General features: G+C 52.7%; 54 protein-coding genes, 3 tRNA genes and 1 other annotated feature (2 of these 58 cut by a window edge). Of the genes, 5 read left to right on the plus strand and 52 right to left on the minus strand.

Annotated features, from left to right (window positions below; all coding sequences use genetic code 11):
- Window positions 1-427, plus strand: partial view of a protease complex subunit PrcB family protein gene (locus AC0LWM_RS08475; RefSeq protein WP_474674473.1) — the 3' end only. It extends 515 nt beyond the left edge of the window; 427 of the gene's 942 nt are visible here — the last part of the coding sequence; the start codon falls outside the window, past its left edge; the stop codon is at window positions 425-427.
- Between the two features lie 134 nt (window positions 428-561).
- Complete coding sequence (locus AC0LWM_RS08480; RefSeq protein ID WP_474674474.1) at window positions 562-1,323, plus strand: YheC/YheD family protein; 762 nt, start codon at window positions 562-564, stop codon at window positions 1,321-1,323.
- Window positions 1,324-1,367: 44 nt separating this feature from the next.
- On the opposite strand, the gene AC0LWM_RS08485 is transcribed toward AC0LWM_RS08480, so the two are convergent.
- The 6 genes from AC0LWM_RS08485 to AC0LWM_RS08510 form a co-directional block, all read right to left on the minus strand.
- A complete protein-coding gene (locus AC0LWM_RS08485) occupies window positions 1,368-2,168 on the minus strand; it encodes an anti-sigma factor (RefSeq protein WP_474674475.1) in 801 nt (266 codons plus the stop codon).
- 4 nt (window positions 2,169-2,172) lie between these two features.
- On the minus strand, window positions 2,173-2,736 hold the full coding sequence (locus AC0LWM_RS08490; RefSeq protein ID WP_474674476.1) for an RNA polymerase sigma factor: 564 nt from the start codon (window positions 2,734-2,736) through the stop codon (window positions 2,173-2,175).
- A gap of 75 nt (window positions 2,737-2,811) precedes the next feature.
- Window positions 2,812-3,900: a stalk domain-containing protein gene (locus AC0LWM_RS08495; RefSeq protein ID WP_474674477.1), complete on the minus strand. Its 1,089-nt coding sequence runs from the start codon at window positions 3,898-3,900 to the stop codon at window positions 2,812-2,814.
- Between the two features lie 92 nt (window positions 3,901-3,992).
- A complete protein-coding gene (locus AC0LWM_RS08500) occupies window positions 3,993-6,131 on the minus strand; it encodes a HelD family protein (RefSeq protein WP_474674478.1) in 2,139 nt (712 codons plus the stop codon).
- Between the two features lie 38 nt (window positions 6,132-6,169).
- Complete coding sequence (locus AC0LWM_RS08505) at window positions 6,170-6,682, minus strand: DUF6886 family protein (protein ID WP_474674479.1); 513 nt, start codon at window positions 6,680-6,682, stop codon at window positions 6,170-6,172.
- A 59-nt stretch (window positions 6,683-6,741) separates the two neighbouring features.
- Window positions 6,742-7,560 carry an SPL family radical SAM protein gene (locus AC0LWM_RS08510; RefSeq protein ID WP_474674480.1) on the minus strand — a complete coding sequence of 273 codons (819 nt, stop codon included), beginning with the start codon at window positions 7,558-7,560 and terminating at the stop codon, window positions 6,742-6,744.
- Between the two features lie 41 nt (window positions 7,561-7,601).
- Between AC0LWM_RS08510 and AC0LWM_RS08515 the strand changes: the two genes are divergently transcribed.
- Window positions 7,602-8,105 (plus strand): hypothetical protein, encoded by a 504-nt coding sequence (locus AC0LWM_RS08515; RefSeq protein ID WP_474674481.1) that lies wholly within the window; start codon window positions 7,602-7,604, stop codon window positions 8,103-8,105.
- A 10-nt stretch (window positions 8,106-8,115) separates the two neighbouring features.
- On the opposite strand, the gene AC0LWM_RS08520 is transcribed toward AC0LWM_RS08515, so the two are convergent.
- The 14 genes from AC0LWM_RS08520 to AC0LWM_RS08585 all read right to left on the minus strand — a co-directional run bounded on the left by AC0LWM_RS08520 (window position 8,116) and on the right by AC0LWM_RS08585 (window position 20,571).
- Window positions 8,116-8,790, minus strand: a complete 675-nt coding sequence (locus AC0LWM_RS08520; protein ID WP_474674482.1) for a uracil-DNA glycosylase — start codon at window positions 8,788-8,790, stop codon at window positions 8,116-8,118.
- 105 nt (window positions 8,791-8,895) lie between these two features.
- Window positions 8,896-8,972 (minus strand) — tRNA-Ile (locus tag AC0LWM_RS08525).
- A gap of 12 nt (window positions 8,973-8,984) precedes the next feature.
- Window positions 8,985-9,061, minus strand: a tRNA-Met gene (locus AC0LWM_RS08530).
- A 55-nt stretch (window positions 9,062-9,116) separates the two neighbouring features.
- Window positions 9,117-9,193: transfer RNA gene (locus tag AC0LWM_RS08535), tRNA-Met, on the minus strand.
- 110 nt (window positions 9,194-9,303) lie between these two features.
- On the minus strand, window positions 9,304-9,468 hold the full coding sequence (locus AC0LWM_RS08540; RefSeq protein WP_474674483.1) for a hypothetical protein: 165 nt from the start codon (window positions 9,466-9,468) through the stop codon (window positions 9,304-9,306).
- Between the two features lie 142 nt (window positions 9,469-9,610).
- The gene (locus AC0LWM_RS08545; protein WP_474674484.1) at window positions 9,611-10,171 is read right to left on the minus strand and encodes a phosphatidylglycerophosphatase A family protein; all 561 of its coding nucleotides are present in this window, start codon (window positions 10,169-10,171) and stop codon (window positions 9,611-9,613) included.
- A 112-nt stretch (window positions 10,172-10,283) separates the two neighbouring features.
- Window positions 10,284-11,771: an ABC transporter substrate-binding protein gene (locus AC0LWM_RS08550; RefSeq protein WP_474674485.1), complete on the minus strand. Its 1,488-nt coding sequence runs from the start codon at window positions 11,769-11,771 to the stop codon at window positions 10,284-10,286.
- A 5-nt stretch (window positions 11,772-11,776) separates the two neighbouring features.
- The gene (locus AC0LWM_RS08555; protein WP_474674486.1) at window positions 11,777-12,661 is read right to left on the minus strand and encodes an ABC transporter ATP-binding protein; all 885 of its coding nucleotides are present in this window, start codon (window positions 12,659-12,661) and stop codon (window positions 11,777-11,779) included.
- A gap of 3 nt (window positions 12,662-12,664) precedes the next feature.
- Window positions 12,665-15,634, minus strand: a complete 2,970-nt coding sequence (locus tag AC0LWM_RS08560; protein WP_474674487.1) for an ABC transporter permease — start codon at window positions 15,632-15,634, stop codon at window positions 12,665-12,667.
- Window positions 15,634-16,770, minus strand: a complete 1,137-nt coding sequence (locus AC0LWM_RS08565; protein WP_474674488.1) for an efflux RND transporter periplasmic adaptor subunit — start codon at window positions 16,768-16,770, stop codon at window positions 15,634-15,636. The genes AC0LWM_RS08560 and AC0LWM_RS08565 overlap by 1 nt, the downstream gene beginning before the upstream one ends.
- On the minus strand, window positions 16,730-17,530 hold the full coding sequence (locus AC0LWM_RS08570; protein WP_474674489.1) for an ABC transporter ATP-binding protein: 801 nt from the start codon (window positions 17,528-17,530) through the stop codon (window positions 16,730-16,732). Before AC0LWM_RS08570 ends, AC0LWM_RS08565 begins: the two co-directional genes overlap by 41 nt.
- Before the next feature lie 157 nt (window positions 17,531-17,687).
- On the minus strand, window positions 17,688-18,803 hold the full coding sequence (locus AC0LWM_RS08575; protein WP_474674490.1) for an ABC transporter permease: 1,116 nt from the start codon (window positions 18,801-18,803) through the stop codon (window positions 17,688-17,690).
- Window positions 18,803-19,759, minus strand: a complete 957-nt coding sequence (locus AC0LWM_RS08580; protein WP_474674491.1) for an ABC transporter ATP-binding protein — start codon at window positions 19,757-19,759, stop codon at window positions 18,803-18,805. The genes AC0LWM_RS08575 and AC0LWM_RS08580 overlap by 1 nt, the downstream gene beginning before the upstream one ends.
- A gap of 170 nt (window positions 19,760-19,929) precedes the next feature.
- Window positions 19,930-20,571: a nitroreductase family protein gene (locus AC0LWM_RS08585; RefSeq protein ID WP_474674492.1), complete on the minus strand. Its 642-nt coding sequence runs from the start codon at window positions 20,569-20,571 to the stop codon at window positions 19,930-19,932.
- Window positions 20,572-20,742: 171 nt separating this feature from the next.
- Between AC0LWM_RS08585 and AC0LWM_RS08590 the strand changes: the two genes are divergently transcribed.
- The gene (locus AC0LWM_RS08590) at window positions 20,743-21,153 is read left to right on the plus strand and encodes an Rrf2 family transcriptional regulator (RefSeq protein WP_474674493.1); all 411 of its coding nucleotides are present in this window, start codon (window positions 20,743-20,745) and stop codon (window positions 21,151-21,153) included.
- A 75-nt stretch (window positions 21,154-21,228) separates the two neighbouring features.
- On the opposite strand, the gene pyrE is transcribed toward AC0LWM_RS08590, so the two are convergent.
- The 10 genes from pyrE to lspA all read right to left on the minus strand — a co-directional run bounded on the left by pyrE (window position 21,229) and on the right by lspA (window position 33,738).
- Window positions 21,229-21,879 (minus strand): orotate phosphoribosyltransferase, encoded by a 651-nt coding sequence (gene pyrE / locus AC0LWM_RS08595; RefSeq protein WP_474674494.1) that lies wholly within the window; start codon window positions 21,877-21,879, stop codon window positions 21,229-21,231.
- Entirely contained in the window at window positions 21,880-22,608 is a 729-nt protein-coding gene (gene pyrF, locus AC0LWM_RS08600; protein WP_474674495.1) for an orotidine-5'-phosphate decarboxylase, read from the minus strand.
- Between the two features lie 439 nt (window positions 22,609-23,047).
- Window positions 23,048-26,263, minus strand: a complete 3,216-nt coding sequence (gene carB / locus AC0LWM_RS08605) for a carbamoyl-phosphate synthase large subunit (protein WP_474674496.1) — start codon at window positions 26,261-26,263, stop codon at window positions 23,048-23,050.
- On the minus strand, window positions 26,256-27,419 hold the full coding sequence (locus AC0LWM_RS08610; RefSeq protein ID WP_474674497.1) for a carbamoyl phosphate synthase small subunit: 1,164 nt from the start codon (window positions 27,417-27,419) through the stop codon (window positions 26,256-26,258). Before AC0LWM_RS08610 ends, carB begins: the two co-directional genes overlap by 8 nt.
- A 94-nt stretch (window positions 27,420-27,513) precedes the next feature.
- Complete coding sequence (locus tag AC0LWM_RS08615) at window positions 27,514-28,800, minus strand: dihydroorotase (protein WP_474674498.1); 1,287 nt, start codon at window positions 28,798-28,800, stop codon at window positions 27,514-27,516.
- A 25-nt stretch (window positions 28,801-28,825) separates the two neighbouring features.
- Window positions 28,826-29,731 carry an aspartate carbamoyltransferase catalytic subunit gene (locus AC0LWM_RS08620; RefSeq protein ID WP_474674499.1) on the minus strand — a complete coding sequence of 302 codons (906 nt, stop codon included), beginning with the start codon at window positions 29,729-29,731 and terminating at the stop codon, window positions 28,826-28,828.
- Window positions 29,728-30,321, minus strand: a complete 594-nt coding sequence (pyrR, locus tag AC0LWM_RS08625; protein WP_474674500.1) for a bifunctional pyr operon transcriptional regulator/uracil phosphoribosyltransferase PyrR — start codon at window positions 30,319-30,321, stop codon at window positions 29,728-29,730. Before pyrR ends, AC0LWM_RS08620 begins: the two co-directional genes overlap by 4 nt.
- Window positions 30,322-30,718: 397 nt before the next feature.
- Window positions 30,719-31,969 (minus strand): LL-diaminopimelate aminotransferase, encoded by a 1,251-nt coding sequence (locus AC0LWM_RS08630; protein WP_474674501.1) that lies wholly within the window; start codon window positions 31,967-31,969, stop codon window positions 30,719-30,721.
- A gap of 334 nt (window positions 31,970-32,303) precedes the next feature.
- Complete coding sequence (locus AC0LWM_RS08635) at window positions 32,304-33,254, minus strand: RluA family pseudouridine synthase (protein WP_474674502.1); 951 nt, start codon at window positions 33,252-33,254, stop codon at window positions 32,304-32,306.
- Window positions 33,223-33,738: a signal peptidase II gene (gene lspA, locus AC0LWM_RS08640; protein ID WP_474674503.1), complete on the minus strand. Its 516-nt coding sequence runs from the start codon at window positions 33,736-33,738 to the stop codon at window positions 33,223-33,225. The genes AC0LWM_RS08635 and lspA overlap by 32 nt, the downstream gene beginning before the upstream one ends.
- 220 nt (window positions 33,739-33,958) lie before the next feature.
- On the opposite strand from lspA, the gene AC0LWM_RS08645 reads away from it, so the two are divergent.
- Window positions 33,959-34,687 carry a TraR/DksA C4-type zinc finger protein gene (locus tag AC0LWM_RS08645; RefSeq protein WP_474674504.1) on the plus strand — a complete coding sequence of 243 codons (729 nt, stop codon included), beginning with the start codon at window positions 33,959-33,961 and terminating at the stop codon, window positions 34,685-34,687.
- A 21-nt stretch (window positions 34,688-34,708) separates the two neighbouring features.
- Here AC0LWM_RS08645 and AC0LWM_RS08650 read toward each other — a convergent pair whose 3' ends face one another.
- From AC0LWM_RS08650 to AC0LWM_RS08755, 22 genes are all read right to left on the minus strand, one after another.
- Window positions 34,709-35,035, minus strand: coding sequence for a DUF5665 domain-containing protein (locus tag AC0LWM_RS08650; RefSeq protein WP_474674505.1), 327 nt, complete (start codon window positions 35,033-35,035; stop codon window positions 34,709-34,711).
- 233 nt (window positions 35,036-35,268) lie between these two features.
- Window positions 35,269-38,358 (minus strand): isoleucine--tRNA ligase, encoded by a 3,090-nt coding sequence (ileS, locus tag AC0LWM_RS08655; protein WP_474674506.1) that lies wholly within the window; start codon window positions 38,356-38,358, stop codon window positions 35,269-35,271.
- Between the two features lie 48 nt (window positions 38,359-38,406).
- Window positions 38,407-38,662: a binding site (T-box leader), on the minus strand.
- A gap of 52 nt (window positions 38,663-38,714) precedes the next feature.
- Window positions 38,715-39,188 carry a DivIVA domain-containing protein gene (locus tag AC0LWM_RS08660; RefSeq protein ID WP_474674507.1) on the minus strand — a complete coding sequence of 158 codons (474 nt, stop codon included), beginning with the start codon at window positions 39,186-39,188 and terminating at the stop codon, window positions 38,715-38,717.
- Window positions 39,189-39,346: 158 nt separating this feature from the next.
- The gene (locus AC0LWM_RS08665; protein WP_474674508.1) at window positions 39,347-40,129 is read right to left on the minus strand and encodes a YlmH family RNA-binding protein; all 783 of its coding nucleotides are present in this window, start codon (window positions 40,127-40,129) and stop codon (window positions 39,347-39,349) included.
- Window positions 40,129-40,407: a YggT family protein gene (locus AC0LWM_RS08670; RefSeq protein WP_474674509.1), complete on the minus strand. Its 279-nt coding sequence runs from the start codon at window positions 40,405-40,407 to the stop codon at window positions 40,129-40,131. Before AC0LWM_RS08670 ends, AC0LWM_RS08665 begins: the two co-directional genes overlap by 1 nt.
- 7 nt (window positions 40,408-40,414) lie before the next feature.
- Window positions 40,415-40,864 (minus strand): cell division protein SepF, encoded by a 450-nt coding sequence (locus AC0LWM_RS08675; RefSeq protein WP_474674510.1) that lies wholly within the window; start codon window positions 40,862-40,864, stop codon window positions 40,415-40,417.
- Entirely contained in the window at window positions 40,864-41,556 is a 693-nt protein-coding gene (locus AC0LWM_RS08680) for a YggS family pyridoxal phosphate-dependent enzyme (protein ID WP_474674511.1), read from the minus strand. The genes AC0LWM_RS08675 and AC0LWM_RS08680 overlap by 1 nt, the downstream gene beginning before the upstream one ends.
- Before the next feature lie 7 nt (window positions 41,557-41,563).
- Window positions 41,564-42,415: a peptidoglycan editing factor PgeF gene (gene pgeF, locus AC0LWM_RS08685; protein ID WP_474674512.1), complete on the minus strand. Its 852-nt coding sequence runs from the start codon at window positions 42,413-42,415 to the stop codon at window positions 41,564-41,566.
- Between the two features lie 72 nt (window positions 42,416-42,487).
- A complete protein-coding gene (locus tag AC0LWM_RS08690; protein ID WP_474674513.1) occupies window positions 42,488-42,796 on the minus strand; it encodes a YlmC/YmxH family sporulation protein in 309 nt (102 codons plus the stop codon).
- A 181-nt stretch (window positions 42,797-42,977) separates the two neighbouring features.
- Complete coding sequence (gene sigG / locus AC0LWM_RS08695) at window positions 42,978-43,760, minus strand: RNA polymerase sporulation sigma factor SigG (protein WP_474674514.1); 783 nt, start codon at window positions 43,758-43,760, stop codon at window positions 42,978-42,980.
- 80 nt (window positions 43,761-43,840) lie between these two features.
- Window positions 43,841-44,563 carry an RNA polymerase sporulation sigma factor SigE gene (gene sigE, locus AC0LWM_RS08700; RefSeq protein ID WP_474674515.1) on the minus strand — a complete coding sequence of 241 codons (723 nt, stop codon included), beginning with the start codon at window positions 44,561-44,563 and terminating at the stop codon, window positions 43,841-43,843.
- A gap of 37 nt (window positions 44,564-44,600) precedes the next feature.
- Window positions 44,601-45,515, minus strand: coding sequence for a sigma-E processing peptidase SpoIIGA (gene spoIIGA, locus AC0LWM_RS08705; RefSeq protein WP_474674516.1), 915 nt, complete (start codon window positions 45,513-45,515; stop codon window positions 44,601-44,603).
- A gap of 178 nt (window positions 45,516-45,693) precedes the next feature.
- Entirely contained in the window at window positions 45,694-46,797 is a 1,104-nt protein-coding gene (gene ftsZ / locus AC0LWM_RS08710; protein WP_474674517.1) for a cell division protein FtsZ, read from the minus strand.
- 183 nt (window positions 46,798-46,980) lie between these two features.
- On the minus strand, window positions 46,981-48,234 hold the full coding sequence (gene ftsA, locus AC0LWM_RS08715) for a cell division protein FtsA (RefSeq protein WP_474674518.1): 1,254 nt from the start codon (window positions 48,232-48,234) through the stop codon (window positions 46,981-46,983).
- Between the two features lie 212 nt (window positions 48,235-48,446).
- Window positions 48,447-49,253 (minus strand): cell division protein FtsQ/DivIB, encoded by an 807-nt coding sequence (locus AC0LWM_RS08720; protein WP_474674519.1) that lies wholly within the window; start codon window positions 49,251-49,253, stop codon window positions 48,447-48,449.
- A gap of 110 nt (window positions 49,254-49,363) precedes the next feature.
- Window positions 49,364-50,641 (minus strand): UDP-N-acetylglucosamine 1-carboxyvinyltransferase, encoded by a 1,278-nt coding sequence (gene murA, locus AC0LWM_RS08725; protein ID WP_474674520.1) that lies wholly within the window; start codon window positions 50,639-50,641, stop codon window positions 49,364-49,366.
- Window positions 50,642-50,656: 15 nt separating this feature from the next.
- Window positions 50,657-51,562: a UDP-N-acetylmuramate dehydrogenase gene (murB, locus tag AC0LWM_RS08730; RefSeq protein ID WP_474674521.1), complete on the minus strand. Its 906-nt coding sequence runs from the start codon at window positions 51,560-51,562 to the stop codon at window positions 50,657-50,659.
- A 233-nt stretch (window positions 51,563-51,795) separates the two neighbouring features.
- On the minus strand, window positions 51,796-52,920 hold the full coding sequence (gene murG, locus AC0LWM_RS08735; RefSeq protein WP_474674522.1) for an undecaprenyldiphospho-muramoylpentapeptide beta-N-acetylglucosaminyltransferase: 1,125 nt from the start codon (window positions 52,918-52,920) through the stop codon (window positions 51,796-51,798).
- A 5-nt stretch (window positions 52,921-52,925) separates the two neighbouring features.
- The gene (gene spoVE, locus AC0LWM_RS08740) at window positions 52,926-54,023 is read right to left on the minus strand and encodes a stage V sporulation protein E (RefSeq protein ID WP_474674523.1); all 1,098 of its coding nucleotides are present in this window, start codon (window positions 54,021-54,023) and stop codon (window positions 52,926-52,928) included.
- A gap of 50 nt (window positions 54,024-54,073) precedes the next feature.
- On the minus strand, window positions 54,074-55,492 hold the full coding sequence (murD, locus tag AC0LWM_RS08745) for a UDP-N-acetylmuramoyl-L-alanine--D-glutamate ligase (protein ID WP_474674524.1): 1,419 nt from the start codon (window positions 55,490-55,492) through the stop codon (window positions 54,074-54,076).
- Window positions 55,493-55,495: 3 nt separating this feature from the next.
- Entirely contained in the window at window positions 55,496-56,458 is a 963-nt protein-coding gene (mraY, locus tag AC0LWM_RS08750) for a phospho-N-acetylmuramoyl-pentapeptide-transferase (RefSeq protein WP_474674525.1), read from the minus strand.
- A 24-nt stretch (window positions 56,459-56,482) separates the two neighbouring features.
- Window positions 56,483-57,671, minus strand: the 3' portion of a protein-coding gene (locus AC0LWM_RS08755) for a UDP-N-acetylmuramoyl-tripeptide--D-alanyl-D-alanine ligase (protein WP_474674526.1). Its footprint extends 206 nt past the window's final position; only the last 1,189 of its 1,395 coding nucleotides appear in the window; its start codon lies beyond the right edge, outside the window; it ends in the stop codon at window positions 56,483-56,485.

Below are 57,671 nucleotides of genomic sequence, written 5' to 3' on the forward strand. Positions count from 1 at the left end.
GCTGCTTATCATTCAAGTCGCGAGCCTGGACAAAAACGAAAAGTTTTATCCGAAAAAAGCGATCACCCGGTACGAAGCTGCGGTCATGCTGGCGAATACGGTCGACTATTTGGACAACCAGAAGGTAAGCGAGCCGACCAGCGATATCGTGACGCTAAATGTCAATAAAGTCGACAGCGAAGTTAATAAAATCACGATTTCCCGCGGCAAAAAACCAACCGGCGGATATTCGATCGCGATCGATCGGATCGATTTCAGCGGCGACCAAGCGATCATCTACTATTCGACGCAAAATCCGGCTCCGGGCACGATCGTAACGCAAGCGATTACGGAACCGAAAGCCGTCACGTTCATTTCGACCAAATATAAGCCGGTATTGCAAAAAATCGAAAACGTGCCGCTTCAGCCAACAGGTACGACGAACTAATCGATTTAATCGAAACCTCGCATCGCCAGTGAATCTTCCGCTGGTTTTGCGAGGTTTTTGCCGTTATACCCTCACCCGTCCATCCCATCCACAATAAGCTGTAGAAAAGGACGAGAGGACGATGATGTCACCCGATGGCCAGTTCCAAATGGAGCTTACACACGTTCTACAGCAAGGATGCCCGTTTCCGCCCTTATTTGCCGGACACCGCATTGTTCAGTCGAAAATCGTTGGCCCGGTTCGCAAACCGGTACAAGGTCGTTTATGTCAAGCCTGACTTGCGTCATGGCGGCACAGGCATCATTCAAGCGCGCAAAACCGATGCCGGCTATTCGTTCATCCGGATCAAAGGCAAACCGACGCACGCCTCAACCGCCGATGAGCTGTATACCCGTATCCGTCGTCTGACGACAGACCCGAAATACATTGTGCAGCAAGGCGTTCCGTTAGCTACGATTCATGGCCGGACGTTCGACATTCGCTCTATGATGATGCGCAAACCGGGCGGGGTTTGGCAATTTTACGGATTGCTCGCCAAAGTGTCGGGCAAAGGGAGCGTCATTAACAATGTGCTGCGTTCCGGGGGCTATATCATACCGTTCGAGCAAGCCCTTCGCCAGTCCTTCGGCTACAATTCCGGCCAGATTGACGATATGAAGAAGCGTCTTATTCGATTAAGCCATCAAATCAGCAATCGGTTTAACCTTTACAAAGCGACGACGACGGAAATCGGCATCGATTTCGGGCTCGACCGGCACGGGAAGCCATGGATTATCGAAGTCAATTTCGATTTGCCGTGGCTTTCATTGAACATGTTCAAGCATTTGCCGGATCGATCGAATTATTTCCGCATGCGGAAGATGAAACTGCTCATACAAGCTATGCGCAAAAAATAATCAACCGATCCTCGAGGTGTCGAACGGGTTGCTATACCCGTTTCTTAAGATGGCGTCCCGAGTATTTTGCGGCCTCGAGGCTGAGTCCCTTTCGAATCGGGCTCCAAAGTTATGCCGATGGCATCAAATTGTCTTTTGGCATCCGGCAGCTCATATGTCAAGACGCCTAAGCCGCTCGCATCGACCTGGAACGTTCCCGCATTGTCGCGTTGTCCGTCCCGGATTAACCACACTTGATATGCTTGCTGATCTTGAGTCTCAGGGAGGCCGTACAAATAAACGACAAGTTTATAGCGGTCCCCCTGTTTCATGATGCACGCTTTGCCGCTCGTCTCCGCAGCGGCGGATTCCGTCGAAGCTAACGTATATACGTTCATTACTTGAGCCGGTTGATCAAGAGGCGCTTCCGCGAGCTTGACTCGCTCCTGAACCAAGCTATAATTCCACAACGTTGCCGAAACAATAACAATGAGCGCCGCCGCCGACCAAACGAACGGTAAAACGCCCCTTCTCCTGCGTCCGCGTTCGCGGAACCTTTCCTTGACCGCTTGAGAAGGCGGCACTTGCCCGGCTTGCTTGAATTGCGTCGATTGCGAAGACTGCGGCTTTTGCGGCTCTTGCTCGAAAATAGCCCCCATCACCTGCGCTTTCAAATCATGGGGCACCTCCGCCTCCTCCACGTTCGTCGACAGTAAATTCCACACCTGCTTCATCTCCACCAGCTCCTCCCGGCAGTTGGGGCAGCTCTGCAAATGAACTTCGTACAGCAGGCGTTCTTCGAGCGTACATTCCCCTGCCACATATGGAATCAGCATGCCGCAATGTTCGTTTTGATTTTGTTGCACCCGGTCAGCCCTCCTTTCCCACGAGCAAATGTTTGCGCAGTATCGTTAGCGCTTGATGCAGGCGGCTTTTGACCGTTCCGACCGGCACGCCTTGCAGGACGGCCAGCTCCGACAAAGTATGGCCCTTCCAATAGACATGATCGATCAACTCGATCTGATGATCCGATAAATACCGATACGCTTGTTGGATATATTGCTTCATCATGCTTCGATCGACGATATGTTCCGGCGCATATTCCGGTCGGTCGGCCAACTTTCCCCACTGTTCCGGCTCCAGGCGAACGGCGGCTTGCTGCCGCTTCTCTCGCCGTACATAATCGATCGTGATGTTTCTTGTTATTGTCAGCAGCCAATTGACGAATTGGCCTTTGGCCGGATCGTACTTTTCCGTCGTCCATAACCGGGTAAACACGAGCTGAACGATTTCCCGCGAAGCCTGCTCCTGCTTGGTCGCCTTCATCGCAAACGAATAAACGAGCCGGACATACCGGTCGTACAGCTGCTCCAAAGCAGGACGTTGCTTGTCGATGACGTCATGCATCAGCTCCGCATCCGTTTTGTTCTCCATGCGCTCGCATCCCTCCTTCGCCGCAAAGCCCGATGCCGGACTCTTGGATCCGTTACGCATCGGGCAGCAGCAGTATTATTTTACGACAATGACCGCTTTCATGAATGAAGCATGCGGCTTGCAATAGATCGGGAACTCCCCGGCTTTGTCGAACGTTACCTTGAACGTATCCCCTTTGTTCATATCGCCGCTGTCGAACGATTTGTCCTCCGCGGTTACCGTATGTACGGCATCGTCCTTATTCGTGAAAATAACGGTTGCACCCGCCTCGATCTCCAGTTTTTTCGAGCTGAACGCGAAATTCTCAAGATCGACCGTGTATGTCTTCGACTCCGGTTTCCCTTTCGGATCCTCGGCAGGTTTGTTCGGCGTTGAACCTGTGGAATCGGCTTTGCCCGAGGTGTCCGTCGTGCCAAACATGATCGTTTGCTTTACGGCCGGTTGAATCGGTTTATGGTCGTTGCCGACAAGCTGCACCGTCAGCATGTGATGGCCCGGCTTAACCTTATCGAATTCGATCGGTTTGCCGTCGATCTGCTTGTAAGCGATTTTCGGATCGCTTGGGTCCGTATCGAGCCAAACGTGAATGTGGCCTTGTCCCGTAGCCGGCGACTGATTCGTGCGAAAATCTTTCAACTCATGCTGAAATACGGCGATTGAAATTGTGAGATGATTCGTATTCAGCACATCGCCTTCCTTCACCCCGAACACTTTGAACCCGGGCGCAGCCGGAGCAGCCAATGTGACCGTTTTTGCTTTACCGTCGAAAGCGACGTTCAGCCCGAACGTTTCCGACACGAAACGAAGCGGCACATACGTACTGCCTTTGACCAGCAGAGCCGGGACGTCGATCTGGACGTCAACGCCATTAACCGATGCGGTTTGCGAACCGATACGCAATCCGACTTCGGTGGAACCTTTTTTCACCGTTACGCGATTTAGCTTGGCATCCCAATTGACGGAAGCGCCCAAGGTTTGGGCCAACGCCCGATACGGCACCAGAATCGAACCGTTGTGCTCATAAATTTGCCCGAGCTTAAGCGATTTCCCATTCATCATCAATTGAAGCGGGGATTGCTTGGTTTCAGCCGCCGCAGCGCCTTGCGCCCCGACCATTAGCAGGAATGCAAGCGTCAAAACCGCCATCATCCATTTTGTTTTCATTCGTATCGTCCTCCCCTAAAATGTTGTTTCATCTTAAGGTAACGAATGACGGATGACAGCGGTTCGACGGATACGATAAATTTTTTTATCCTTTATGCGTCGCTTCCAGAACCGACCGGCTCTTGGCGGATGGAGCGGATAAGCGGGGATGCCTCTGCCGTATGATGCAGCACGAGCTTGTGCAGTGCGCGCGTGCAGCCGACATAGAGGAGCTTCACTTCCATTTCCGATTCGCCGTAGCGCTTCGTGTCGACATCGATGAGCAGCACCGCATCGAACTCGAAGCCTTTGCTGAGATATACGGGCAGGACGGAGACTCCGCCGCGGTATTCGTTCCGCTCAACCGTCAATAACGTCGCCGAATGCCCCTGATTTTCCAAATACTCGTACACCGACAAGCAGTCCGCTTCCGTACGACCGATAACGGCGATCGTATTCATGCCGGCCTCCTTAAGCGCCCGAACCGTGCTCTCAATCGTCCCGAGCCGATCCGGCGTCTCGACACGGACGACATCTACCGGCTCTCCGCTCCGGAATACCGGCTCCGCCAGCGTGACCGGCTCGCCGACGCTGGAAATGACGGCGTTCGCGAATCGGATGATTTCCATCGTCGACCGGTAGCTTCGGTTCAACTTAAAAAACGCCGTTTGCTCCTGATCGAACATGTCCAGGAACTGCGCCCAATCGTGAATGCCGTAATGCACGTGGATGCCTTGCGACAAATCGCCGAGAATCGTGAACGAATCGCTTTTGGTGAACTGCCGCAGCACGGCCAGCTGGAACGGCGAATAGTCCTGCGCTTCATCGATGACCGTATGGTCAAAAAACTGGGCGCTGTCTTTGCCATGGATTCGATAATGGATCAGCACAAGCGGCGCCAGATCCTCCGGATACAAAGAATAAGCGACGCCGGCCGGCAGCTCCTCCAACCAGGATGTATGAAGATACGCCGGAAAGCTTTTTCGGTTCAGAAGCTGCTTGTATAGATCGACGGCGCTGAAGTCCGGCCAACCTTTCAGGTAGGCCCGCAAGCGTTGTCCGGACTTCGTTTTGAACGCTTTGCGCCGCTTCGGATCGCCGACCCGCTCCAGCTCCATCCGAATCCACCGCTCAATACGGGCGACGACCCGCTGCCGGCGTTTCGCAACCGGGTAATGCTTGTACTCATTATCATACCATTCGCGGATTGTCTTAAGCGGAAGTTTGGCCGTTTCCCACGGTTCGAAGTCTTCCGAAGGGACGCATGACGTTTCATATCCTGCCAGGCAGCGGTCAACCCATCCCATAAACCGAAGCGAGCCTTTGTACAGCATTGGCAGCTCATCGGTAACGTGTTCACCGGTTGGGGTGCCTGAGGATTTCCGCTCGAACCACTGGAACTGCCGGGCTACGGAATCAGCCGAAAGCTTGACGCCGAGCAGCGAGGAAGCCCATTCGGCAAACGTCGTTTGCTGGATTTCCCCTACGCCGAGTTCGGGAAGCACATCGGATATGTAATCGATGAACATCCGGTTCGGTGCGAAAATAATCATTTTATCGGCACGGATCGTTTCCCGGTATTGATATATCAAATAAGCGAGACGATGGAGCGCCACCGTCGTTTTCCCGCTTCCCGCAACCCCTTGGATGACAAGCGCCATCCCTTTGGGCGACCGGATGATCCGGTCCTGCTCCTCCTGGATCGTCGACACGATGTCGCGAAGCCGGTTATCCTTGTTCTCGCCCAGCCGGTACAGCAAGTAATCGTCCGCTACGCCGAGATTGTCGCCGCCTTTGACGTAGCTGTCGACAACGCGCTGCAGCTCTTGCTTCCGAATGGCGAAATTGCGCTTCAGCAGCACTTCGCCGCTCACTTCCCCGTCCGGCGCCGTATACGTTCCAGGCCCGTCACCGCCCGTAAACGAATAGAACATACTCGCGACGGGAGCCCGCCAATCCACGACGACCAGCTGGCTGTTCTCCTCGTTGTCAACGCCTCGTTTGCCTATGTAATAAGGGATCGTGGCTTCGGTTCCCTCCTCATGAAAATCCAATCGGGCGAAATAAGGCTCCGAGGCCGCGCTCATCAAATTACGGCGCCGCATTTCATTCTGGTAATCGAGCGCCTGTAAGGCCGGATCATCTCCGTAATAACGCTCCGTACTCATGGCGGATAACCGTTTCTCGATCAAAGCGATCGTTTCCTGCAGCTTCCGCCGCTCCTCGGCGAAATGCTCATGCTGTTCACTCATCGTATTGCTCCCCCTTCCGAGAACTCGTTTTGTAATCGTTATGGAATCGCATTTCTGAATCGAATGATTGAAAAATCGACGGTCGAAGCGATGATCGCGTCCCGTAGCGGGTATAGCGACGGTGTGAAACGCAATTCGATGCCGCCTTGAATGAGATTGCCGATCAGGTCGCCGGCAGGCTCAACCATAACGGGCGTCACGGTTTCGTGCGAAACGTAGTAACCCGCCGTATCGTCGGGACCTATCATGCGGAACGTTTCCTCCGGCATTGTGTAACGGTACAATTTCACGTGGCGTATACGGTCCAGCCAGCGATTTTCAACCGCCATAATTTTGTTTGCAACCGAATGGCCGAAAAACGTTTTTTCGTCTTCCGGCGTCGTGTTTTCGCATCTCCAATAGATCACCCGAGGGCAGTCTCGCGGCAGCATGTAGTGCAGCGAACGGGCCTCGTCAAGCGCCCAAACGACGGGCTCCATCGCCGGGTCGCGCTCAACGGGGCGAGGCACGAATATCGGAATATCGGGTTCTTCGCTGAAATGGTACAGCATTTCGATCATCTCCCCCACTCTATGAACTCATCCGTTTGGAACACATTTCCCGACGTACTTCACGGTAAAAATCCCGCTTCACTCACATAAACCGAGCCTTCAGGAAATGTCTTTCGGAGCTGATCAAGTACACGGACATAGGCGCCCCGCTCATACCAATCGGTTAAGCCAAGTCGCTCATAGATGGTGCGGACGCCGTTCCGTTCCGTCCGTTTGCCGCCGCTTCCGTCACCCATCGCATAATCGTCGATGCAAACGCGGTTCACGATGCCGGCTAACGTTGTTGCAAATTGATCGGAGCAAGGAAGAACAGGCGCGATCGTCGCTTGTACCGGGATACCGGCCTGCACCAGTTCCCGCAAAGCGGCCAGTCGACCGGCGATCGGCGGCGCGGCAGGCGTAAACGCCTTTCGCATGTCTTCCAAATCGGTTTCAACCGTCATACTGATCCGTATGCGGTCGCCGAATGCCGCGAACAAATCGATATCCCGCGTCACGAGCGGACTTCGCGTCTGCACGAACAGGAAATCGGGTTGATTGTCAAGCATCGCCGTCAGCAAGGATCGAGTAATCCGTTCCTTGACCTCTGCCGGTTGATAAGGGTCGGTGCTCGAAGACATAAAAATCGTAACCGGACCTTTGCGCTTCGCGCGAACGAGTTCTTTGCGCAGCAGCTCGCCCGCATCGGTTTTTACATCTACCCAGGTACCCCAAGCCTCCTCGCGGAACAGGGCCACGGGCATTTGCTTGACATAACAATACGAACAGGCAAACGAGCATCCGGCATAAGGATTTAGCGTATGCGTATACTTCGCAAGAAACCCGCTGGCCGGATTCAATAGCCGTTTTGGCGTTTTGTGCGATAGGTTCACATTCATTTTGATCACCGCTTCGTAAACAAGCAAGATTTAGACATGACATGGAAAATGGACGGCGGACGACAAGTGATATTAGTCATATGTGCGTTGATGCTTGTGCAGTAACTTGCAGAGACAAAACGAAGAAATTGAGGATTAAAAAATTAACACCTCCGTCAACCGACAATTTAGGTTTTGCAGTGACGTGTTCGGTGAATATGCGCGTAGAGAGAGCGAAAACCATCATACCAAATTTCGCCTATGAAAGGCAAGTTCTTTTTTTCTGTATCGATTTGGGACATCTAGCGCAACTTGGGAGATCCCTGTTCAATCTCAAATCAGGCAAAAAAACGCCGCTGACTCGGCTTCCCTACTCCTTGGAGCGGGTATGGCCAATCGGCGGCGACACCTATGTCGTTGCGATGCGAGATGAGAACGGTCAAAACAAAACCATGCTGCTTGACGTCAAAAGAAAAAAGCTGTCGGCTTACGATAAATTGCCAAAGTATGCCGAAATACTGGACGTGGTCGGCGGTATTCTTTATTACGCCGTGAAAACGTCTTAACAAGCAATAATCATAAGTCAGGGATCTGCCAATCGATTTCGGCCATGCCGTTCTGCCGCAGCAATGCGTTGGCTCGCGAGAACGGCTTGCTGCCGAAAAATCCGCGGTTCGCCGAAAACGGGCTCGGATGCGGCGACTTAATGACATGATGCTTGGACGTGTCGATCAACTCCAGCTTCTCGATGGCATTGTTTCCCCACAAAATAAATACGACCGGCATATCGCGTTCGTTCAGCAAGGAAATGACCCGATTCGTAAACGTCTCCCAGCCGATGCCGCGATGCGAATTCGGCGTATGCTCGCGCACGGTAAGCGAAGTATTCAGCATGAGCACGCCTTGCTCCGCCCAATGCGCCAAATAGCCGTGGTTCGGAATTCGGCATCCCAGATCGTTCTGCAATTCTTTAAACATGTTCTTGAGCGAAGGGGGCTGGGCAATGCCGGGCTTTACCGAAAAGCTTAAGCCATGGGCTTGTCCGGGCCCGTGATAAGGATCTTGTCCCAAAATAACGACTTTCGTCTCTGCAAAAGGCGTAAGGTGCAGCGCGGCAAATATATCGTACATATCGGGGTATACCGTCGCCGTAGCATATTCTTCCTTCAAAAACTGCCGTAGCTTCTGGTAATACGGTTTCTCAAACTCGTCTTCCAATAACGGCACCCAATCGTTCTTTAATATTCCCATGACTAGCTCCCTTCTCCCTAATCCTTTACTGCTTCCTCGATCGATCGTATATGTATGAAAAACTTCGGATAAAATAAAAAAAACCCTATAAAATAGGTTTTTCGTTGGTGGGCCCTGAGGGACTCGAACCCCCGACCAATCGGTTATGAGCCGACCGCTCTAACCAACTGAGCTAAGGGCCCTTATAAAGAATTTGGTTGCGGGGGCAGGATTTGAACCTGCGGCCTTCGGGTTATGAGCCCGACGAGCTACCGGGCTGCTCCACCCCGCGTCGTATTGAACCAATCGCTCCGATCGACAGAGCTAGGATCCTTTATAAGTTATTTTGGTTGCGGGGGCAGGATTTGAACCTGCGGCCTTCGGGTTATGAGCCCGACGAGCTACCGAGCTGCTCCACCCCGCGTCATTGTAACGAACAATCTACAAATTCCGTTGCACCCTCAATTAATAGCGGCAAAAATAAATATACACCATTTGGCACACATTAGTCAACACTTTTTTTCATAACTGCGGCTATGGAACAAACCGAACGCCGAATCGGCCTTTGCGGGACTGGAAAACTTCGATTTCCCGCGGCGTCTCGTAGCCATAGATCCACCAATCGTTCTCCATCCTTTTTACCAAGCAGCCTGCTTGAAACTTGCTATCGTACAATTTAACCCAATAAATCCATTTCATTCGGCGAACCTCCATACATACAAAGGATATATTATGCTTTATCTATATATTTGCCCAAAATCGGCTAAATTATCGCATACATAAAAAGCTCTTCACCGTGAACCGAATAGGTGAAGAGCTGCCATATCATCTTATTCGAGCTTTAGCTTGCGTTTTCTTCCGACTTGTTCTGATTCTCCGATTCACGGAGCTGTTCGTCCCTTTCCTCTTCATCGCGGAAGCGATGGGCGATACGGCTGGAAGCCGAAGCCGCGATGCTGGCTACTAGATCGTCAAGAAACGTATGCACTTGCCGGCCAACCTTCGTATCGAGTTTTTTGATGATGCCGATTTTATGTTTGTCCAGGTGGCCGAACGTCGTGACGGCAATGCTGCCGTAACCTAACACGGAGCCCAATGCCAACGTCTCGTCGCAACCGAATAATCCTTCGTCGGTTTCTACGATGGATTGCAGCGGCTCGGACAATAATCCTTTCTCCGCCAGCGTGTCCAGCTCGATTCCTACTAATAAAGCGTGCTGCAGCTCGCGTTTTTCGAGCACGGCGCGAACGCTGTCGAGACACGATTCGATCCGCAATTCCGAAATATAGGGGGACTGCATTTCATAAACGATTTCTGCGATATCTTCTAGCCTGACGCCGCGATCCTCAAGCTTCTTCAGGACAGCTTCCTTGACTTCTTTGCTATGAACTTTGCGTTTCATGCTTTGCCTCCCCTTCCTATCATGAAGATAAATCTATTATAGCAAGGATTGATATGCAAAAACATCCCAAATGGCCCATAAGGCCATTCGGGATGTCATCTTATCCTATGAATTATTTCGCGTATACTTCAGTCGAAACGGCGCCGCCGTCCATATTAATAGGCCCATTCGGGTTCTTCTTGATTTGCTCCAGCATGGCATCGCCTTTTGTTTTGAATTCCTTGAGCGCATCCTTCACCGTCTTGGTGCCCTTCAGCACTTCATCAAACAGCGGGCGTCCGAGGTCTTGCACCGACCACAGGTTCTGGATTTTTGAGTACAGCTTCGAATCGTTCGTCGGCAGCGCAGGCGTTAACGTATAGAACGCCGCAATGTTATAGTTCAATCCTTCTCGAGGCTGAATGTACTTCTTGCGAAGAACAAGCTCATACGTATTGCGGGATTTCAGCTTCGCCCACTCATCGCTTGTTACGAATTTGATGAACTCCCAAGCCGAGTCCGGATTTTGCGCTTTGGCATTGATCGCGAGCGGATTGTTCATGCCGATCGAACCGCCAACGCCCGGGTTTTCCTGATGTGTAGGAAGCGTTACGACATCCCAATCGACACGCTGGAAGTTTTTGATTTTTTCGGCGTTTTTGTTCATGTCGAGAATACGGCTGATGTAGCCGTAATCGGAGATCACCATCGCGACCCGTCCGCCCATGAAAGGATCTTCGTTCATGATCGACCAGTCTTTGCCGTCTTGCGGCGCAATATCTTGATATTGCGGAATGATTTTATCTTTATACATGCCTGATACCGAAGTCCATACGCGCTCCCATTGCGGCGAGTCGATCGTCATTTTTTCGCCCTTCGTATCGAACATGTTCAAGCCGAGTGGCGCGGCATAAATTTGCTGCATGCTCCAGATCGGATCGCTGCCGGCGTAATTATTGAAGGAGAAGCCGAATTTGCGGTCTTTGCCTTCTCCCTTCGTCACGCGGCGCGCGAGGCTGAATATATCGTCCCATGACATATTATCCGTCGGCGGCTCGACTTGAGCGTCCGTGAACATCTTCTTGTTATAGAACAACGCCGAGGAATAGAACGTTGGTGAAAGAGCGTACAGGTTGCCGTCTCCACTTAACGCTTTCAGTCCTTCAACGACGGTAGGAACGAATTCGTTCAGATCGATTTTATCTTTTTCGATGTTCGGGTTAAGCGAAACGAGCATGTTATCATTGATCAAATCTTGCATCATCTCGAAGCTCGGAATGATCAAGTCCGGCGGATTCGGTCCGGTCAGCATCTCTTTCACTTTTTTCAGCTGATCTTCCGGTTTTTCTTGCTGCGACGAATCGTAACCATACCGATTTCCGCTAACGGCCGAGACGATTTCAACTTTAATATTGGGATGCGTATATTCGAAAATGTCCGTTAACTGCTGGCGCAGGTACGTATCGTCATCGCCGTAGCCGTATACGGTGCCGATGCGAAGCACTTTCTGCTGCTCCGCTTCCCCTGTATTTTTGCTGCACGCCGCCATAAGCGGAATCGTTAACGATAACGTCAACGAAACGACGAGCAGCTTCTTGATAGTCCCCGATTTGCGTTTCATTATGTTTACCCCTCCAATGAATTAGGTGCCTTGATGACGATTTTTTCCCCGTCAAATTCCATCGAAACCTTATCCTTCACTTGCAATGCCTCCAGGAATGTCTTCGGAACCTGAAGTCGCCCGACTCGGTCGACGACGACATACTCCTCATGGGCTTGATCCGTGGTGCCGATTCGGGCCGCGACCTCTTCCCCGGCATGATCCAGATTCGGATTTCGTTTAATAAATTCCGTGCTCGTTAACCCGTCACGGATCGCGACGACACGGTCGACTTTACCCGCGAGCGACAAGTCATGCGTTACGATCACGATCGTAATGCCAATCTCCCTGTTCAACTTGCGGAAAATGTCCATGATCAAGTCCGACGTTTGCGAGTCGACCGAACCTGTCGGTTCGTCCGCCAATAGCATTTTGGGCCGGTTAGCCAGCGAAATCGCGATCGCCACCCGCTGCTGCTCCCCGCCGGACAGCTGATGCAGCTTGTTTTTCATCCGATCCTTGAGGCCCACCCATTCGAGTAATTGCTTCGCATATTCCCGATCGTATTTGCCTGTGAGCATCATCGGCATTTCTACGTTTTCGATCGCCGTCAAATAAGGGAGCAGGTTCCGCGCATTGTTCTGCCAAATGAACCCGACCGTATTCCGCTTATATTCGACGAGCTGATCGTCGGTAATTTTCAGCAAATCCCAATCGCCGACCTTCACTTGACCGGCGGACGGGCGGTCGAGACCGCCCAGAATGTTCAGCAGCGTCGATTTGCCGCTGCCGCTGTTGCCGATAATCGCCATCATTTCGCCGTCGTTCACGGTAATGTTCAGCCCTTGAAGAGCGACGACTTCGATATCGTCCGTTTTGAAAATTTTGACCAAGCCTTCGCACATGATCATCGGTTACCGCTCCTCTCCCATCTTGACCGCCTGGTGAACGCGCAATCTGCGAATGTGCAGGAACAAGAGCGTTGCTCCCGTCAGCATCATGACGCCTACAACCATGTACAGCTGCATCGTATCCTTCGCTTCGAATACGATCCGGAACGGAGGCACCTGTGTCTTGACGTTTTCCGACGTCTGCAGGAACGGCAGGAATAGAATACTTGCCAGCTTGCCGATCAGAATGCCTAACCCAATCGAAAGCCCGGCCGTAAATACTTGTTCAAGCAGCAGCATGCCGGTCAACTGCCTGCGGGACAATCCCATCGCGCGCAAAACGCCGAATTGAACGATCCTGCTCGATAGGTTAAAGAACCAATACAACAAATATCCGATCAGCGAGATAATGACCGAAACGAGAAACCCTAAGCTCAGAATGCCGAATACGCCGCCGCGTGTCGGATGCTTGCTCTGCGTGACGAGCTCGGTTCGCACGTCTTTGATATCGGCGATTTGAATGCCTTTGTCCTCAAGCTGCTTCATGAGCGGCGCCACTTTCGCTCCCGGCTGCATCTTCAGCCAAACGTCGTAAGGGATGATCGGCACCTGATCGTAAATATAGTCTAAATTCGCGATGAAAAACGGCGTTTGATCCGGGTATTGGGCAGGCCAATACGGCAATATACCCACGACGACGAACTCGACGACCTGCTGCTCGATTACGATGGAGATAATGTCTCCCGCCTTCAGCTGATATTGCTTGGCAATATTCGACGGTATAATGACGGATTGCTCGTAAGAGCCTAGCAAGTTCAAAAACTTGAATGGATGAGCAGGGAATAAGTCGTTGCGGAACCATGCCACTTTGGCGAAATCGACATTGTCGATGCCAACGACGTTCCCTTGGCCGATCGAACGCCCGGAGACGATCACGTTGCCTTTCGTCTGCAGTACACGCGCGGCGTTCTCGACGCCTTCCAGCTTGCGGAAAATTTCGAAAGGCGGTTCTGTAAAGTTGATTTTTGTCGGGATATTGTTTCCCCCGCCCGGGCCGCCTGGGCCGCCTCCGCCTTGACCTCCGCCGCCCTGGCCGCCTCCGCCTTGACCTCCGCCGCCCTGGCCACCGCCATTGCCTTGACCTCCGCCATTGCCCTGGCCGCCGCCGTTGCCTTGACCGCCTCCGTTGCCCTGGCCTCCGCCATTGCCTTTGGACGGCTGCTGCAGCTCCGGCGTTCCTTCCCAGGACGTCTTGACAATCACATCGGTACCGTATTGGTACAGCAGCCGTTCGGTCGAGTTCAAATCGATCGTACGCGCCGCCGACGAATTATATACGCCGAGGCCAAGCGTCAGAATGAGCAGCAGCATCAGCGGATAATACGATTTGGCGGACCGGGACAGCTGCGTCAGCGTCAAATAAATCGGAACCGGCAGAAACGTCTTGCCGAGCCAGTTGAAGAAGCGCAACAGCCATGGAAAAATTCGCAAGAAAAACAGTCCCAAAGCAAAAATCGATATCGCCGGAACAAAGAAAAGAAACGGCTGGACATCCAACTGATCCGTCGTTAAGCCGGTCTGGAACGAAAGAAATTGCCTTTCGTTCGACATGTACCAGCCGTACCCCGCAACCCCAATCAGCAAAATATCAAGGAACCAGCGCTGCCAGATCGGCTTGCGGTCGGAACGGGCAAGCTGCTGCTTGTAGTTGACAATCGATTGTCTCGCATAAAGCACCGCAGGAATGACGGTTGCCGCGATGGCCAGCAGGACGGCGATGATCCCGTAGATGACCGCATCGGTGCTGAAGCCGACGGGGATGGACTTCCGGTCGACGAAGGTTAAAAATCCGTTCGCCGAGCCGATGCTCTTCGCCATGAACCATCCTAGGAGCGGCCCGATAATAAGCGCGATCAGACCAAGGATGATCCCTTCCAGCATATAAATAAGTACAATTTGCCCGGTGCTGCCTCCCCGGCTTCGCAGGACGGCAATGTCGCCGCGCTGCTTGTCGAGCGACTGCCGCGCATTCATCGCAATGTAATAAAACACCATCGCGATCATCGGCGCCGCTAACGTAAACAGCAGGGTTTGCAGCTGCAGGCTGTCTTTGCGGAACTGCTTCAACAATTCGGCGAAGGAAATATCGATCTTCGTATCCTTCAGCCGCTGGTACAGCTCAATATTCAACCGCTCGAGCGTATCGCCGAGCGCTGTTAGCTGACTCGTTTGAATGTTGCGCAAATCAAATGCATAATACCAGTTCGAAAGCTGAAGAGGAACCTTCATCCCCTGCATCAGATCGTTCTTGAACGCTTTATCCGAAATGAGCAGGGCGTTCGACAACCCTTCGAAGCCTTGATACCAGTACGGGTCCGTGTCCTTCTTCGGCTTGAACGAGCCTACGATTTTGACCTTCAGCGTAATATTCAGCCCGCCGTAGATCGGATATTCGAACACGTCGCCAATATGTAAGTCATTGCGGTACATGCCGTCTTCCAGCACGATCGCTTCCACAATGTCGCCGTCCAGCTTATCGGCATACGTTGTGCCGCTGGACATGTCGATTTTGTCGGCCAGTCCGCTCATCGTCGTGATCGTCATTTGCCGGCGTTTGCTGGCATCGACCTTGTCCGGATCAACCGGGGTGATTTGCGTGCCCCGGAACGACATGATGTTCAAATAGACGGAGTATGGAAAACCGATACTTGCCGGCACGTCCTTCGCGATGTATTCATCGACGCCCTTGAGCGAAGCGAGATCGGTTTTGGCGCCGCCCGCCGATTGGTAACGGATTTGCAGCGAGCCCGCAGGCAGTCCGCTGCTCTTTTCCTGCAGCGTTTTGGCGACGACCCGCTTCAGTGCACCGTCCGCATACATCGGGATACTCGTGGAAAACGCCACCGCTACGATGAGACCGAGCAGCGAGCTAAGCGTAAGCCAGCGGGTGTTCCACATTTTGCGGTACAGAAAACGAAGCATCGGCATCTTCATTATTTACCCACTACTTTCTGCCCCGGTGTAAGTCCCTTCAAGATTTCCACCGACGTAGACGTTTGCTGGCCGATTTCGACGTCGACTTCCCGTTTTCCTTGATCGTCGACTACCTGCACGTAAGTCCGTGAGCCGATTTGACGCAGCGCCACAAGCGGTATGACAACGGCGTTTTCCTTCCGGTTCGTAATGACTTTGATGCTAAGCGGCGTGCCGCGCGAAACTTCTTTTGGCATTTTATCGATGTCGACTAGCAAATAATTGTCGATGGAATCCTGCTTCTGCCCGTTTCCGTTCGGGTCGTTGTAACCTCCATTGAAGCCTCCGTTGAACCCGCCGTTCTGATTGTTATTGTCGTCGGTCAACACGGGAAGCCGCTTGATTTTGCCAGTTTGCTTGCCCGCGCCGTTGATATCGACTTCAACGCTCATGCCAAGCGCGATTTTGTTATAATCTTCTTTATTCGTAAGCTGGGCCGCTACGGCAAGACGTGATGTATCGGCGAGCAAAGCGATCGGATCGTAAGCCTTGATCGTGGCGCCTTTCTGCACGGACACCGTTACGATCGTGCCGTCGAACGGAGCCGTTAATACGGCGTTGCCGATATCGTTTTGCAGATCCTGTAGCACTTGCCGTTTTTCTTCGAAAGCGATTTTTGCCTGTTCCAGATCAACCGGATCCATCGTGTCGCTGTCGCGCAATGTTTTTTTCATTTCCGCTTCGTCTTTGCGGAATTCGAGCTGTTTGGAGCGAAGCTGCTTCTGCAAATCGGAAACGTCCAGCTCAGCAATCGGTTGTCCTTTCTTGACGACATCCCCGGATTTTACGTAAAGCTCTTTCAGCTTCTTGCCGTCCACCTTCGAATCGCCTTTGAAGAACAAAGTCTCTTCTTGAAGCGACATCAGCCTTCCCATGCCCCCGACAGAAGTAATCAAAGTTTCGGTAACGACGTCATAACGCGGTTTTTCCGATATTTTCGGCGGATTGATCGCCGGCAGCACTTCTTCTTCGTCTTCTTTCGGGAGCAAGGAGCAACCCGAAGTAACGAGAAGCGCCGCGCTTAAAGCGACCGCAAGGACAGGCCTCGCGGTCCGCTTAGGTGTTGATGAATTTTCCGTCAACCATTTCGTAAACATGATCGGCTACCTCCAGAATCGTTGGATCGTGTGTTGTCATACATATGGTCACGTTCTCGGTTTTGATGATGTCTTGGAACACGGCCATGACTTGAGCGCCCATTTGCGAATCGAGCTCCGCCGTTGGCTCATCGGCGAGCAGAAGCGGCGGCTTGTGCGCTATCGCCTTGGCGATCGCAACGCGCTGCTGCTCGCCCCCAGACATCTCGAACGGACGGTGATACATCCTTTTGCCGAGCCCAACCATCTCGAGACAATGCTTCACGCGATCCTTCCACTGCGAGCGCGGCACGCCGGCCATGCGCAGAGCCAATTCGACATTTTCCCACGCCGACAGCAGCGGCATGAGGGCAAAAGCTTGAAATATGAACCCAATTTGCTTGCGGCGCACGTCGGTTCGCCGGTCGTCGTTCCACTGATGAAACGGATGGCCTTGGAAAAAGATTTCTCCTTTTGTCGGCTGGTCCAATCCGCCGATCATGTTCAGAAGCGTCGTTTTGCCGGAACCGGAACGTCCGCGCAGCATAACGAGCTGCCTTGGCTTCAGCTCCATGTTAATCCCTTTTAACACATGAAGCTGCCGGCTTCCGACCTGGAACATCCGTTCGACGCTGTTCACGACAAGCAATGGTTGGCTAGTCTTCACGGCTTCCAATTGTGGCTTCTGCTCTTGCTGCTGCTTTTCCTGATGCTCCTCTAGCTGCGATTCATGTTCGGTTACTTGTTCTTTATGTACTTGTTTCTGCCGCAACCAACCCATGGCTTCATCTTTCCTCCTTCCACTTCCCATCTTTACAGATTATAGACGAAAAGGCGCTGCAAAAAGTTACATATTCTACGAAAATTTTTTACTATAACCAATTGAGCTCGTATCGGCGAGCGCAGCAAATAAAAGCGCCACCCGAAGGTAGCGCCTGTCACGATTTTGCCACGGCCCTCTTGCGAAAAAGCAATGCGCCGATAACGAAAGCAACGATTCCCCAAGCGGCCATAACGGCAATATTGATCCAAAAGTTTGTGTTTACCGGGCTAGCGCCGTATACCATGCCGTCGCGGATGCCATTTGCAAAATAGGTTAACGGCAGTACGTGCGACAACGGTTTGATAAAGCTCGGAAGCATGTTTACATCGTAGAATATGCCGCTGATGAACATAAGCGCGAAGCTGAACAGATTGGCGATGCCGAAGTAAGCTTCGTTCGTTTTGCTAACCGCCGCGATCAAATAACCCAAAGCTGAGAATGACATTGTTCCGACAATGAAGACAATTAGAAAACCTGCCACATTGACATCTAAAGTTGCATTATAGAAGATAACACCAGTCAACGTCAACAAAACAATTTGGATCATGGCCAGTATAAAGCGTACGACAATGTCCGAAAAACCGAAAAGGCTCATATTCATCGGCGTCAGCTTGAGTCGTTTCAACAATCCGTTGCGGCGCATTTCCACCAAGCCGATCATGCCGAACAAGCCGGATTGGGCGACCGACAACGCGATCATCCCGGTCAGCATAAAGTCCGATGCCTTCAGGCCGATATTGCCTTCGGAAATATAGCCCGTTTGCAGCGACAGCTGCGGTGTCGTTCCGCTGTGTCCAAAATTCAGCTGCGTCATGACGTTGTTCATGATCCCGGTTACTGCCTGAGCGAGTGACGAATTCATCTTTTCCTTATTGAGCAGAAGCTCGACCTGCTTCGCATCCGTCGTTTCAGGCAGCACGATAACGGCGTCGACCGATTTGTCCTTGAGCTCCCTCTCCGCCTGCTCTCGGCTGACAGGTTCCTGCGCTTCCAGCTTCAATACATCGATGCTGCGGATCACTTGCTCGAGCTGCCTTGACAACGCGTTATCGTTAGGCTTAACAAGGGTGACGTTTGCTTCGAAAGAATCGCTTTTGCCCGAGCCTCCGAATATCGTAATGAACACAACAAGCAGAAACACCGGGTAAAGGATTGACCAAAACCATACCTGCTTCTCCCGGAACGTCATCTTCAGATTCGTGCCAAGCAGCTTCGTAAACTGGTTCCACATCAGTCACGCCACTCCTTTCCCGTAAACGCAATAAAAACGTCCTCGAGACTCATTTCCTTAATCGAGATCTGATCGACCTCTACTCCATGCTCCGTCGTATAACGAAACAAGTGGTATAAGGTCTCTTCCGGCCGCGTGGACGAAATGTTCAATTGATTGTCCCGGTGCTCGGCGTTCGTTACCGTGGCGTATTGCTTCACTTCCTCCAACAGGTTTGCTGCGTTTTCGGCGTTATCGCCGAGCGTAAGATGAATTTCTCTTACCTGGGTCAGCTGTTTGATCAGCTGCTTCGGCGAATCCAGAGCGATGACCCGGCCTTGATCGACAATACAAACCCGGTCGCTCAGCTTTTCGGCTTCCTCCATATAATGCGTGGTCAAAATCGTCGTTTTGCCAAGCTTCCTCAGCTTCAGCACGATGTCCCATATATTCCGCCTCGCCTGGGGATCAAGACCGGTCGTAGGTTCGTCGAGAAACAAAATATCGGGATCGCTGACCATGGCCAGGCCGATCGCAAGTCGCTGCTTCTGCCCGCCCGAAAGCACTTTCACCCGCTTGTTGCGATGATCCGTCAAATTAATAAGCTCCATGATTTCTTCAACCGGTCGTCTTTTGGCATAAAAGCTGGCGAATACGTCGAGATTCTCGTAAACCGTCAGTAAATCGAACAATGCACTTGTTTGCGGCTGTACGCCGATGAGCTGCTTGATTCGTTCCGCATCCTTGCTCCATTGCAGATCTTTCAGCCGAATTTCGCCGCTGTCCGGCGTTTGCAGACCTTCGATCATTTCAAGCGTTGTCGTTTTCCCCGCGCCATTCGGTCCGATAATCGTGAACACTTCGCCGGGCTCGACTTCAAAGCTGATGCCGTCGACGGCGACGACGGCGCCGAATGACTTGCGTAGTCCTTTCACCTGCACCATGGACATGCTTGCATCCCTCACTTCTCTCATCATGGCTTCACATCATTTCAATGCTGCTTAGATTATATGAAGACGGATAACGACAAAAAACCGTCCCCAGCACGTGTTAATCTCGGTCTGAAGACGGATTTGTTTTTCGAACAAAACTAAACCTCCGATCGCCATAGAAGAGCGATGCGGAGGCAACTGTGATCTGAGATTTATTAAGCAAAAGTTTCTCTTACGACGGTTTGCTCCAGCCCGAGTCGTCCGGAAGGGCGCGATTCTCCTGTTGCTTTGCCGACCGAGATAAGCATTACCGGAATATATCGAGCAGGAATCCTGAACGCTTCGATCAATGGACCCGCTTGGAAGCCGCCCATCGGAACGCTGTCGTAGCCTTTGGCTTTCGCCGCCAGCATCAGTTGCATTGCGGCAAGCGATGCATTCAGGTACGCTTGATCGCGGCCATAGGTCGGCACCTTTTCGTATACTCCGTTGATCACCTGCACGATGTTGTTTTTCGCTTCCTCGGTCATTTTGCCGCTGGCAACCGATCCTGCAAAAACGGCCTCGGCATTTTTGTTCGCTTCGAGGTCACCCAAAATAACGATCGTTGCCGACGCGTCTTTGACTTGCTGCTGATTGTTGGCGATCGGCAGCAGCTTTTCCTTCTGCGCCTCCTCGGTTATAACGAGGAATTTCCAATGCTGCAAGTTCCAAGCCGATGGCGCCGCTCCGGCTGCCAGCAAGATTTCGTCCAGCTCTTGCTTCGGAATGACATGGCTTTTGTCATATTGGCGTACGGAATGACGCTCGAGCATCGTTTCAATCACGGTATGTTGTTCTTGGAGCTTTGTATTCATAAACCCGTCTCCTTTAACTGTAATATTATTTTTTACTGTTATCTGTAATAATAAATACTACAGTTGTGTTTTGTCAAGTGTAATTCTTTCATTACATTACCGCACCGTTGACAGGAATTACTGATAATTTTAATATTACAGATAAGATCAAACCGAAGAGGAGGCTGAAAAATGACAAGCGATTTTACGCTTGCGGTGCACTGTCTGATGCTGCTTGCACGCCATAATGAATGTTTGTTGACAAGCGAAAAAATAGCGGAAAGCGCTTCGGTCCATCCGGTTCGCGCGCGTAAAATGCTCGCTTTGCTTAAAAAAAGCGGCTATCTCGGATCCAAGGAAGGCACCGCCGGAGGATTTTACAAGACATTCGATCCGGACAAGGTAACCCTGGATGAATTGTATCAGCTCGTTGCTTCCGGCAGCCTGCAGCCGAAATGCCCGAAGGTTAATCCGGACTGCGTCTTTGGCGCCAATATTGAAAAAGTTCTGTATCAAGTGTTCAGCGAATCGGAGCAGCATTTATCCGCATTTCTGCGTGGCTTCACCATTAACAAACTGCTCGATATGGCGCAAAAAAAATAACCTTACATCACGCGTTGCCGATTGGGCCGTGCGTTTGATGTAAGGTTATTATTTTGCCCTGCAAAGCGGCGCCTGTTACTTGCCAAATTCCGTCGGATTGGCCCGCCACGATTGCAGAAGCTCCAAGTCCTCCGGTTGGATTTTGCCGAGTTCCGCAGCGACTTGAATTAGAGCCGTGTAATTGGAAAGCGTCGTAAGCGGAATGCTCGCTTCATGAAATGCTTGAGTCGCCTTATCCAGCTGATACGAGAAAATAGCCAATACTCCAAGGGTTTTCGCCCCCGCCTCGTTCACCGCTAATGCCGCTTTGATCGAGCTCCCCCCGGTCGAAATCAAATCCTCGATCACGACAACCTTCTGTCCCGGCTTCACGATGCCTTCGATGAGGTTTTCTTTGCCATGTCCTTTCGCTTTGTCGCGGATGTAGACCATCGGCAGGTTCAACTTCTGCGCGACCCATGCCGCATGCGGGATACCCGCCGTAGCGGTGCCGGCAATGACTTCGGCGTCAGGATAACGCTCGCGTACGAGCGCAGCAAATCCCTCTGCGATCATGTCGCGAATGTGCGGGAACGACATCGTCAGCCGATTGTCGCAATAAATCGGCGATTTGATGCCCGATGTCCACGTGAATGGCTGTTTCGGACGCAGCGCAACGGCTTCGATGGTCAGCAATTGTTTGGCGATTTCCGCCGGAAGTTGTTCTAAGGCGATGGAACGAGACATTTATTTCAGCTCCTTAAGTATAGTTTCAATGGCTTGTCTAGGATCGGCGGCTGCCGTAATCGGACGGCCGATCACAACATAGTCGGTGCCTTGAGCAAAAGCTTCACGCGGCGTCATGACCCGCGATTGATCGCCGATATCGGCTCCGGCCGGCCGGATGCCCGGCGTCACGGTTTGGAATTGCTCGCCGCAAGCGCTCTTGATGGCAACGACCTCGCGCGGCGAAGCGACCACCCCGTGAAGACCGGCTTGCTGCGCCAGCTTGGCGTACCGGATGACCGCGTCTTCCACCGAGCCGGGGATGCCGATCTGTTCGTTCAGCGTCAGCTGGCTCGTACTCGTCAACTGCGTTACGCCGATGACGACGGGTTTGTTCAAGCCGGAGGATGACGCCAGCGCATTTTCCACGCCTTCCATGGCTGCCTTCATCATGTCGAGCCCGCCTGCGGCATGAACGTTGAACATGTCGACGCCTAGCTTCGTCACGCTGTTCGCGCCGCCTTTGACGGTGTTCGGGATATCGTGCATTTTCAAATCGAGAAACACGCGATAGCCTTGTTCCTTCAAGCTAAGGACGAACTGCGGCCCAGCCGCGTAGAACAGCTGCATGCCGACCTTCATGTAACAGCCGATGCCTTTCAGCTGCGCGAGCAAATCCTTCGCTTCATCCGCCGTCGGATAGTCAAGCGCCACCATAATGCGGCTTTCCAGATCGATTCCAGTCGTCATGGGATTTCCTCCTAAAAGTTTTGGGCCATACTTCGAAAATAACTGGAAAAAGTGCAGTTATCCCTAGTTGGATATCGATATTGCGAGATTTAACTGGAAAACATGCATGTAAATGATTACGCTTGTTCGAAAACCGAATAATTTGGCAAAAATAACTACATGTTTTCCATTTAATGTGTCTTATATCGGCAAAATGAGCAAAAACAACTACATGAAATACAGTTATTCCATTTACTTAGACCTCTGTATCATTTGCTCTCACTAGCGAAGTCGTTGTATGGGTCGGGTCTGCGTACACTTTGTTTCCGAGCATGATTAGTTTAATATGTCATACTTTCGTTTTCGCTCGTTGTTCGTAGATCAGATCGCACGGAATGCGGGCGTTGAAAAAGGGATGGCGCCTGCGCTGCCGCACGCTCCCATCCCTTTCCATTTCAAATTATTGCAGCACCGGCATTGGACGCGAGGAGAAGTTGATTGTCTCCAGCATGTTAAGCAGCGCCCGCACCGTATCGAGCGACGTCATCACGACGACACCGTTCTCGACCGCTTCGCGGCGGATGCGGAATCCGTCGCGCTCCGGCGTTTTGCCCTTCGTCAGCGTGTTGACGACAAAGTGCGCTTCGCCGTTGCGGATCAGGTCAAGAATGTTCGGCGAGCCTTCGCTCAGCTTGTTCACGTGTGTCACGAACAGGCCGGCTTGCTCGAGCGCCTTCGCCGTTCCGCCCGTAGCGACGATTTTGTAGCCCAGGTTGTAGAACCCGCGAAGAATTTCGATCGCTTCTTCTTTGTCCTTGTCGGCCACCGTGGCAATAATCGCGCCGGTTGGCGGGATGCGCATGCCGGAGCCGATCAAGCCTTTGTACAAAGCTTTCGCGTATTGCTGGTCGCGGCCCATCACTTCGCCCGTCGATTTCATTTCCGGTCCAAGCGTTGGTTCTACGCGGCGCAGCTTCGCAAAGGAGAACACCGGCACTTTAACCGATACGTAATCCGATTCCGGCCACAAGCCGTCCACATAGCCGAGGTCGGCCAGCTTCACGCCCATGATCGCTTTCGTCGCCACGTTGGCCATCGGAATGTTCGTCACTTTGCTTAAGAACGGTACCGTACGAGACGAACGTGGGTTTACCTCGATGACGTACACTTGGTCTTGATGGATGACGAACTGGATGTTGACCAGACCGATGACTTTCAGTTCTTTTGCGATCTTGATCGTGATGTCGATAATTTGCGCTTTAATGTCATCCGACAGCGATTGCGGCGGATATACCGCGATCGAATCGCCGGAGTGAACACCTGCGCGTTCGATATGCTCCATGATGCCCGGAATCAGAACCGTCTCGCCGTCGCAGATGGCATCGACTTCCGCTTCCTTGCCTTGCATATAGCGGTCGATCAGAACCGGATGCTCCGGATTGATCTTCACCGCTTGCTCCATATAGCTGAGCAGGTCGTTGTCGGAGTATACGATTTCCATCGCACGGCCGCCAAGGACGTAAGACGGGCGTACGAGCACCGGGTAACCGAGCTTTGTTGCCGCGCCGATCGCTTCGCCGACCGAGGTGACCGTCGTGCCTTCCGGTTGCGCGATGTCAAGTTTGCGCAACAGCGCTTCGAACTTCTTGCGGTCTTCGGCCGCGTCGATGCTGTCAAGGCTGGAGCCTAGGATACGGACGCCGGCTTTCGTCAGCGGTGCAGCGAGGTTGATCGCCGTTTGGCCGCCGAATTGCACGATAACGCCGATCGGTTTCTCTTGCTCGATGACGTTCATGACGTCTTCGAAGAAAAGCGGCTCGAAGTAGAGTCGATCCGACGTATTGAAGTCGGTCGAAACCGTCTCCGGGTTGTTGTTGATAATAACCGCTTCGTAGCCTGCGTCTTGGATCGCCCATACGGCGTGTACCGTCGAATAGTCGAACTCGATCCCTTGTCCGATCCGGATCGGTCCGGAGCCCAAGACGACGACTTTTTGCTTGCTGCTCTCGGTTACTTCGTTTTCGGTTTCGTAAGTCGAATAGTAGTATGGCGTAGATGCTTCGAATTCAGCCGCACACGTGTCGACCATCTTGTAGACCGGCTTCAATCCGCGCTCAAGGCGCAGCTTGCGGACGTCGGCTTCCTGCGTATAAGCTCCGTTTGCGTTAGCCGCACGTCTCAGTTCGGCGATCGCACGGTCGGTGAAGCCCATCCGTTTCGCATCGTACAGCAGCTCATCCGTAAGCGGTGCATCTTGCTGAATTGTCGCTTCGAACGCGACGATCCGTTCGATTTTATCGAGGAACCACCAGTCGATGTTCGTCAAATCTTGAATTTGCTGCAGCGTGTAACCGCGGCGGAACGCCTCGGCGATCAGGAACAAACGCTCGTCGTCCGGCTTGATCAGACGCTGCTGCAGAACGGTATCCTCCAGCTTGTCGGCTTCTTTCAGGAACAGACGGTGGCAGCCAATTTCAAGTGAGCGGACCGCTTTATGAATCGATTCTTCGAACGTGCGGCCGATCGCCATCACTTCGCCGGTCGCTTTCATTTGCGTGCCCAGCTTGCGGTTCGCCGACGTAAACTTGTCGAACGGCCAACGCGGGATTTTCGTTACGATGTAGTCGAGCGTCGGCTCGAAGCAAGCGTACGTTTGCCCCGTAACCGGGTTGACGATTTCGTCCAGCGTGTAGCCGATGGCGATTTTGGCCGCCATCTTAGCGATCGGATAACCGGTCGCTTTGGAAGCAAGCGCCGAGGAGCGGCTTACGCGCGGGTTTACCTCGATGACATAATATTGGTAGCTATGCGGATCCAGCGCGAACTGAACGTTACAGCCGCCTTCAATGTTCAAGGCGCGAATGATTTTAAGCGACGCGGCGCGCAGCATTTGGTATTCGCGGTCGGACAGCGTTTGGCTAGGCGCTACGACGATACTGTCGCCGGTGTGCACGCCAACCGGGTCGAAGTTTTCCATGTTGCAGACAACGATGCAGTTATCGTTAGCGTCGCGCATGACTTCGTATTCGACTTCCTTCATGCCGGCGATGCTTTTTTCGATCAGACATTGGCCGATCGGGCTGTAGCGGATACCGGAAGCAACCGTCTCAAGCAATTCTTCCTCGTTCGCGCAAATGCCGCCGCCTGTTCCGCCGAGCGTGTACGCCGGACGAACGATGATCGGGTAGCCGATTTCGTTCGCGAAATTTACCGCTTCTTCAACCGTCGTGACGATGACGCTCTCCGGCACCGGCTGTTCCAGCTCGCGCATCAGGTCGCGGAACAAGTCGCGGTCTTCCGCTTTTTCGATTGCCGTCAACTGCGTTCCGAGCAGCTTCACGTTCTCGCGCTCCAGTACGCCTGCACGTGCAAGCGCAACGGCCATGTTCAGGCCCGTTTGGCCGCCAAGCGTCGGCAGCAAGCCGTCCGGACGCTCCTGGCGAATGATTTGCGTGACGAATTCGAGCGTGATCGGCTCGATATATACTTTGTCCGCCATGTTCGTGTCGGTCATGATCGTAGCCGGGTTGCTGTTGATCAGGACAACTTCCATGCATTCTTCTTTCAGCGCCTGGCAAGCTTGCGTGCCGGCATAGTCAAATTCCGCCGCCTGACCGATGACGATCGGGCCGGAACCGATAACGAGAATTTTTTTCAGCTCTTGATTTTTAGGCATTTTGCAGTTCTCCTTTCAACGCCGTCGCGGTTTGCGCTTTGTAAGCCGCGGAAATTTGCGCTTGACGAGGCTTCTGCGGATTGTTCTGTTTGTGTTCGCGAATCATATCGATAAATTGATCGAACAAGTACGTGGAATCGAATGGTCCCGGAGCCGCTTCCGGATGGTATTGCACCGTAAAGGCCGGATATTTTGCATGCTTCAAGCCTTCGATCGTCCGGTCGTTATTGTTGATGTGGGTCACGATCAGGTCCGTTCCCTCGATCGAATCTTCTTTGACCGTATAGCCATGGTTCTGGGATGTAATGTAGCAGCGGTTCGTCGCCAGCTCTTTGACCGGATGGTTGCCGCCGCGATGGCCGAACTTCAGCTTCTCCGTATCGGCGCCGCAAGCGAGCGCGAACAGCTGGTGGCCTAAGCAAATGCCGAAGATCGGGAATTCGCCGAGCAGTTCTCGAATCGTTTCGACGGCGTATGGCACGTCCTTCGGATCGCCAGGGCCGTTCGACAGCTGAATGCCGTCCGGATTAAGGCGGCGGATTTGGTCCGCAGTCGTGTCATGAGGGACGACCACAACGTCGCAGCCGCGTTTCGTCAAGTCGCGCAGAATGCCGCTTTTTGCGCCGTAGTCGATCAGGACGATCCGCTCTTTGCTGCCAGGGCTCGAAAAGATGCTTTTCGTCGATACGCGCGCCACTTGGTCGGTCATGAGCTGCGAAACGCCGAGCATTTCTTTTAGTTCGTCAACCGATTTATTGGAAGTCGTCAGGACTCCTTTCATCGTCCCGTGGTGACGCAGAATGCGCGTCAGCATCCGGGTGTCGATGTCGCTGATGCCGACGATGCCGTATTCTTTCAGTAAATTGTCGAGCGTATATTCCGTACGCCAGTTGCTTGGCACCACTTCGTGGCGGCGTACGACAAACCCGTGGATAAACGGCCGGACCGCCTCGAAATCATCCCGCGTAATGCCGTAGTTGCCTACGAGCGGGAACGTCATCGTTACGATTTGTCCGCAGTACGATGGGTCGGAAATAACCTCCTGATAGCCTGTAATGCCCGTGTTGAATACGACTTCCCCCGTCGACTCGCCTTCGCTGCCGAACGCCTTGCCCGTAAACAGCGTACCGTCTTCCAACAGTAGTCTCGCTTGCATCCCATTCACTCCTCTACTATAATAACAAGCCCTTAAAAGCTGAATATCTTCATACATCGCGGAATTTATGCTGTGTTTGCGTTTCGCCTGCCTCTTACGCCTGCCAAACGATGCGGCCATCCACCATCGTCAGCGTCGGCCAGCCTTGCAGCTTCCAGCCGGTGAACGGCGTGTTGCGCCCTTTCGTTTCGAACGTTTCCGGATCAACCGCTTGCTCCGTTTCGAGATCAACGATCGTCAGGTCCGCCGCCGCGCCCGCTTCCAGCTTGCCCCAAGGCAATCCGAACACGCGAGCAGGTTCCGAAGTCATCTTCTTCATGAGGAAATCAAGCGTCCATTTCCCTGTTTTGACGAAATGCGTGTACAGCAGCGGGAATGCCGTCTCGAAGCCAACGATGCCGAACGGCGCGAGCTGCAGTCCTTTTGCTTTCTCTTCTTGCGAGTGCGGCGCGTGGTCTGTCACGATCATGTCGATCGTGCCGTCGACGAGCCCGTCGATGACCGCTTGAACGTCGCGCGGCGTGCGCAGCGGCGGGTTCATCTTCCAGTTCGCGTCCATCGTATCCGGCATATCCTCGTCGGATAAGAGCAGATGATGTGGACAAACCTCCGCCGTTACGCGAATGCCGAGCTGCTTCGCCATCCGAATCAAGCGAACCGACTGCTCCGTGCTGACGTGGCATACGTGATAGTGCACGCCCGTCGCTTCCGCGAGCAGAATGTCCCGTCCGACATGAATCGCTTCCGATTCGTTCGGGATGCCCTTAAGTCCGTGCTTCTTCGAAAAAGCGCCCTCGGTCACCGCCGCGCCCACGACAAGGCTATCGTCCTCGCAGTGCGCGATGACCGGCATGCCAAGCGATTGCGCAAGCTTCATCGCGTCCTTCATCATTTGCGCGTTTTGCACGCCGACGCCGTCGTCCGTAAAGCCGATCGCTCCGGCTTCCTTCAGCGCCCCGAAGTCCGTCAGCTCGCGGCCGAGCTCGTTTTTCGTGATCGCCGCATACGGCAGGACACGAACGGCGCCTTCGCTTTGCGCCTTGTCCAGGATGAAACGGACCGTTTCCGCCGTGTCGGTGACCGGCCGCGTGTTCGGCATGCAGGCGATTGCCGTGAAGCCGCCTTTCGCCGCGGAGCGAGTGCCCGTTGCGATCGTTTCCTTATGCTCGAAGCCCGGCTCGCGCAGATGCACGTGCATATCGATGAAGCCTGCCGATACAAGCTTGCCCGCAGCATCGATCACTTCGGCGCTTCCCGTATCGGGAGCGGCGCCTTCCGCGTCAACGATGGACGCGATCGCTTGTCCGTCGATTTTGATATGCTTTCGTGCTAACGTGCCATCTTCGTTCAATACGCTTCCGTTCAATATCCAAGTTGCCATTGTATATCCTCCTGAACCGCCTGATTTATACTAATGCCCGTTCGATAACCGCCATGCGGATCGGGACGCCGTTTTGCATTTGCGGGAAAATGCGGGATTTCTCATGCTCGACGAGCGCGTCGTCGATTTCGACGTTCCGGTTCACCGGAGCCGGGTGCATGATGATCGCATGAGGCTTCATGCGGCTTGCCCGCTCCTCGGTCAGCCCGTAGCGCTCGCGGTAGTCTTCCGCCGATTTCAGCATGCCGGCTTCGTGGCGTTCCAGCTGCACGCGCAGCATCATGACCACGTCCGCCTGCAGCGCTTCTTCCATCGTCACCGTTGCCGCGTAATCGGCCAGCTCCGGCGCCTGCATGTTCGCCGGCGCGCAGAAGCTTACGTTTGCGCCGAATTTGCGCAGCGCCCACAGGTTTGAGCGCGCAACGCGGCTGTGCAGGATGTCGCCGACGATCGCAACGTTCAGCCCGCGCAAATCGCCGAATTGCTTGCGCATCGTGTACAAATCGAGCAGCGCCTGTGTCGGATGCTCGTTGTTGCCGTCGCCCGCGTTGATGAGCGGGATGCGGATTTTCTCCGCCAGCTGGGCGAGCACGCCGATCGGCTTCAGCCGGATGACGCCTGCGTCGATGCCCATCGATTCCAGCGTGCGAACCGTATCGTAGATCGACTCGCCTTTTTCGACGCTGGACGCGGCTGCCGAGAAGTTCAGCACCTCCGAGCCGAGCCTTTTTTCGGCGACCTCGAAGGAAAACCGCGTTCTTGTGCTATTTTCAAAAAACATATTCGCCACGAACTTGCCGTTCAGCAGGTTCGTCACCTTTTCCGTTTGCCGCTCCCAGTAGGAAGCCCGTTCAAGTAGCGCTTCGATCTCCGATGCGCTCAAATCTTTCAGTCCAAGCAGGCTTCTTGATGCCACTTGTGTCGCTGTCATCCTGTAAGCCCCCTTTGGTGTATAATCGTCACTTGGTCCTCGCCGTCAATTTCCGACAGGGAAACTTGAATTTGCTCTTGCTTCGAAGTCGGGAGGTTCTTCCCGACAAAATCCGGACGGATCGGCAGCTCGCGATGTCCCCGGTCAACCAGCACGGCCAGTTGGATGCGTTGAGGCCGTCCGTGATCCATGATGGCGTCCATCGCCGCCCGAATCGTACGCCCTGTGTACAAGACGTCGTCGAACAGGATGATCCGTTTGTCCCGCAGCGGAAAATCGATGCCGCTAATTCCTCCTGCTCTCGCCGGTTTCACGGCTTGCTCGCCGTTCCCTTCTTCATCCTTGTTGCTTTTTAAGTCGTCGCGGTAAGATGTAACGTCCAGCTCTGCGATCGGAATCTCGGCTGATTCGATTTCCCGGATCAGCTCCGCGATCCGCCGCGCGAGAAAAATCCCTCTCGTTCGTATGCCGACCAATACGCAATCTTCGATGCCTTTATTCTTTTCTAAGATTTCGTGGGCAATTCGAGTAAGCGCCCGGCGAATTGCGGTTTCATCCATCAAAATGCGGTGTTCTTCATGACCTTCCATCCGATGCTTAAGCCTCCTTCGCATTCGATACGTCCATCGGCTCCCGAGAAGCAAAAAACTCCTTGCCGCTAGAGGCAAGGAGTTTACGCGCGCGTAGGCAGAAAAACCGCACGGGTGTCCAAAGTCGGCTTATGCAGCGCATAATTCGACATTTGTTGCACGGACAACCGCAGTTTTCCATAAACGTTAACCTTGCCAGCCTCACGGGACTGATTTTAAAGGTTCTTATGATCATTAGAATTATCCCACGTTCGACAAAAGAAGTCAACCCAACTTTTCAATCAACTTGCCCGAACGTGCTTCCTTAACGATAAACGGCTAGCGCCTTCCTCGTTGGCGACGTTTACCGAGAAAAAACCGCCCCTACCTTCAAACGGCAAGAGCGGCTGAACTTCATTTAAAATTCGAACTGCACGTCCGTCAGGCGGCGTTTGATTTCGTTGATCACCCGTTTCTCGTCTTCCTCGCCGTTTGCAATGAACGTAACCGAGAATCGAACGAATTTGCCCGCATCGTCCCAAGGCACCGTCGATATGAGCTTCTCGCGAATGAGGTACTGCGAGAAATCTTCCGCGGTTTCGAAGCGTTGTCCGCCGGCAATGCCTTTTGGCGCCTCCACGTACAGGAAGAAGGAGCCTTTTGGCTTTTCGGCTTTGAAGCCGATCTCGTTCAGCGCGGCGACGAGCATGTTGTGGCGGCGGGAATATTTTTCGGCGATTTTTTCCGTAATTTGCGGATTGTCCAGCCCGTAAGCAGCCGCTTTCTGAATGGCGATAAATTGCCCGGAATCGTTGTTGTCCTTCACGTCGCTGAATGCGCGGACGATGAGCGGGTTGCCGGCGACAAATCCGATCCGCCAGCCGGTCATGTTGTACGACTTGGACAAGGAATGCAGCTCGACGCCGACTTCCTTCGCCCCTGGAACGGAGAGGAAGCTGAGCGGCTTCAAGCCGTCGTAAGTGAGCGCCGCATACGGAGCGTCATGAACGACGACAATATCGTGCTTCTTCGCAAAGGCTACGACTTTTTCGAAAAATTCGACTGTAGCGCTTGCCCCGGTAGGGTTATTCGGGTAGTTCAAGTACAGCAGCTTCGCCCGTTTGCAGATCTCTTCCGGAATCGCGTCCAGGTTCGGCAGAAAATTGTTTTCTTTGGTCAGCTGAACGTTGTGCACTTCGCCGCCTAAGTATTTCGTATGCGTGCCGAGAACGGGGTAGCCCGGAACCGTCATAATCGTTACGTCGCCGGGATTGATGAAGCAGGACGGGAGCATCGCAAGCGCCGGCTTGGAGCCGATCGAATGGACCACTTCCGTATCCGGATCGATGCCTTCTACGCGGAATACGTTTTTCAAATAAGCCGCTGCCGCAACCTTGAATTCACGGATCCCGTTATCCGCATAACCGCGGTTTTCCGGTTTGGCCGCTTCCTCCGCCAGCTTGGCGACGATTCCCGCGTCCGCCATCTCGTCCGGCTCGCCTACGCCGAGGTCCAGCAGCTCCACATCGGGATAAGCTTGCTTGGCGGCCGCTTTGGCCCGTTTGATTTTTTCGAATTTATAAATCGCTGTCCCTTTGCCGTAATTCGCTCCGCCGATCCGCTCGGCGAAAAGCTGTTGAATGTATGTTTCTTGGCTCACTTGGCTCATATGCAGTTTGCAGCTCCTTCGGAATGATCGCTTTTTTCTTTTTACTATGAATGTTTTTTTCATAGATAGGAATGGATTTTGTATCGAATCATTTGTACTATTTTATCGTTCCGTCGGCGTCGTTTATGACAATCGTTTGATCTTTTTCGAAGGAAAACATAACGTCTTTCATAACAATGGTCCCTGTTTTATCATTTGCATCGAATGTCGTTTGGATCACGACTGGAATTTTCCAGTCGGACAACCGTTTCAGCGCGTTCCGGGAAAACAAAAAACCTTACCCAAATTTATCAAATTTGAATAAGGTTCCATATTCAAAACATAAAGCCTAATCTTATCTCGACCGCAGCGTCTCGAGCAGCATTCTCAAATCGTCCGGCAGCGGAGCCTCGAACTCCAAATATTCGCCCGTGCGCGGATGCTCGAAGCCTAGTACGGCGGCATGCAGCGCCTGCCCGTCCATGCGTACCCCTTTGCTTCGTCCGTACATCGGATCGCCGACGAGCGGGTGGCCGATGAACTTCATATGAACGCGAATTTGATGCGTTCTCCCGGTCTCAAGCTTCAGCTCCACGACCGTATAATCGCCAAGCCTTTCGATCACGAGAAAATGGGTGACGGCATGCTTGCTGTTTTTGTCCTTGACCGTATACATTTTGCGATCGTGCGGATCCCGGCCGATCGGCGCGTCGATCGTACCGTGATCGTGGTCGATATTGCCGTGAACGAGGGCGATATATTTGCGCGTAACGGAATGTTCCTTGAGCTGCGCGGCAAGCGAGTTATGCGCAAGATCGTTTTTCGCGGCCATCAGCAGGCCGGACGTATCCTTGTCGATCCGATGCACGATGCCCGGGCGCATGACGCCGTTAATGCCGGACAAGTCCCGGCAATGAAACATGAGCGCATTCACCAGCGTGCCGGTGTGATGGCCGACTGCCGGGTGAACGACCATGCCGCGAGGTTTATTCACGACGATCACGTCGCTGTCTTCGTAAACGACATCCAGCGGAATATCCTCCGCCACGATGTCCAGGTCCGTCGGCTCCGGCACGATTAACTTGACGATATCGTCAGCCGCCAGCTTGTAGTTCGCTTTTACCGGCTGTTCGTTGACCGACACCGCGCCTTCTTTGATCCATTGTTGAATTTGCGACCGGGAAACATCCTCGCCAAGCGACTCGGAGATGAATTTATCGATCCGTTCTTTGGATTGATCGGCAGAAATCGTCCATTCGTATTCTTGCTCTTCGTTAGTTACCTTGTTGTTGTTGTTGAGTGTCATTCTCGACGGCTCCTTGCTTTTCTTTTCTCCAGCCGATCAAGGCATCGAGGAATATGAGGGCGACACCGACGACAATGCCCGAATCCGCTACGTTGAAAATCGGGAACGTGTACGGATAACCCCCGAAATTAAAGTTAAACTGGAAAAAATCGACCACTTCGCCATGCAATGCGCGATCGAGGAAATTTCCTAAAGCCCCTCCCAGGACAAGGCTTAAAGCAAACGGAAGCAGCTTGCGCTTCGATTTAAGCAGTGATTGCAAATACCAGATGATCCCGACGACTACAACGGTCGTGATGATAATAAAAAACCAGCGCTGATTTTCCAAAATGCCGAATGCCGCTCCCTTGTTCCGATGGGAAGTCAATTGAAAAAATTCGCCAATGACATTATGCGTTTCGTGAAGCTTATAGTTCGTCGCAATGAGCCATTTGGTCGCTTGGTCGATCAAAAATACGATGAAGGCGATCACATAATAAATCAATATAGGTACCCTCCGTGAATTCGTTTATGCTTCAAGGCGTCTTAGCTCTTCTAACACATCTTTCGCCATTGTAGCACAGTGTTCCAAAGCTCGTCCAACCGCTGGCTCTCTTATGCGATTGCATGAAACCGGCCGGATCTCCGCAATTTTCCTCATGTAAAAATCACTCTTCCGGTGAAAGCTAATTCCAAGCTTCCCCTGAAAGGAGACGGACAACTCGATGTCTCACTTGACTTCACAGCAAATCGATACGCTGCGGCATAACCTGCTGAAGGAAAAAGCCGAGCTCGAACGGTCGCTTAGCGGCAATAATAATTACGGTTTATCCACTCCGATGAATACTTCTGTCGGCGAATTATCGGGTTATGACAATCATCCTGGCGATTTGGCTACGGAAATGTACGATCGCGGCAAGGACATTGCCTTAAATGAACATACGGAGCATCATGTCATTGATATTGAAGCGGCGCTTGCCCGAATGGATTCCGGCGAATACGGCGTTTGCGCCGTATGCGGAAAATCGATTCCGTACGAAAGGCTTGAGGCCGTTCCGACGACCATGTATTGCTTCGACCATGTGCCGGACCGCGATGTTTCCGACCGCAGACCTGCCGAGGAGCGATTCCTCAAACCTCCATTCGGCCGTACCAGCTTTGACGGCAACGACGGAGAGACGGAATTCGACGGCGAAGACGCCTGGCAAGCCGTCGAGAAGTGGGGTACTTCCAATACGCCGGCGATGGCGGAATCGGCCAATGTGGAAGACTACAACGATATGTATACCGAAGCCGAAGAGCCTGACGGCTATGTCGAGCCGATCGAAAGCTTCTTGGCCACCGATCTGTACGGCAATAACGTGACGGTCGTACGCAATAGGGCATATCACGAATATATGGCGAACAATGAGGGCGAGCCGCTGCTCGAGCCCGATCCTTATAAGGATGAATAAATTCGAATGCGGCCAATTCGCTTAATAAGTGCGCCCTTCCAACTGGGTTTGAACAACTCGTACGATATCGGCGATGTAATCCCCGATGATCGGAAGGTTTAAAGCGCCGAGTGCACGCAAAGCGTATAAGATCGTTGTCGTAAATACCGTAAACCCGATTGCGATCCCTACGCCGCGGGCAGACCCTGCCCACAAATTGGACCAGAACAGCTTCCTCGGACTATTGAGCAACTGCACATAATCGGCCACTTGAGCCTTTTCCAGATCAAGCGCAATTTTTTTCACCTGTTCGTTAAGCTCATGTACAGTCTTTGCCAGCAAATTCGGGTCGTCTTGCTTATTGGACATCCGACTCCCCCGCTTCCGTAAGTAATAATCTGTTCCATCAAGGATAAACGGCAAGCCCCGTCCTGACGGTGCGTCGTTTACCGAGAAATATAAGCCAAGTACAGAGTGAAACTTATACTTTCTTATATTTTCAAAAAGGGGAGGGACGAAATCGTCCCTCTCTTGTTTATGCTCGCTATAGTTATTACCGTTTCCTGTTACTGCCATACGAAAACGCAGTTCTACGCAGCGTTTTACGCTTCGATCCACAAACCAATCGTTTTATCGCCTGCCGCTACGGTTTCCATTTCGTCATGACGTCCGAACGAAACGTTAAGCACGAGTACGTTCTCGCGCAGCACATGATCGAATGCCGCAATCGCTTCTTGAAGCTGCTGATCGACGTCCAACACGAGGTTCACCCGTTTTTCGATCGGCAGATCGAGCTTTTTGCGGTGGTCCTGAATCGCGCGGATCACTTCGCGCACAAGTCCTTCTTGCTCCAGCTCCGGCGTAATCTCCGTATTTAGCGCTACGGTGACGCCGTATCCCGAAGCCGATGCAAAACCATGCTTCGCTTGTTTTTCCACAAGCAGCTCTTCCACTAACACGGTCAGCTTCTCTCCATCTTCGGCTGTGAACTCCAGCGTACCGCTATCTACGACCGCTTTAGCTTCGGATGCCGACATCGAACGGAGCAGATTTTGGATCGGTCCGACGTTTTTGCCGTATTTTTTGCCGGCAACCTTCAGGTTCAGCTTGAGCGAGAAGTCGACGAAGCCGCTATCGCTCGTTTCGATCCGGATCGCTTTGACATTGATCTCGTCTTTGATGATGTCTTCATACCCGGCCAAATCAAACTCGCGGTCCAGCGATACGATCAGCTCGGATAACGGCTGACGGGTTTTGATGCCCGTTTCGTTGCGGATATTGCGCGCAAGCTCTACGATTTGCCGCGCTGTTTCCATGTCGCGCTCGAGCGCAGAGTCAATAGCCGCTTCATTGGCATTCGGATAATCGGCAAGATGCACGCTTTCTCCGCCGCCAAGATTCTCGTATAAGTCTTCCGCCACAAACGGCATGAACGGCGCAATGAGCTTCGAGAGCGTGAGCAGCACGTTCCGCAGCGTTTGATACGCGGATACTTTATCCGCAGTCATCTCGCTTCCCCAGAAACGGTCGCGGGAACGGCGGATATACCAATTGCTCATCTCGTCGACGAACGTTTCGATCGCTTTGGCCGGGTTGAGGAAATCGTTCACCGCGAGCCCTTTTTTCACTTCGATGATGAGACTGTTCAAGCGGGAAACGATCCAACGGTCGAGCTTGTTCTCGGAAACCGTTTCAGGATATGCCGCATGGTCGTATTTATCGATGGTCGCATAAAGCGCATAAAATGCATGTGTATTAACGATCGTATCGACAACCTTCGATTTCGCCTCCGAAACGATTTGCTTCGAGAACCGCTTGCTGTTCCATGGCGCGCTGTCAGCCAGCAAGGCCCAGCGGAACGCGTCCGTGCCGAATTCGCCTATGATTTCCCACGGATCGATGACGTTCCCTTTGCTCTTGGACATTTTTTGGCCATTTTCGTCAAGGATGTGCCCCGTCGCGAGCACCGCCTTATACGGCGCTTTGCCGTTATACAAGGTCGAAACGGCCAGCAAGCTGAAGAACCAGCCGCGCGTTTGGTCGATCCCTTCGCAGATAATGTCGGCCGGATATTGCTCCTTGAACGTTTCCTCGTTTTCGAACGGAACGTGATATTGGGCAAACGGCATCGAACCGCTGTCGAACCAAACGTCGATCACTTCCGGCGTGCGGTCCATGATGCCCGCGCACTTCGGACATTTGAGGTGTACGTCGTCCACGTACGGCTTATGCAGCTCCAGCTCCGGCGTAATCGGCTCCACCGACATCTCGCGCAGTTCGGCATGGCTGCCCGGCGCATGCTCCTCACCGCATTCGCGGCAAACCCAAACGTTAAGCGGCGTGCCCCAATAACGGTTGCGGCTAATGTTCCAGTCGACGAGCTCCTCCAGGAACTTGCCGAAGCGTCCTTCGCGAATGTGGCCCGGATACCAGTCCACTTCGTTATTGTTTGCGATCAGTTGGTCTTTGACCGCGGTAGTCTTGATGAACCAGCTCTCCATCGCGTAGTAGAGCAGCGGCGATTTGCAGCGCCAGCAGAACGGATAGCTGTGCTCGTACTTTTCCTTGGAATAAAGCAAGCCGCGCTCGGACAAGTTTTTGACGATATCGACGTCACAGTCCTTGACGAATCTGCCTGCAAAATCGGTTACTTCGTCCGTATAGCGTCCGGCCGAGTTCACGACGTTCAGCATGCTGATGCCGTGCTGGCGCGATACACGGTAGTCGTCTTCGCCATGGGCCGGCGCGATGTGCACGATGCCCGTACCGCTCGAGTCGCTGACGAATTCGCCGTCGATGACGATATGTCCGCGCTCTACCGCTACGTAAGGGAACGGTGGCGTATAAGTCAGGCCAACCAGGTCGGAGCCTTTGACCGTGCCTACGATTTCGTAGTCACCTTTCATGACCTTTTCCACCAAGTTGGAAGCTACGATGTAGACGCCGTCTTCTTGCTTCACTTTGGCGTATTCGATAGTGCGGTTAACGGCAAGCGCTACGTTAGACGGAAGCGTCCACGGCGTCGTCGTCCACGCGAGGATCGATTCACCCGTTTCCTTTAGTTTGAATTTTACCGTCGCCGACAAATCTTTGACATCTTCATAGCCTTGAGCGACTTCGTGCGAGCTGAGCGTCGTTTGGCAGCAAGGGCAATACGGGCTGACCCGGTGTCCGCGATAGAGCAAGCCCTTCTTGTGAATCGTGGACAAAATGTGCCATACGCTTTCGATGTATTCGTTTTTCAGCGTAATGTATGGATCGTTCATATCGGTCCAGTAGGCGATCGCTTCCGTCAGCTCGCGCCATTGGCGCTCGTATTCGAACACGCTGTCCTTGCACTTCTCGACGAATTGCTCGACGCCGTATTTCTCGATCTCTTGCTTGCCGGAGATGCCGAGCTGTTTCTCTACGCCGAGTTCAACCGGCAATCCGTGCGTATCCCAGCCCGCCTTGCGGATAACCTTGTGACCTGCCATCGTCTGATAACGGCAGATGAAATCTTTGATGACCCGTCCGAGTACATGCCCGATATGCGGCGCTCCGTTTGCCGTCGGCGGTCCTTCATAAAATACGAAGCTCGGCTTGCCTTCCCGGTTTTCGACCGATTTGCGGAATGTATCCTGCTCTTTCCATTGCTGCAGCACGCGCAGCTCGCGTGTCCTTGCTTTTTCTTTGACATCGATTCTTCTCATGGCCAGCTTCCTTTCTGAAATAAGTAAAAACAAAAAAATCCCGTCCCTCAAAGGGACGAGATGAACTCGCGTTACCACCCTACTTCCGCGACAACACCATAACACGGCATCATGCGGCTCTTTCGTCAGCGTACCAACATACGCTGTTCCTGAATAACGGTGGACTTCCGTCAAAGCTTACTGCAAGTTCGGCTTTGCTTCTCGGAGATGATTTTCGGCAATGACCTGAACGTCGGCTTTCAGCGAGGCGCCAACTCTCTGGGGAACAGGGGCAATGCGTACTTGTTCTCTTCATCGAATTTGGGAATGCGATATAATTATTATATTTATATTACTTTCGCGGGAAAAAGTCAAACCTATTCCAAACGAGCGACTTCTAACGAATCCCAGCTGTCTTGGTTCAGCATCTCCAGCTGCGCTTCGAGCAACGTGCGGAAGCGTGCGCGATAAATGACGGCCTGCTTCTTCAGCTCTTCGACTTCGAGCGCGACTTTGCGGGATTTCGTAAGCGATTCGTTGATGATGCGGTCGGCGTTTTTCTCCGCTTCTTTAATGATCAGCTGCGCTTCTTTTTTCGAATTGTTCTTCACTTCATCGGCAGCTTCCTGAGCGACGATGATCGTTTTGCTCAGCGTTTCTTCAATATTCGAAAAATGGTTTAATTTTTCTTCGAGCATCGCAATGTGATTTTGCAATTCCTTATTTTCGCGAATTAACACTTCGTAATCTTTAATGACTTGATCTAAAAATTCGTTGACTTCATCTTCGTCGTACCCGCGCAAACGTCTGCCGAATTCCTTATTGTGTATGTCTAGTGGCGTTAGCGGCATGGTGCACCTCCTGATCTTTCTTCGAATATCGTATCTTTCGACAGAAACCGCCCGAATTCCTGCAACCGAAAACCAATTTTTCACACAAAATTACCCCACAGAGTGGGGCTTGGCTTCATGTTGCTTCGGATACTTTCCGGAGACCGAGAATTAACACGTCAAACAAACTTCCCTAATTTAATTCGAATTCGGCCGCTTTTTGTCGCATCGCCGACTTCAATCACTTTAAAACGCCCGAATCCTTGCATCGACACGATGTCGCCGCTCCTCAAAGGTTTAGCCGGATTATCCTCTACCTTCCAGTTCACCCGGCATTTGCCTGCTTTGATCGGCGTCAATATTTTGGCTCGGCTCAGCCGGAATACGTCGCTTGCAATCCCGTCCAGACGCAATGAAGCCACCGTTACGTTCAGCTCGTCCAACTGCTGGGATGACGTTTGCAGCATGTCAAGCGGCAAAACCTCCGTTAGAACGTGAACGCGGTGCACTTGTCGCAGCTCCGTATCGAGAAAAGGAAGGATGTCCGTCGACGCGAGGCAATGACAGCCGTTCTCCAGGACGTGGATGTCGCCGATTTTATCGCGTTTGATCCCAAGGCCGAGAATAGCCCCCATATAATCGCCATGATCGAGCGATTCCAGCTTGCGGTCGATCGACGTAATCGACAAAACGCCGATGTCCATCGGCTCGTCCTCCAAAAAGCGATAGTCCGGCGCAATGATCGCCCGTTTCCGTTCCGCTTTCGCATATCCGCCATCGAGTCTCAGCCCAACATTGGCGCTGCGATTTACGAGGGATGAAACGATATACGCTTGCCGCGGATCAAGAAAATCGGTCAACCGCGTTTCATGCCGTTCGCCGGCCCGTATTACCCATTCCCACGCCCGATCGACAAACGGGCGTTCATCGGGATGAAAATGCTCGTAGATTTCCGCGGACATTACAGGAACCACCCGTAAACATATAGGACAACGGTTTTCAGTCCCATCGTAACGAACTGCAGTGCGATTAACGCGACAACCGGGGAGATGTCGAGGACACCGCCGATCGCCGGAATAATTTTACGGAACGGAGATAAATACGGCTCCACCAGTTTGCCCAAAATTTCTCCAATAAAGCTTTCTCTTGCATTCGGAAGCCAAGAAAGCAAAACATAAGCGATAATCATATAAAAATAAATGTTCGCGAGCGTATCGATAAAACCTACGATTTGCGCCAAAATGCCGTCACCTCGTTCTAGTATAGTCTGTTTCGGCAGCTAAAATTTCCGTTATCGTGCCTTGGATTTCGACGTTCTCCGGCGTGCATAGGAAAATATTGGCGCCGATTTTGGAAATGGTCCCGCTTAACGAGTACACCGTCCCGCTTAGAAAATCGACGATACGAATGGCCTGATCGTTGCGCACGCGCTGCAAATTAACGACGACGGAGCGGCGGGACCGCAAATGGTCCGCGATCTCCTGCGCCTCCTCGTACGATCTCGGCTCGCTTAATACGACCTTCGAGCTCTTCTGCGAATGGATGCTCACTACATTATTCGGATTGTGTTTAAGATTTCTACGTTGCTCGAGCTCGTTGGTTTCAGGTTCATCGGCATGAGCGACCGTTTCGCGCTCTACGACTTCCTCTTCTTCCTGCAATCCGAGAAATGACATGAATTTATTCATAACTCCCATCATTTACCCTCCTCTTTGCCGACCAATATCGTTCCAAGCCGTATCCACGTTGCTCCTTCTTCAATGGCAACCTCAAAATCGTTCGACATGCCCATCGATAAGCCGTTAACCGGCTCGCTTAGGATCGATTGGGCATTCAATTCATCCCGCAATTGCCGAAGTCCGCGGAATACAGGCCTTGTCTGCTCCGCTTCCGCCTCAAAAGGCGCCATCGTCATAAGCCCGACGATATTCAACGAGCGCAAACCGCGAATGGACCGGGCAAAATCAAAGAGCTCCTCCGGCTCCAAGCCGTTCTTCGACTGTTCGCCCGAAACGTTGACTTGAATAAAGCAGTTGACCGTTTCGCCGAGCGTCGAAGCCCGTTTATCTAGTTCCTGGGCCAGGGACAACCGATCCAGGGAGTGGAAGTAGCTGAACTTTCCGACAACTTCTTTCACTTTGTTCGTTTGCAGCGTTCCTAGGAAATGCCATATGCCCTGCGATCCGAGCTGTATCCATTTTTCTTTGGCATCCTGCCAGCGGTTTTCGCCGATATGGTTCAAACCGTGCCCTATGGCGGACGCCGCCGTTTCTACCGATACGTATTTCGTAACCGCGACGATGTTAACATCCTCCCGCGGCCGTCCGCTCCGTTTGCAAGCCTGGAGTACTCTAGCCTCCACCTGCCGTATCCGTTCATCCAAACTCAAACGGGTTTCACCTCTTTTCGAATCCGATCCAGCTGACCATCCTTCCCGTTGCGCCTTGTTCCTTGCGATGAGAGAAGAACAGATCCGTATGACAACTTGTACACCACTCTGAACATTCGATGTTCATCGGCAAAATTCCTGCTTTTATCATAATGTGTCGGTTGATTTCTTTCAAGTCTAGCATGTATTTGCCGTTACCCAGCGACGAATAGGCTTTTTTCGCTTCCTCGGCATCGGCCTGCTGCCCGTAAATCGGCTTTACGCGTTCCATGACTTTTTCGTCTACCTCATAGCAGCAAACTCCGATGGAAGGTCCAATACCTGCCAGTATGTCCTCCGGCCGGCATTCGTATGTATGCTGCATCGCTTTGACCGTTTCGGCGGCGATTTCCATGACGGTCCCTTTCCAGCCCGCATGAGCCAGTCCGATTGCACGTTTGACCGGATCGACGAAATATAATGGGACACAGTCGGCATAAAAAGCGGTCAGCCATATGCCCGGCTCGTTCGTGATGAGGCTGTCCGCCGATTGAATCGCCGATTCACGCGATAGCCTTCCCGCTCCGCGTTCGTTGTTCGTTACGATATGAACCCGATTGCCGTGCACCTGCTCCGCGCAAGTCCAAGACTCGAACGGCAAGCTAAGCTCCTCGGCGATCAACTCGCGATTACGGATAACGTCCGCTTCGCGATCCCGCACATGCAGCGCGCAATTCAACGAGTTCCACTCGCCTTTGCTTGTTCCCCCATGGCGTGTCGAGAATCCTGCCGATAATCCCGGTATTTGGTTCATCCAATCTTGCAACTTCAATAGTTGCGGCTCTTCGCCGCGCTGCTGCTCTCTCACAAATGGTTCCATCCAATCCACCTCCATACCAGTTTACCAAGAAGCGCGGCAAATAAAAAGCTGCCCTTTCGGCAGCTTAGGCGACTAGTTCCTGTAGTTTTTCGTGTTGGCGTATTCTTGGGGCGGCGCGTCGAGCTCCTCCTGACCGCGATACATTCTCGTATCCTCCAGCTTGACCAGAACGACGTCCGCTCCGATTTTAACGATATTGCGCCATGGAATGACAACATCCGTCCCGCTGTTGAAAAAGCCGAAAAACTTGCCGTTGCTCGGCACGACGATGGAATCGATCCTCCCTTGCCGCAGGTCCAGATCCAAATCGCTGACCTGGCCGAGTTTTTTGCCGTCCACAATATTGATGACATCCTTCGATTGGAAATCCGATATTTTCACGATTTCATCACCACAAATCTGAAGTATTGTCGGTACAAACGACTATATTTAAATATATGTTGTACATCCGTAAAATGTCCTCGGCGGACAAAAAAGGACATGCTTCGCACAGCTTGTCTACGCAAAAATACAGCCTTATCCGCTGAAGCGGCAGGCTGTATTCGTCCGAATTCAAGAAGTTTTATGACTTGACGTGCTTTTGCATCTGGTTGATCGCCGATTTTTCAAGGCGGGATACTTGCGCCTGCGAAATGCCGATTTCGTCGGCGACTTCCATTTGGGTTTTCCCTTCGAAAAAACGCATCGATAAAATCATTTTTTCCCGCTCGTTCAGCTTTCGCATCGCTTCCCGCAACGCGATCTCTTCGATCCACGTAATATCCTTGTTTTTATCGTCGCTGATTTGGTCCATCACATAAATCGGATCGCCGCCATCGTGATAGATCGGCTCGAACAAGGAGACCGGGTCCTGGATCGCGTCGAGAGCGAATACGACGTCCTCCTTCGGCACGTTCAGCGCCTCCGATATTTCGTAGATCGTCGGTTCCCTGCTGTTCTTGTTCGTCAAGCTGTCTCGAACCTGAAGCGCCTTGTAGGCAATGTCGCGCAAGGAACGAGACACCCGGATCGGATTGTTGTCCCGCAAATAGCGGCGAATTTCGCCTATGATCATCGGCACCGCGTACGTCGAAAATTTGACGTTTTGACTTAAATCGAAGTTATCGATCGCCTTCATAAGGCCGATGCAGCCGACTTGAAACAGGTCGTCCACGTATTCTCCGCGATTGTTGAACCGTTGTATGACACTCAAGACAAGCCTTAAATTGCCGTTGACTAACTTCTCTCGAGCCGCTCGTTCATTGTTGCTTTGCAGCGCGACGAACAGCTCGCGCATTTCGGCATTGGTCAGAACAGGCAGTTTCGCGGTGTCTACACCACAAATCTCGACTTTATTGCGTGTCATTGTGACTACCCCCCAAGGAGAAACATTAATGTTAATTATCTCCGAGGCGGGTCATTTTAATTCCTGTTCGACATTTTTCGCTAAACCATCTTGTTGAACTCCTTGCGAAGCCGTTTAATAATTCTTTTTTCTAAACGGGATATGTAGCTTTGCGATATGCCCAGCATGTCGGCGACATCCTTCTGGGTTTTTTCCTCGCCGTCCGTTAGTCCGAATCGGAGCTCCATGATGACGCGCTCCCGCTCCGACAGCTTATCCAGAGCTTTATGTAACAGCTTGCGGTCAACCTGCTCCTCGATGTTGCGGTAAATCGTATCGTTCTCCGTACCGAGCACGTCGGACAACAGCAGTTCATTGCCGTCCCAGTCGATGTTCAGCGGCTCGTCGAACGATACTTCGGTCCGGATTTTGCTATTGCGGCGCAGGTACATCAAGATTTCGTTTTCGATGCAGCGGGAGGCGTAAGTGGCAAGCTTAATCTTCTTATCCGGATCGAACGTATTCACCGCTTTGATCAGCCCGATCGCTCCGATCGATACAAGATCCTCGATATTGATTCCGGTATTTTCGAATTTGCGGGCAATATATACGACCAGCCGCAGGTTGCGCTCGATCAGCATGGCGCGAATGGCCGCATCGCCGCTCGGCAGCTTGCCCAGCAAAAATTCTTCCTCTTCGCGCGTTAGCGGAGGAGGTAAAGCTTCGCTCCCTCCGATATAGTACACTTCTTCGTTTTTGAGTCCGAATAACAGCATCATCCGGTAGTAGTAGATTTGCATGTTCAATTTCCATTTGTAGAGCATAGCTAATACCTCCTGAAATTCACTTATGCTTAAGGCTTCATCCGATTAAAGTCGGATGAATGATCGCTCGGTACGAGCCGTCCGAAGACAGTTTGCCTCCGTCGAGGCCGATCAGCACCTTCGACGTTTCCGTAGTCGCGTCGCCCTGGGTAATGATAACCTTATCGGGTTTCAACGCCAGCATGAACTGTGTTCCCCGATTCACGCCGCGGTAAGGGATAATGCGAAGCCGGTCCTGCCAGGCAAATTCGTCTTCACCGATCACAGCAACGATCTGATCCGCTTCAAACTGTTGAATCCGCTTGAGCCAAGCCTCAGGGAGCTGCTCCTTCCATTGCGAAGCCTCCATAATCATGACCGGCGTTCGTGTCAGCGGATCGTACAAGTGATTGCCGGTGTCGATCAGTCCGATGCAGGTCGATTCGACATCCTCAATGACGACGCGCACCTGAGCCATAAACTGCGTCATGGCCTCCCGCCGTTTGGCGCTTTTGAATACGACCTGATAGAGCATCATCATGAGGAAGAAAACAATCAACACAAAGGTTGAACCTATTTTCATCTGAAAGCTGAGTCCGCCGGAATGCGTGAACCAAATTCCATTCATCACTTCCCCGGATGACTGCATAAAATAGTGGAGTCCGATAATTCCCCCGGCAGCGGCGAAGTTGGCGACGTAAAACATCCCGATATTTCTTAAAAAATGCTGCAAGCTGCCGAACCCGAAAGCACACCAAACCATAAATAACGAAAATACCAGCTTCACTGCAAAAGTGGACAAAAACGTAAGCTCCGGCACAAACATCACGATCACATAGGATGCGCCGATGCATGCCGCCACAATGATGCGCCATAGCTTTACCTTCAGCTTGCGCATCCAAGCCGTTGCCAGCAGCACCGTGCCGTCGATCAACAGGTTGGTCAAGAAAATGAGGTCAATATAAACAACCATGTTTTCTCACCGCCCTACCAGAAATCGATAAAGCTAGTATATAAAAAGCGTATTCCAAAGTCTGTCTAAACTTGCCAGCCGAACGGAACTTTTTTTGTCGAAGAAGGCAACTATTTCACGAGAAAATAAAAAAAGCGCACCGCCATTCACAATGGCAGTACGCTTTTGATAGATTGCACTAGTTCCGTGGACGGTTACGCAAAAAGGCAGGGATATCGAGCTGATCGCTCGAGACTTGGCTGCCGAACGGCTTCAAGCTCGATGAGCGGTTATCCTGTTGAGCTTCAAGCTGCGATGCAGGCTTGCGAACAGGTGCCTGCGGGGCGCTCTTATGCTCGAATCCGGTTGCGATAACCGTTACTTTGATTTCATCTTTTAAGGTTTCGTCGATCTTCGCGCCAAAAATCATTTGCAGCTCCGGATCCGACGCCTCGGTAATAATTTCAGCCGCTTCGTTAACTTCGTACAGGCTCAAGTTAACGCCGCCCGTTACGTTGATAATACAGCCGCGTGCGCCCTCAATGGACGTTTCGAGCAATGGGCTCATGATCGCTTTGCGCGCCGCCTCCGCTGCGCGGTTCTCTCCAGTCGCCACACCAATGCCCATCAGCGCAGAACCGCGATAGGTCATAATGGTCTTGACGTCGGCAAAGTCGAGGTTAATCAATCCCGGCACGGCGATCAGGTCGGAGATGCCCTGCACGGCTTCGCGAAGAACGTTATCCGCCGCGCGGAACGCTTCGAGCATCGGCGTTTTTTTGTCTACAATCTCAAGCAACCGGTCATTCGGAATAACGATCAGCGTATCGACCTTTTCCTTCAGCGCTTCGATTCCGACTTCTGCTTGCATAGAACGTTTAGGGCCTTCGAACCTAAACGGCCGCGTTACGACGCCAACCGTCAGCGCGCCGCATTCGCGGGCGATTTCGGCGATAACCGGAGCGGCTCCCGTTCCTGTGCCTCCGCCCATACCCGCCGTTATGAATACCATGTCCGCACCTTTAAGCGTGTTCATGATTTGATCTCGGGACTCCTCGGCCGCCTTCTTGCCTACATCGGGATTTGCTCCCGCGCCGAGACCACGCGTCAGCTTGTCCCCAAGCTGCAGCTTCTGCTCGGATTTGGACAAATTAAGCGCCTGCGCGTCGGTATTCACCGTAATGAACTCAACGCCTTCGACGCCATTTTCGATCATGCGGTTGACGGCGTTGCCGCCGCCGCCGCCGACGCCGATTACTTTAATTTGCGCCATATGCCCCATATCATAATCAAATTCCAACATGTTATGATTTTCCCCCTTCAGGCTCTCAGTGAAAAGCTTCTGAGCGAAGCCTATTCGATGAAGATACATTCGTATTTTAGAGGAAGCTTTTCTTGCGAAATAAGGAAGCCATAACTTGAAGTATATTCTTTCTTATCTCTTAATAAAGCCACGACTAAAGCGTGCAGCCATTCACTTGCACTATTAGATAAACTCGCTGAACATATTTTTCAACCGCTCGAACAATCCCGGTTTTGGCGTTGAAGTCGAGGCAGCGGCTTGAGCCTTGCGGTTGCTGGATACCTTCTTCGCCGGCGCTGCGCTTCGATTACGCACGTATTTGGAAACATATTGGATGATGCCGACACCACTCGCATAAGCGGGATCTCTAACGCCGATATAGTCCGGCACGGCGATGCGTACCTGTGCGGCCAATTCCGATCGTGCAACGGTCAGAACGCCCGGCATGGCAACCGCGCCGCCCGTGAGAACGTACCCTCCGGCCATATCGCCGAAGCCAAGCCGCTTCACTTCCATTCGAATCAAGTGGAAAATCTCTTGCACGCGCGGCTCAACGATATTCGCCAAATCGACTTGCGTATATTCTCGTTCGGTATTCGAGCCGATGCCCGGCACCTTGAATACTTGATCCTCCGCCGCGTCCGCGACGACGGAACAGCCGAATTTCAGCTTGATTTTCTCGCCGATATCCGTTTGCGTCTTCAATCCGTAACAAATGTCGTTCGTTACGAATTCGCCGCCGATCGGCAGTGTGGACGTAGCGACAAGATTGCCCTGATCGAATACGGCGATCGTCGTCGCGCCCGCTCCGATGTCGACCAGCACCGTCCCCATCGTTTTTTCGTCTTTGGTCAAGGCCAGTTGTCCGCTCGCAAGCTGCATCAGAATCAGGCCCGAAACATGCAGGCCGGACTTCTCCACACACCGCAGCAAGTTATGTATTGCCGTCTTCGCGCCCGTAATAATGGTCGCTTCCACTTCCAGACGTACGCCGATCATCCCTCGCGGGTCTTTGATGCCTTCCAATCCGTCTACGAGATATTGCTTCGACACGATGCCGATAATTTCCCGTTCCGGCGGCAAAGCAATCACTCTCGCTGCTTGCAGTACGCGTTCAATATCCTCTTCGCCGATTTCGCGGTCTTCGTTCGAGACAGCGACAACGCCGTGGCTCGTTTGCAAAGCGATATGATTTCCGTTAATTCCGACATATACGTCCGCTATTTGAATGCCGACCATCCGTTCCGCATGATCAACGGCATTTCGAATCGATTGAACGGTTTGATCAATATCGACGATTGCCCCTTTGCGAATACCTTCCGAGTCGGCAGATCCAACCCCGACAATATTGATCTGTCCATTGTTCAATTCGCCGATAATGGCACGAACTTTGGATGTACCGATGTCCAAACTAACAATGATGTCATTGCTGCTCAACCCGTGGCACCTCCTGTTCACCCGTAAAAATAGTAGTCAAGACAATAATACTCCTGTACATATTCAACACGGTTTAAAGTTTCCCTCTTTTTTCAACAAAATTTTTGAGCATGAATCTATTACCAATTCCGCTCCCCGCAAGCATTTTACTAGATTTCAAAGCAACGAAGTACCTGCAAATCCCATAATTACAATTTTATCATTCTTTTAAGCTATTGAGTAGTGCCTTTTTCAGAGCTTTTGCCGTTATTTTCGCCGTCGGCGCCATCCGGCTCCTGGGGCGTATACGGCAAGTGCGTATTCGCCTCTAGCATCGTAATGACTCCCGGCTTCTGCCGCTCAATAATATCGCCGATGTAAATGATTTTTTCTTTCAACAGCGAAATGGCCGTAATAACCTCAAATTTGGATCTCGTATACAATTTGATCCGGTCGGGATACGCTTGTGACGGGATCGGCTGTATTTCCGAAATATCCGCTAGCAGTTGCTCCGGGATCAAGGCCAGCTGCTTGCATAACTCCGCCTTCAGGGCTTCGAGCTTCGTCCACTTTGTTAATATCGGCATTTCGAGAACAATGTTTACATCTTGAACCGGAACCGACGCCCCATTGGCCAAAATGGCGAAAACCGCCGTGCCCTTAGCGGTCGCCGCAGACCCGTCATTCATCTCGAATGCTACAGTCTTATATTCCTTTACGGTAATCGTAACGAGACCCGGAAACTGCTTATCCACGGCGACATCTTCGACAGGCTGAAGCGTCTTGATCCGGTCCTCCAGCGTACCCGAGCTTGTCCCGAAAAACTGATCCCCCGGCGCGACGCCGATGATTTGTTTGATTTGTTCCGTCGTAGCGAAATGATTTCCTTGAATGCGGATTTCCGATATTTTACTGATCGGCGAGCGGAAGAAAAGTACGGCGAGCAGTACGACAAAAAGCAAAAAAATGATCAGCAGCAGCTTTCTGCTGCCGCGATGGCGCACTTTTTTCTCCCGCAAGACGGGCATTTCTTCTTTCATGGTTCGATACCACCCGGCGTAAAATAGTTTTCGATGCAGTTAGGAGTCTGTCCAACGGCTGCGACGTTAGTCAGACTCCTTAAACGGCAAAGCAGTATGAAAACAATCGATTAGGACAATAACGATTTCGGAACCGGCGAACGTCGTTCAATCTTCGCTCCTAAACGCTGAAAGATCTGCTCGATCCGTGCGTAGCCGCGGTCGATATGGTGCACCTGCTCGACAACCGTCGTTCCGTTCGCGGCTAGGCCGGCAATGACCAGCGCGGCGCCCGCGCGCAAATCGGTGGCTTCGACCGTCGCTCCGTATAACCGGTGAACGCCGCGTATAAACGCCGAACTCATATCGAGCCGGATGTCGGCTCCCATGCGGGTTAATTCATCGACATGCTTGAATCTTCCTTCGAAAATCGTTTCCTTGATAATGCTGAAGCCGTCGGATAAGGCGAGCAGAACCATAATTTGCGATTGCAAATCGGTCGGAAACGCCGGATAAGGGGAAGTGACGATTCGTTCGACGGCTTTTGGCCTTGCCGAACAGTTCACGTTAATTATATCATCGTCGATCGCGATTTGAACACCCATCCGCTTGAGTACGTGAACGAGCGAAGTCAGGTGTCCGGGATTCACTTGCTGCAGCGTGACGTTGCCGCGAGTCACCGCGGCGGCGACCATCAGCGTCCCGGTCACGATCCGGTCGGGAATGACCCGATACACGCACGGAGTCAGCTGCGAAACCCCTTCGATCGTAATCGTATCCGTTCCTGCGCCGATGATTCTTGCGCCCATTGCATTGAGGAAATTGGCTAAATCTTGTATTTCCGGCTCGCGCGCCGCGTTGGAGATCGTCGTCGTCCCCGTTGCGGTAGCCGCGGCCATCATAATGTTTTCCGTAGCGCCGACGCTTGGAAAATCCAAATAAATGTCGGTGCCGACCAGCTTATCGGCAGAGCATATAATCGTATCGCCGGCAAATTCGAATTTTGCGCCAAGCGCCTTCAATCCGAGCATATGCAAATCGATTTTCCGTTCGCCGATCGCACAGCCTCCCGGCTGGTAAAACTGTGCCTTGCCAAAACGCGCCAGCAGCGGTCCCATAAGAAAAATGGAGGATCTCATCTGCTTCATCAAATCTTCAGGAATATGAAACGTATTCGCCGAAGACGTATTCAACACCACTTTGTCAACGTGATGTTCCGCACGACAACCGAGATCCCGTAATATTTGCAGCATCACGTGAATGTCGAGCAGATCGGGTACGTTCGTAATCTCAAACGTTCCTGATGCCATGACGCTAGCTGCTAGAATCGGCAATGCGGCGTTTTTCGCACCATGGATTCGAACGGTTCCTGACAGAGGTTTCCCGCCTTCAATCACCAATTTCTCCAATGTATCACCTCCGAATTACCGCTCACCCACCATAAGCACTTCCGGCGATAATTCAACGCCGAATTGCTCCTGAACCGTTTGTCGGATTCGTTCAATCAGGGTGAGAACGTCTCTGGCTGTCGCGTGCCCGGTGTTAATAATGAAATTGGCATGCATCGGCGAAACTTCCGCGCCTCCCACTCGCAGCCCTTTTAATCCCGCCTCTTCGATCAGTTTGGCGGCATATCCCCCGGGCGGGTTGCGGAACACGCTGCCGCAGCTAGCGAGTGTGAGCGGTTGCGTAGCAAGCCTCCGTGCTCGAAGTGCGGACGAGGTAGCTTTGATCTCGTCCCGGTTGCCGTGCGCGAGCTCGAACACCGCCTCCAGGACGATGCCGCTGCGCTCGTGCAGGACGGAATGCCGGTACTCGTATCGCATGTCCTCGTTGCTCCAATGCGCCACTTCACCGTTTTCAAGCAGCACTTCAACCGATTTGAGAATGCGCGACACATCAGACCCATGGGCCCCCGCGTTCATGTATACCGCCCCTCCGACGGACCCCGGTATTCCTCCGGCGAACTCCAGGCCGGTCAAACCCATCTTCCCGGCCATCGTACACAACTTGATGAGCGAATAGGCGGCGCCTGCGTAAACGAGGTTATCGTCAAACCGACAATAATCGAGCTCTTTGCCCAGCTTGATGACGACGCCGCGTATGCCGCGGTCGCTGACAAGCAGATTGGAGCCTTTGCCGATTTTCGTCCACGGTACACCGTGCAGGTGGAGCAACCGGATGAGACGAATGAGTTGTTGTTTGTTGTCGGGAATGACGAGCATATCCGCCGGACCGCCGATTTCCCAAGTCGTATATTTTGCGAGCGGTTCATTGAGCCGTATCGTTCCGACATCTGCTGCTTCTAATTCAGCAATGAGTTGCTGCATGGGACGAACCTCCTTCACAGAAATAACATGGGATATACAGTGCGTAGAAAATGGCCATTTTCAATACGTCCATGTATACGTCAGATCGGTCTGGGTGATTGTCACGATTATAGAGTATCTTATGTCAAATTGACCGGGAGTGTGACAATCGCCCAGAACCGCGATAAACGGCGCTTTTTTCGATCTCTTGCACTACCGCCGTTTACCTGGAGATAAATCATGGCCGTTTTTGTTTACCGTTTTCGTTTCCGTTTGCGATCGGCAAGCCGCTTCATCTCTTGCACGATCAGCTCCGCCGAATTCGGTTGGCCAAGCGAACGGGACTGCTCTGACATGTCTGCGCGCAGCTTCGTATCCTTCATTATATCTTCGATAGCGGCAAACAGTGACGGGCCTTTCAACTGTTTCTCCAGAATTAGCCTCGCTGCATTTGCATCGGAAAGCCAACGTGCGTTCGCTTCTTGGTGATTATTCGTTACGTTCGGCGATGGAATAAGAATCGAAGGTATGCCTAGCGACGTAATTTCCGCAAGCGACGACGCACCCGAACGACTGACGATCAGCGAAGTCGCTGCAAGAACTTCCGGCATATTATGGATATACGGGTAAATGTGCAAATTGGCCGGCAATTGACCTGCGCTGCGCTCGATTCTCTCTTTTGTCGAAGAATAATAACTTTCGCCCGTTACATACACAAAATGAACGTGCGGCAGCTTGTGCAGCTCGGGCACCGCGCCGATCATCGCTTCGTTAATCGCTTTGGCGCCTCTGCTGCCTCCGACGATCACGACGATATTCGAGCCTTCCGGCAAACCTAGCGCGGCATAACCTTTGGCCTTGTCGGCGTAATAGACAGACGTCGCTCTCGGATTGCCGGTATACAATACTTGGCCCGCCTTGGAAAACTGATTCTCCGAACCTTTAAAGCTGACCGCCACCAAATCCGTATAGCGGCTTAGAAACTTGTTCGTCAGCCCGGGAATGACGTTCTGCTCATGAATAATCGTCGGAATGCCGAGTTTCGCCGCCGCATAAACAACAGGACCGCAGACGTATCCTCCGGTCCCGATCACGATATCCGGTTTAAATTGCAGCAGCAGCTGGCGCGAACGTTTTACGCCGTTCCAGAAACGAACGAGCGTCTTGACGTTTTCCAGCGATAACTTCCGTTTGAAGCCGGTAATATGTATCGCTTCAAAAGGTATATTTTCTTTCGGCACGAGCGTGCTTTCCAGTCCGCGGGTCGTGCCGATATACATAATCTCCGTATCCGGCAATTCCTTCATGCATTGCCGGGCGACGGCAAGCGCCGGGTAAATGTGTCCGCCCGTTCCGCCTCCGCTTAAAACGACGCGCATCCGTCTCACCTCGAATAACGTGATATATTCAATAAAATGCCGATCGCCGTCAGCAATAGCGTTAGCGACGATCCGCCGTAACTGACCAAGGGAAGGGTAATGCCCGTCACCGGAAACATGCCGATGACGACGCCGATATTGATGACGACCTGTACGGCCACAATGCCGACGATTCCCGCTGCGAGCAAGCTGCCGAACGTATCCGGAGCCGTAATGGCCGTACGCATGCCACGCCACAGCAAGATGAGAAATAGAATGAGAACGGCGGCTCCGCCGATAAATCCAAGCTCCTCGGCTACGATGGAGAAAATAAAATCCGTTTGCGGCTCGGGCAAATAACTGTACTTTTGCCGGCTCATGCCGAGTCCGAGTCCGACAAGTCCGCCGGGTCCGATCGCATAAAGAGATTGAATGGCTTGATAGCCTGCCCCTAGCGGGTCTTGCCATGGGTCAAGAAAAGCCGTGATCCGCTGCAGCCGATACGGCGCAGCCAGGATGAGTCCGACAAACCCTGCGACGCCGATCAGCGCAAGCGAAGACAAATGAGCAATACGTGCTCCGGCCGTGTAGATAACGATCAGCGCAGCCCCGACCATGACCGTGCCGGTCCCTAAATCAGGCTGCAGCATGATCAGCCCGAATGCCGCGCCCAGAATCAACAGCGGAGGCATAAGCCCCTTCGTGAAATACGTAATTTTCGATTGTTGCTCCGACAGAAGCTTGGACAAAAAGATAATCATGCCGAGCTTCATAAACTCGGAAGGCTGAATGCCGAACGAGCTGATGCCAAGCCAGCTTCTCGCGCCGCCTCGGATGACGCCGACGCCAGGAATCAGAACGATGACCAGCAGCGCAAAACATATGATGAGTCCGATCTTCGCCCATTTCTTCCATACCCAATAATCCACGTTCATCGTGACGAACATGGCGATGACGCCAAGAACCGCAAACAACAGCTGTCTTTTCAAGAAATAATACCAATCGCCGTGATCGTGAAAAGCAAGCACCGCGCTGGCGCTATATACCATGACAACGCCGAGTGAGAGAATGACAAGCGTTGCGGCAATGATCCAAATATCAGGCATGGAACGGACTTTGGTCATAAAGCGGACACCTCTTAAACGCCGATGTAGGGGCTTGTATGCCCCCCTACTTAAAGGTTATGCACCGACTCTTTAAAAATGCGTCCACGCTGTTCGTAGGTTGTAAACATGTCCCAGCTGGCACATGCCGGAGAAAGCAACACAATGTCGCCCGGTTCGGCAAATTCAGCGGCGGCGCGTACGGCGAGGCGCAACGTTTCGGCAGCATCCTCCACAGTATCGACGGTTTTGACGGAAGCAATCCCCGCCATCTCCGCAACCCGGCTAATTTTGTGTCTCGTTTCCCCTAGGGCTATGACGGCTTTAACGTTGCCGCGCAGGCTTGGAACAAGCTCCAAATAATCCATCCCGCGTTCCAATCCGCCCGCAATCAGCACAATCGGAGCGGTGAACGCCTCGATCGCCGTGATCGTAGCCGCAGGATTCGTCGCTTTGGAGTTGTTGTAATAGTCGACCCCGTCGATCGTCCGCACGTATTCAAGGCGATGCTCGACGCCTTTGAACGCCCGAAGCTCCTGCGCGATGACCGTCGGCTCGACGCCGGCCGCCAGCGCAGCAGCCGTAGCGGCGAGCGCGTTTTCGACATTGTATTTGGCGGGAATGCCGATTTCGTCGATTGCAAGAATCGGATGTTCGGCGCCTTCGGAATCCTTATAAACGATTTGCTGCTTGCCGACCTGATCTTCCGGCTTGAGCGGAGGGTCGACGTAAACGCCCGCATTCAGCCGTTCCTTCACGGAAAACGGCATGAGCGTCGACTGAATGCTTTGCGCGACCAATCGGCAAATGGCATTGTCCCAGTTGATTATCGCAATATCGTCTTTGGTTTGGTTGGCGAATATTTTCGTCTTGGACGCAATATAATCTTCCATTGACCCATGGTAGTCCAAGTGCGTTTCGAAGACATTGAGCAAACAGGCGATACGAGGCTTGAACAGTTCCGTGCCTTTCAATTGAAAGCTGCTTAGCTCGACGACAAGCCAATGTTCCGGCGTCGCTTCCGGAGCGGCCTCGCAGAGCGCTCGTCCAATGTTGCCTGCGACGATCGGCTGCTTGCCCGCCGCGGCCAGCATGTTGCCGATCCAGGTTGTCGTCGTTGTTTTGCCGTTGGAGCCCGTAATGCCGATGATCGGCGCTTCGCCGATCCGGTAAGCAACCTCAACCTCGGTCACGACTTCGATGCCCAGCGCCAAAGCCGCTTGCACCGGGGGCGCCGAATACGGAATGCCCGGATTTTTCACGACAAGCGCAACGCCCGGGTGCATCAAACCGTCGGGATGACCCCCGCATACAACAGAAATTCCCAAAGCTTCGAGTTCATCCGCTTCGGGACATGATTGTCGATCCTTCTTATCGTTGACCGTAACGACGGCTCCAAAATTGCGGAACACTTTCGCCGCGCTGATGCCGCTCATGGCAAGCCCGAGGACAACGACCTCCTGCCCCCGGTACGCTGATGGATGTTTCATCTGCTACAACCCCTCGTTGATAAAAAGTCCAAGTCCGGCGAGCAGTAGCCCAACCAGCCAAAACGTAATGACGACCCGCCACTCCGACCATCCCGACAGCTCGAAATGATGGTGGATCGGGCTCATCTTGAAAATGCGTTTCCCGCGAGTTTTGAACGAAACGACTTGAATGATAACCGAAAGCATCTCCATGACGAATACGCCGCCAATGAGGACAAGCAGCAGTTCGGTTTTGGTCAAAATCGCTACCATCGCAAGTCCACCGCCAATGCCGAGCGAACCCGTGTCGCCCATAAACACTTTGGCCGGGTGGGCGTTAAAGACGAGAAACCCAAGCACCGCTCCGATCATCGCCGCGGAGAACGTCGCCGCCTCCGGTTCGGACAAGCGCATCGCGATGACGACGAACGCGCCGAAGGCAATCGCGCTTGTTCCCGACAGCAGGCCGTCCAGACCGTCGGTGAAATTGACCGCATTCGTCGTGCCGAGAAGCATAATGACGACGAGCGGATAATAGAACCATCCCAAATCGAGCGAAAAACTCGTGCCGGGAAGCGAAATGACGGTGCTGTGCCCCATCTGGTACAGCATGACGCAAATGATGACGGAAAATACGAGCTGTCCGATCAGCTTCTGCCTGGCCGTCAAACCAAGCGAGCGTTTGAATACGATTTTAATATAGTCGTCCAGAAACCCGATCAGGCCGAACCCTAGCGAAGCGATCAACAGCACGGCGAATTCCAGCGTTTTATCGGAAAACTTGAGAAAAGCCAAAGCGAGAGCCAACATAATTATGACGCCGCCCATCGTTGGCGTGCCTGCTTTTTTCAGGTGGCCCTGAGGGCCGTCCGTACGAATTTGCTGCCCGAATTTGAGCCGGCGGAGCAGCGGGATGAACAAAGGCCCGGCGATCACAGCCAATATAAATGCGACCCCTAGTGTTAATAATATCAATTTGTAGTCCACTGATTCACCTCATTATGCGACAATCTATAACTGTAACGTTTGCAGCTCATGGACAATCTCTTCCAGCTTCATCCCTCGCGAACCCTTCACCAGCACGACATCGCCTCCGTCAACAAGACGCGAAATACTGCGGACGATTTCATCTTTAGGCAGCGGCGCTTTCACCCGATCCTCCGAAAAGTTGGCGGCCGCTTCTTCCGCGATGCAAGCCGCCAAATTCCCGTAAGTAAATACGTAATCGACGTCTCCTTCGCGAAGCGCCCTGCCGATGTCCCGATGAAATTCCCGCTCCCGATCGCCAAGCTCCAGCATATCGCCGAGAACGACGATTTTCCTGCGGTATCCTTTCAAATCGCGAAACAAGTCCAAAGCGGCGAACACCGATGTCGGACTTGCATTATATGCATCGTTTAATATGGTCAGGCCGGAAACGCCGGTAACGACTTCGATCCGCATCCCGGTCGCTTCCATCGTCTCCAAACCGCGCACGATCGCGTTCCAGCTGACGCCCATATACTGCCCGACCGCGATGGCGGCGAGCGCATTGATCACGTTATGTCTGCCGAGGAGCGGTATGTAGCAATTCGGCATATTCGTCCCACTCACGGTGAAAAAGGTGCCCTTGCCGTCCAGCATCGTCGCAACCGGATAATAGTCGTTGCTGTCCGCGTGACCGAAGCGGAAACGAAGCATTCGCTCCGGAAGCTCGAGCGACTGCATCACTTCCTCGATCAGCGGCTCGTCGCCATTGTAAACGAACAATCCTCCAGGCTGCAGGCCGCTCAAAATTTCCAACTTCGCCCTGGCGATTTCCTTTCTCGATCCAAGCTGGAGCAGGTGCGCTTCGCCGATATTCGTGACGATCGCCGCTTCGGGCTTCGCAATGCGGGACAGCAGCTCAATTTCACCGCGGCCGCTCATCCCCATCTCGACAACCGCCATTTCCGTGCTTTCGTCCAATTGCAGCAGCGTAAGCGGCAAGCCGATATGATTGTTCAGATTGCCGGCCGTTTTGTGCGTCCGGTACGTCGTAGCAAGAATCGAAGCGACCATGTCCTTGGTCGTTGTTTTGCCATTGCTTCCGGTGATGCCGATGACTCGAACGGGCAGCTGATCCCGGTACGCCGACGCCAGCTTCTGCAAGGCAGCGAGCGTATCCTCCACGATGACGAGCGGCACGCCCTCCGGCGGATTTGGCCTGTCCTTCTGCCAC

Source organism: Paenibacillus sp. sgz302148 (assembly GCF_056120465.1).

What these genes read in the sequence shown, in the direction of transcription:
- AC0LWM_RS08500 (WP_474674478.1), bottom strand. Translation starts at nt 6,131, where the DNA reads ATGAGTGAACAGCATGAGCATTTCGCCGAGGAGCGGCGGAAGCTGCAG.
- sigG (WP_474674514.1), bottom strand. Translation starts at nt 43,760, where the DNA reads ATGACACGCAATAAAGTCGAGATTTGTGGTGTAGACACCGCGAAACTG.
- AC0LWM_RS08650 (WP_474674505.1), bottom strand. Translation starts at nt 35,035, where the DNA reads ATGTCCAATAAGCAAGACGACCCGAATTTGCTGGCAAAGACTGTACAT.
- AC0LWM_RS08575 (WP_474674490.1), bottom strand. Translation starts at nt 18,803, where the DNA reads ATGTGGAACCAGTTTACGAAGCTGCTTGGCACGAATCTGAAGATGACG.
- AC0LWM_RS08505 (WP_474674479.1), bottom strand. Translation starts at nt 6,682, where the DNA reads ATGCTGTACCATTTCAGCGAAGAACCCGATATTCCGATATTCGTGCCT.
- spoVE (WP_474674523.1), bottom strand. Translation starts at nt 54,023, where the DNA reads ATGACCAAAGTCCGTTCCATGCCTGATATTTGGATCATTGCCGCAACG.
- pyrE (WP_474674494.1), bottom strand. Translation starts at nt 21,879, where the DNA reads ATGTCTCGTTCCATCGCCTTAGAACAACTTCCGGCGGAAATCGCCAAA.
- AC0LWM_RS08590 (WP_474674493.1), top strand. Translation starts at nt 20,743, where the DNA reads ATGACAAGCGATTTTACGCTTGCGGTGCACTGTCTGATGCTGCTTGCA.
- ileS (WP_474674506.1), bottom strand. Translation starts at nt 38,358, where the DNA reads ATGAGAAGAATCGATGTCAAAGAAAAAGCAAGGACACGCGAGCTGCGC.
- AC0LWM_RS08585 (WP_474674492.1), bottom strand. Translation starts at nt 20,571, where the DNA reads ATGAATACAAAGCTCCAAGAACAACATACCGTGATTGAAACGATGCTC.
- AC0LWM_RS08520 (WP_474674482.1), bottom strand. Translation starts at nt 8,790, where the DNA reads ATGGGAATATTAAAGAACGATTGGGTGCCGTTATTGGAAGACGAGTTT.
- AC0LWM_RS08550 (WP_474674485.1), bottom strand. Translation starts at nt 11,771, where the DNA reads ATGAAACGCAAATCGGGGACTATCAAGAAGCTGCTCGTCGTTTCGTTG.
- carB (WP_474674496.1), bottom strand. Translation starts at nt 26,263, where the DNA reads ATGCCTAAAAATCAAGAGCTGAAAAAAATTCTCGTTATCGGTTCCGGC.
- murG (WP_474674522.1), bottom strand. Translation starts at nt 52,920, where the DNA reads ATGCGCGTCGTTTTAAGCGGAGGCGGAACGGGCGGACACATTTACCCG.
- murD (WP_474674524.1), bottom strand. Translation starts at nt 55,492, where the DNA reads ATGAAACATCCATCAGCGTACCGGGGGCAGGAGGTCGTTGTCCTCGGG.
- spoIIGA (WP_474674516.1), bottom strand. Translation starts at nt 45,515, where the DNA reads ATGGTTGTTTATATTGACCTCATTTTCTTGACCAACCTGTTGATCGAC.
- AC0LWM_RS08615 (WP_474674498.1), bottom strand. Translation starts at nt 28,800, where the DNA reads ATGGCAACTTGGATATTGAACGGAAGCGTATTGAACGAAGATGGCACG.
- murB (WP_474674521.1), bottom strand. Translation starts at nt 51,562, where the DNA reads ATGCAGCAACTCATTGCTGAATTAGAAGCAGCAGATGTCGGAACGATA.
- AC0LWM_RS08480 (WP_474674474.1), top strand. Translation starts at nt 562, where the DNA reads ATGGCCAGTTCCAAATGGAGCTTACACACGTTCTACAGCAAGGATGCC.
- AC0LWM_RS08635 (WP_474674502.1), bottom strand. Translation starts at nt 33,254, where the DNA reads ATGACACTCAACAACAACAACAAGGTAACTAACGAAGAGCAAGAATAC.
- AC0LWM_RS08555 (WP_474674486.1), bottom strand. Translation starts at nt 12,661, where the DNA reads ATGATCATGTGCGAAGGCTTGGTCAAAATTTTCAAAACGGACGATATC.
- pyrF (WP_474674495.1), bottom strand. Translation starts at nt 22,608, where the DNA reads ATGACGACTGGAATCGATCTGGAAAGCCGCATTATGGTGGCGCTTGAC.
- ftsZ (WP_474674517.1), bottom strand. Translation starts at nt 46,797, where the DNA reads ATGTTGGAATTTGATTATGATATGGGGCATATGGCGCAAATTAAAGTA.
- pgeF (WP_474674512.1), bottom strand. Translation starts at nt 42,415, where the DNA reads ATGGAACCATTTGTGAGAGAGCAGCAGCGCGGCGAAGAGCCGCAACTA.
- AC0LWM_RS08540 (WP_474674483.1), bottom strand. Translation starts at nt 9,468, where the DNA reads ATGAAATGGATTTATTGGGTTAAATTGTACGATAGCAAGTTTCAAGCA.
- AC0LWM_RS08570 (WP_474674489.1), bottom strand. Translation starts at nt 17,530, where the DNA reads ATGGGTTGGTTGCGGCAGAAACAAGTACATAAAGAACAAGTAACCGAA.
- AC0LWM_RS08620 (WP_474674499.1), bottom strand. Translation starts at nt 29,731, where the DNA reads ATGACAGCGACACAAGTGGCATCAAGAAGCCTGCTTGGACTGAAAGAT.
- AC0LWM_RS08660 (WP_474674507.1), bottom strand. Translation starts at nt 39,188, where the DNA reads ATGCCGCTAACGCCACTAGACATACACAATAAGGAATTCGGCAGACGT.
- AC0LWM_RS08720 (WP_474674519.1), bottom strand. Translation starts at nt 49,253, where the DNA reads ATGAAAGAAGAAATGCCCGTCTTGCGGGAGAAAAAAGTGCGCCATCGC.
- pyrR (WP_474674500.1), bottom strand. Translation starts at nt 30,321, where the DNA reads ATGGAAGGTCATGAAGAACACCGCATTTTGATGGATGAAACCGCAATT.
- AC0LWM_RS08630 (WP_474674501.1), bottom strand. Translation starts at nt 31,969, where the DNA reads ATGAGCCAAGTGAGCCAAGAAACATACATTCAACAGCTTTTCGCCGAG.
- AC0LWM_RS08610 (WP_474674497.1), bottom strand. Translation starts at nt 27,419, where the DNA reads ATGCAAGCGAGACTACTGTTGGAAGACGGTACGCTGTTTACGGGCAAG.
- AC0LWM_RS08580 (WP_474674491.1), bottom strand. Translation starts at nt 19,759, where the DNA reads ATGATGAGAGAAGTGAGGGATGCAAGCATGTCCATGGTGCAGGTGAAA.
- sigE (WP_474674515.1), bottom strand. Translation starts at nt 44,563, where the DNA reads ATGCTCTACAAATGGAAATTGAACATGCAAATCTACTACTACCGGATG.
- AC0LWM_RS08515 (WP_474674481.1), top strand. Translation starts at nt 7,602, where the DNA reads ATGGAAAATGGACGGCGGACGACAAGTGATATTAGTCATATGTGCGTT.
- AC0LWM_RS08490 (WP_474674476.1), bottom strand. Translation starts at nt 2,736, where the DNA reads ATGGAGAACAAAACGGATGCGGAGCTGATGCATGACGTCATCGACAAG.
- AC0LWM_RS08510 (WP_474674480.1), bottom strand. Translation starts at nt 7,560, where the DNA reads ATGAATGTGAACCTATCGCACAAAACGCCAAAACGGCTATTGAATCCG.
- AC0LWM_RS08565 (WP_474674488.1), bottom strand. Translation starts at nt 16,770, where the DNA reads ATGTTTACGAAATGGTTGACGGAAAATTCATCAACACCTAAGCGGACC.
- AC0LWM_RS08675 (WP_474674510.1), bottom strand. Translation starts at nt 40,864, where the DNA reads ATGGGAGTTATGAATAAATTCATGTCATTTCTCGGATTGCAGGAAGAA.
- AC0LWM_RS08560 (WP_474674487.1), bottom strand. Translation starts at nt 15,634, where the DNA reads ATGAAGATGCCGATGCTTCGTTTTCTGTACCGCAAAATGTGGAACACC.
- AC0LWM_RS08645 (WP_474674504.1), top strand. Translation starts at nt 33,959, where the DNA reads ATGTCTCACTTGACTTCACAGCAAATCGATACGCTGCGGCATAACCTG.
- AC0LWM_RS08545 (WP_474674484.1), bottom strand. Translation starts at nt 10,171, where the DNA reads ATGAAACGCAAAGTTCATAGCAAAGAAGTCAAGGAAGCTGTCCTGAAG.
- AC0LWM_RS08495 (WP_474674477.1), bottom strand. Translation starts at nt 3,900, where the DNA reads ATGAAAACAAAATGGATGATGGCGGTTTTGACGCTTGCATTCCTGCTA.
- AC0LWM_RS08665 (WP_474674508.1), bottom strand. Translation starts at nt 40,129, where the DNA reads ATGTCCGCGGAAATCTACGAGCATTTTCATCCCGATGAACGCCCGTTT.